This is a genomic window from Mycobacterium sp. DL440 (assembly GCF_011745145.1).
Taxonomy (GTDB): Bacteria; Actinomycetota; Actinomycetes; order Mycobacteriales; family Mycobacteriaceae; genus Mycobacterium.
Map to the genome: position 1 here is coordinate 3266084 of NZ_CP050191.1, position 56509 is coordinate 3322592.

At 64.8% G+C, this 56509-nt stretch carries 57 protein-coding genes (1 of these 57 only partly in view); 26 read left to right on the top strand and 31 right to left on the bottom strand.

The features are described from left to right. Positions 1 to 69: 69 nt before the first annotated feature. On the top strand, positions 70 to 1224 hold the full coding sequence (locus HBE63_RS15690) for a thiolase family protein (protein WP_166905557.1): 1155 nt from the start codon (positions 70 to 72) through the stop codon (positions 1222 to 1224). Between the two features lie 101 nt (positions 1225 to 1325). Here the strand turns inward: HBE63_RS15690 and HBE63_RS15695 are convergent, their stop codons facing one another. Then, positions 1326 to 1931, bottom strand: coding sequence for a TetR/AcrR family transcriptional regulator (locus tag HBE63_RS15695; protein WP_166905558.1), 606 nt, complete (start codon positions 1929 to 1931; stop codon positions 1326 to 1328). Positions 1932 to 2122: 191 nt separating this feature from the next. Here HBE63_RS15695 and HBE63_RS15700 point away from each other — a divergent pair, with 191 nt between their 5' ends. From HBE63_RS15700 to HBE63_RS15710, 3 genes are all read left to right on the top strand, one after another. Then, positions 2123 to 3406: a cytochrome P450 gene (locus HBE63_RS15700; RefSeq protein ID WP_166905559.1), complete on the top strand. Its 1284-nt coding sequence runs from the start codon at positions 2123 to 2125 to the stop codon at positions 3404 to 3406. A 166-nt stretch (positions 3407 to 3572) separates the two neighbouring features. After that, positions 3573 to 4046 (top strand): hypothetical protein, encoded by a 474-nt coding sequence (locus tag HBE63_RS15705; RefSeq protein ID WP_371814758.1) that lies wholly within the window; start codon positions 3573 to 3575, stop codon positions 4044 to 4046. A 3-nt stretch (positions 4047 to 4049) separates the two neighbouring features. Next, the gene (locus HBE63_RS15710; RefSeq protein WP_166905561.1) at positions 4050 to 4496 is read left to right on the top strand and encodes a hypothetical protein; all 447 of its coding nucleotides are present in this window, start codon (positions 4050 to 4052) and stop codon (positions 4494 to 4496) included. 66 nt (positions 4497 to 4562) lie between these two features. On the opposite strand, the gene HBE63_RS15715 is transcribed toward HBE63_RS15710, so the two are convergent. Then, on the bottom strand, positions 4563 to 4934 hold the full coding sequence (locus HBE63_RS15715) for a hypothetical protein (protein ID WP_243858737.1): 372 nt from the start codon (positions 4932 to 4934) through the stop codon (positions 4563 to 4565). 214 nt (positions 4935 to 5148) lie between these two features. Between HBE63_RS15715 and HBE63_RS15720 the strand changes: the two genes are divergently transcribed. Beyond that, positions 5149 to 5658: a hypothetical protein gene (locus HBE63_RS15720; RefSeq protein WP_166905563.1), complete on the top strand. Its 510-nt coding sequence runs from the start codon at positions 5149 to 5151 to the stop codon at positions 5656 to 5658. A 94-nt stretch (positions 5659 to 5752) separates the two neighbouring features. On the opposite strand, the gene HBE63_RS15725 is transcribed toward HBE63_RS15720, so the two are convergent. From HBE63_RS15725 to HBE63_RS15775, 11 genes are all read right to left on the bottom strand, one after another. Then, positions 5753 to 7495: an MCE family protein gene (locus HBE63_RS15725; RefSeq protein ID WP_166905564.1), complete on the bottom strand. Its 1743-nt coding sequence runs from the start codon at positions 7493 to 7495 to the stop codon at positions 5753 to 5755. Beyond that, positions 7496 to 8866: an MCE family protein gene (locus HBE63_RS15730; RefSeq protein ID WP_166905565.1), complete on the bottom strand. Its 1371-nt coding sequence runs from the start codon at positions 8864 to 8866 to the stop codon at positions 7496 to 7498. After that, positions 8863 to 10326 carry an MCE family protein gene (locus tag HBE63_RS15735; protein WP_166905566.1) on the bottom strand — a complete coding sequence of 488 codons (1464 nt, stop codon included), beginning with the start codon at positions 10324 to 10326 and terminating at the stop codon, positions 8863 to 8865. Before HBE63_RS15735 ends, HBE63_RS15730 begins: the two co-directional genes overlap by 4 nt. Continuing rightward, positions 10326 to 11408, bottom strand: coding sequence for an MCE family protein (locus HBE63_RS15740; protein WP_166905567.1), 1083 nt, complete (start codon positions 11406 to 11408; stop codon positions 10326 to 10328). Before HBE63_RS15740 ends, HBE63_RS15735 begins: the two co-directional genes overlap by 1 nt. Then, complete coding sequence (locus tag HBE63_RS15745) at positions 11408 to 12433, bottom strand: MCE family protein (protein WP_166905568.1); 1026 nt, start codon at positions 12431 to 12433, stop codon at positions 11408 to 11410. Before HBE63_RS15745 ends, HBE63_RS15740 begins: the two co-directional genes overlap by 1 nt. Continuing rightward, positions 12430 to 13707 carry an MCE family protein gene (locus tag HBE63_RS15750; RefSeq protein WP_166905569.1) on the bottom strand — a complete coding sequence of 426 codons (1278 nt, stop codon included), beginning with the start codon at positions 13705 to 13707 and terminating at the stop codon, positions 12430 to 12432. The genes HBE63_RS15745 and HBE63_RS15750 overlap by 4 nt, the downstream gene beginning before the upstream one ends. Before the next feature lie 9 nt (positions 13708 to 13716). Then, positions 13717 to 14574: an ABC transporter permease gene (locus HBE63_RS15755; RefSeq protein WP_166905570.1), complete on the bottom strand. Its 858-nt coding sequence runs from the start codon at positions 14572 to 14574 to the stop codon at positions 13717 to 13719. Between the two features lie 9 nt (positions 14575 to 14583). Next, a complete protein-coding gene (locus tag HBE63_RS15760) occupies positions 14584 to 15381 on the bottom strand; it encodes an ABC transporter permease (protein WP_166905571.1) in 798 nt (265 codons plus the stop codon). 123 nt (positions 15382 to 15504) lie between these two features. Beyond that, a complete protein-coding gene (locus tag HBE63_RS15765) occupies positions 15505 to 15747 on the bottom strand; it encodes a hypothetical protein (protein ID WP_166905572.1) in 243 nt (80 codons plus the stop codon). Between the two features lie 204 nt (positions 15748 to 15951). Beyond that, on the bottom strand, positions 15952 to 17163 hold the full coding sequence (locus HBE63_RS15770) for a CaiB/BaiF CoA-transferase family protein (protein ID WP_166905573.1): 1212 nt from the start codon (positions 17161 to 17163) through the stop codon (positions 15952 to 15954). Then, positions 17160 to 18638: an aldehyde dehydrogenase family protein gene (locus tag HBE63_RS15775; protein ID WP_166905574.1), complete on the bottom strand. Its 1479-nt coding sequence runs from the start codon at positions 18636 to 18638 to the stop codon at positions 17160 to 17162. Before HBE63_RS15775 ends, HBE63_RS15770 begins: the two co-directional genes overlap by 4 nt. Positions 18639 to 18901: 263 nt before the next feature. Here HBE63_RS15775 and HBE63_RS15780 point away from each other — a divergent pair, with 263 nt between their 5' ends. The 5 genes from HBE63_RS15780 (at position 18902) to HBE63_RS15800 (ending at position 22622) form a co-directional block, all read left to right on the top strand. Further along, positions 18902 to 19603, top strand: coding sequence for an SDR family NAD(P)-dependent oxidoreductase (locus HBE63_RS15780; RefSeq protein WP_166905575.1), 702 nt, complete (start codon positions 18902 to 18904; stop codon positions 19601 to 19603). A gap of 44 nt (positions 19604 to 19647) precedes the next feature. After that, positions 19648 to 20523 (top strand): mycofactocin-coupled SDR family oxidoreductase, encoded by an 876-nt coding sequence (locus HBE63_RS15785; protein ID WP_371814759.1) that lies wholly within the window; start codon positions 19648 to 19650, stop codon positions 20521 to 20523. Between the two features lie 34 nt (positions 20524 to 20557). Further along, entirely contained in the window at positions 20558 to 20752 is a 195-nt protein-coding gene (locus tag HBE63_RS15790) for a ferredoxin (protein WP_166905577.1), read from the top strand. A gap of 43 nt (positions 20753 to 20795) precedes the next feature. Further along, on the top strand, positions 20796 to 22160 hold the full coding sequence (locus tag HBE63_RS15795; RefSeq protein WP_166905578.1) for a cytochrome P450: 1365 nt from the start codon (positions 20796 to 20798) through the stop codon (positions 22158 to 22160). A 126-nt stretch (positions 22161 to 22286) separates the two neighbouring features. Then, the gene (locus HBE63_RS15800) at positions 22287 to 22622 is read left to right on the top strand and encodes a hemophore-related protein (protein ID WP_166905579.1); all 336 of its coding nucleotides are present in this window, start codon (positions 22287 to 22289) and stop codon (positions 22620 to 22622) included. A gap of 32 nt (positions 22623 to 22654) precedes the next feature. On the opposite strand, the gene HBE63_RS15805 is transcribed toward HBE63_RS15800, so the two are convergent. The 3 genes from HBE63_RS15805 to HBE63_RS15815 are packed head-to-tail and all read right to left on the bottom strand — an operon-like array spanning position 22655 to position 24819. Further along, a complete protein-coding gene (locus HBE63_RS15805) occupies positions 22655 to 23851 on the bottom strand; it encodes a cytochrome P450 (RefSeq protein ID WP_166905580.1) in 1197 nt (398 codons plus the stop codon). A 51-nt stretch (positions 23852 to 23902) separates the two neighbouring features. Then, positions 23903 to 24685, bottom strand: a complete 783-nt coding sequence (locus HBE63_RS15810; protein ID WP_166905581.1) for a spirocyclase AveC family protein — start codon at positions 24683 to 24685, stop codon at positions 23903 to 23905. Beyond that, the gene (locus HBE63_RS15815; protein ID WP_166905582.1) at positions 24682 to 24819 is read right to left on the bottom strand and encodes a hypothetical protein; all 138 of its coding nucleotides are present in this window, start codon (positions 24817 to 24819) and stop codon (positions 24682 to 24684) included. The genes HBE63_RS15810 and HBE63_RS15815 overlap by 4 nt, the downstream gene beginning before the upstream one ends. Positions 24820 to 24942: 123 nt before the next feature. Between HBE63_RS15815 and HBE63_RS15820 the strand changes: the two genes are divergently transcribed. Then, on the top strand, positions 24943 to 25623 hold the full coding sequence (locus HBE63_RS15820) for a TetR/AcrR family transcriptional regulator (protein ID WP_166905583.1): 681 nt from the start codon (positions 24943 to 24945) through the stop codon (positions 25621 to 25623). 3 nt (positions 25624 to 25626) lie between these two features. On the opposite strand, the gene HBE63_RS15825 is transcribed toward HBE63_RS15820, so the two are convergent. The 9 genes from HBE63_RS15825 to HBE63_RS15865 form a co-directional block, all read right to left on the bottom strand. Continuing rightward, complete coding sequence (locus tag HBE63_RS15825; protein WP_166905584.1) at positions 25627 to 26502, bottom strand: mycofactocin-coupled SDR family oxidoreductase; 876 nt, start codon at positions 26500 to 26502, stop codon at positions 25627 to 25629. Positions 26503 to 26527: 25 nt separating this feature from the next. After that, entirely contained in the window at positions 26528 to 27796 is a 1269-nt protein-coding gene (locus HBE63_RS15830; RefSeq protein ID WP_166905585.1) for a cytochrome P450, read from the bottom strand. Positions 27797 to 27845: 49 nt separating this feature from the next. Then, the gene (locus tag HBE63_RS15835) at positions 27846 to 29054 is read right to left on the bottom strand and encodes a cytochrome P450 (protein WP_166905586.1); all 1209 of its coding nucleotides are present in this window, start codon (positions 29052 to 29054) and stop codon (positions 27846 to 27848) included. Between the two features lie 7 nt (positions 29055 to 29061). After that, entirely contained in the window at positions 29062 to 30531 is a 1470-nt protein-coding gene (locus HBE63_RS15840) for an aldehyde dehydrogenase family protein (protein ID WP_166905587.1), read from the bottom strand. Beyond that, the gene (locus HBE63_RS15845) at positions 30524 to 31414 is read right to left on the bottom strand and encodes an SDR family oxidoreductase (protein WP_166905588.1); all 891 of its coding nucleotides are present in this window, start codon (positions 31412 to 31414) and stop codon (positions 30524 to 30526) included. Before HBE63_RS15845 ends, HBE63_RS15840 begins: the two co-directional genes overlap by 8 nt. Then, complete coding sequence (locus HBE63_RS15850; protein ID WP_166905589.1) at positions 31407 to 32537, bottom strand: spirocyclase AveC family protein; 1131 nt, start codon at positions 32535 to 32537, stop codon at positions 31407 to 31409. The genes HBE63_RS15845 and HBE63_RS15850 overlap by 8 nt, the downstream gene beginning before the upstream one ends. A 1-nt stretch (position 32538) precedes the next feature. After that, on the bottom strand, positions 32539 to 33654 hold the full coding sequence (locus HBE63_RS15855) for an ABC transporter substrate-binding protein (protein ID WP_166905590.1): 1116 nt from the start codon (positions 33652 to 33654) through the stop codon (positions 32539 to 32541). Positions 33655 to 33739: 85 nt separating this feature from the next. Continuing rightward, entirely contained in the window at positions 33740 to 34588 is an 849-nt protein-coding gene (locus tag HBE63_RS15860) for a CbbQ/NirQ/NorQ/GpvN family protein (RefSeq protein ID WP_166905591.1), read from the bottom strand. Between the two features lie 153 nt (positions 34589 to 34741). Beyond that, complete coding sequence (locus HBE63_RS15865) at positions 34742 to 36388, bottom strand: nitric oxide reductase activation protein NorD (protein ID WP_371815032.1); 1647 nt, start codon at positions 36386 to 36388, stop codon at positions 34742 to 34744. A 163-nt stretch (positions 36389 to 36551) separates the two neighbouring features. Here HBE63_RS15865 and HBE63_RS15870 point away from each other — a divergent pair, with 163 nt between their 5' ends. Continuing rightward, on the top strand, positions 36552 to 37532 hold the full coding sequence (locus HBE63_RS15870) for an SDR family NAD(P)-dependent oxidoreductase (RefSeq protein WP_166905593.1): 981 nt from the start codon (positions 36552 to 36554) through the stop codon (positions 37530 to 37532). A 43-nt stretch (positions 37533 to 37575) separates the two neighbouring features. Then, a complete protein-coding gene (locus HBE63_RS15875; RefSeq protein ID WP_166905594.1) occupies positions 37576 to 38913 on the top strand; it encodes a TetR/AcrR family transcriptional regulator in 1338 nt (445 codons plus the stop codon). Between the two features lie 25 nt (positions 38914 to 38938). Here HBE63_RS15875 and HBE63_RS15880 read toward each other — a convergent pair whose 3' ends face one another. From HBE63_RS15880 to HBE63_RS15895, 4 genes are all read right to left on the bottom strand, one after another. Further along, positions 38939 to 40015: a dihydrodipicolinate reductase gene (locus tag HBE63_RS15880; protein WP_166909848.1), complete on the bottom strand. Its 1077-nt coding sequence runs from the start codon at positions 40013 to 40015 to the stop codon at positions 38939 to 38941. Between the two features lie 32 nt (positions 40016 to 40047). Further along, positions 40048 to 41016: an LLM class flavin-dependent oxidoreductase gene (locus HBE63_RS15885; RefSeq protein ID WP_166905595.1), complete on the bottom strand. Its 969-nt coding sequence runs from the start codon at positions 41014 to 41016 to the stop codon at positions 40048 to 40050. A 126-nt stretch (positions 41017 to 41142) separates the two neighbouring features. After that, positions 41143 to 42318: an acyl-CoA dehydrogenase family protein gene (locus HBE63_RS15890; RefSeq protein ID WP_166905596.1), complete on the bottom strand. Its 1176-nt coding sequence runs from the start codon at positions 42316 to 42318 to the stop codon at positions 41143 to 41145. Next, entirely contained in the window at positions 42319 to 43323 is a 1005-nt protein-coding gene (locus HBE63_RS15895) for an acyl-CoA dehydrogenase family protein (protein ID WP_166905597.1), read from the bottom strand. Positions 43324 to 43600: 277 nt separating this feature from the next. Here HBE63_RS15895 and HBE63_RS15900 point away from each other — a divergent pair, with 277 nt between their 5' ends. From HBE63_RS15900 to HBE63_RS15915, 4 genes are read left to right on the top strand one after another with little or no spacing between them, the layout of a single operon-like run. Then, positions 43601 to 44716: an amidohydrolase family protein gene (locus tag HBE63_RS15900; protein ID WP_166905598.1), complete on the top strand. Its 1116-nt coding sequence runs from the start codon at positions 43601 to 43603 to the stop codon at positions 44714 to 44716. A gap of 24 nt (positions 44717 to 44740) precedes the next feature. Then, positions 44741 to 45883, top strand: a complete 1143-nt coding sequence (locus tag HBE63_RS15905; protein ID WP_166905599.1) for an amidohydrolase family protein — start codon at positions 44741 to 44743, stop codon at positions 45881 to 45883. Then, positions 45883 to 46275: a Rieske (2Fe-2S) protein gene (locus HBE63_RS15910; protein WP_166905600.1), complete on the top strand. Its 393-nt coding sequence runs from the start codon at positions 45883 to 45885 to the stop codon at positions 46273 to 46275. Before HBE63_RS15905 ends, HBE63_RS15910 begins: the two co-directional genes overlap by 1 nt. Before the next feature lie 26 nt (positions 46276 to 46301). Beyond that, positions 46302 to 47213, top strand: a complete 912-nt coding sequence (locus HBE63_RS15915) for an alpha/beta fold hydrolase (protein ID WP_166909850.1) — start codon at positions 46302 to 46304, stop codon at positions 47211 to 47213. Between the two features lie 23 nt (positions 47214 to 47236). Here the strand turns inward: HBE63_RS15915 and HBE63_RS15920 are convergent, their stop codons facing one another. Continuing rightward, positions 47237 to 47710: a hypothetical protein gene (locus HBE63_RS15920; RefSeq protein ID WP_166905601.1), complete on the bottom strand. Its 474-nt coding sequence runs from the start codon at positions 47708 to 47710 to the stop codon at positions 47237 to 47239. A gap of 27 nt (positions 47711 to 47737) precedes the next feature. On the opposite strand from HBE63_RS15920, the gene HBE63_RS15925 reads away from it, so the two are divergent. From HBE63_RS15925 to HBE63_RS15965, 9 genes are all read left to right on the top strand, one after another. Further along, on the top strand, positions 47738 to 49042 hold the full coding sequence (locus tag HBE63_RS15925; RefSeq protein WP_371814760.1) for an NADH-ubiquinone oxidoreductase-F iron-sulfur binding region domain-containing protein: 1305 nt from the start codon (positions 47738 to 47740) through the stop codon (positions 49040 to 49042). Beyond that, on the top strand, positions 49039 to 49260 hold the full coding sequence (locus HBE63_RS15930) for a ferredoxin (protein ID WP_166905603.1): 222 nt from the start codon (positions 49039 to 49041) through the stop codon (positions 49258 to 49260). Before HBE63_RS15925 ends, HBE63_RS15930 begins: the two co-directional genes overlap by 4 nt. A gap of 93 nt (positions 49261 to 49353) precedes the next feature. After that, entirely contained in the window at positions 49354 to 51012 is a 1659-nt protein-coding gene (locus HBE63_RS15935; protein WP_166905604.1) for an OB-fold domain-containing protein, read from the top strand. Between the two features lie 16 nt (positions 51013 to 51028). Further along, on the top strand, positions 51029 to 51922 hold the full coding sequence (locus HBE63_RS15940; RefSeq protein WP_166905605.1) for an alpha/beta fold hydrolase: 894 nt from the start codon (positions 51029 to 51031) through the stop codon (positions 51920 to 51922). Further along, entirely contained in the window at positions 51922 to 52740 is an 819-nt protein-coding gene (locus HBE63_RS15945) for an NAD(P)-dependent oxidoreductase (RefSeq protein WP_166905606.1), read from the top strand. The genes HBE63_RS15940 and HBE63_RS15945 overlap by 1 nt, the downstream gene beginning before the upstream one ends. Beyond that, positions 52740 to 53540, top strand: a complete 801-nt coding sequence (locus HBE63_RS15950; RefSeq protein ID WP_166905607.1) for an NAD(P)-dependent oxidoreductase — start codon at positions 52740 to 52742, stop codon at positions 53538 to 53540. The genes HBE63_RS15945 and HBE63_RS15950 overlap by 1 nt, the downstream gene beginning before the upstream one ends. Before the next feature lie 148 nt (positions 53541 to 53688). Beyond that, the gene (locus tag HBE63_RS15955; protein WP_166905608.1) at positions 53689 to 54891 is read left to right on the top strand and encodes a cytochrome P450; all 1203 of its coding nucleotides are present in this window, start codon (positions 53689 to 53691) and stop codon (positions 54889 to 54891) included. Next, positions 54891 to 55091 (top strand): ferredoxin, encoded by a 201-nt coding sequence (locus tag HBE63_RS15960; protein WP_166905609.1) that lies wholly within the window; start codon positions 54891 to 54893, stop codon positions 55089 to 55091. Before HBE63_RS15955 ends, HBE63_RS15960 begins: the two co-directional genes overlap by 1 nt. Positions 55092 to 55094: 3 nt before the next feature. Next, positions 55095 to 55862, top strand: coding sequence for an alpha/beta fold hydrolase (locus HBE63_RS15965; protein ID WP_166905610.1), 768 nt, complete (start codon positions 55095 to 55097; stop codon positions 55860 to 55862). Positions 55863 to 56049: 187 nt separating this feature from the next. On the opposite strand, the gene HBE63_RS15970 is transcribed toward HBE63_RS15965, so the two are convergent. Beyond that, positions 56050 to 56509, bottom strand: the 3' end of a protein-coding gene (locus tag HBE63_RS15970) for an LLM class F420-dependent oxidoreductase (RefSeq protein WP_166905611.1). The gene runs 461 nt beyond the window's last position; only the last 460 of its 921 coding nucleotides appear in the window; its start codon lies beyond the right edge, outside the window; it ends in the stop codon at positions 56050 to 56052.

Here is a 56509-nt window from a genome sequence, read left to right on the forward strand (position 1 = left end):
CACCACCGACGAAGACGGCAACGAAATTGTCACCTTCGCCTTCCAGCCCGTCTAGAAAGGCCGCGCAACATGAGCAACTCCGCGAATGATGTAGCCATCATCGGCGTCGGCCTGCACCCGTTCGGCCGCTTCGACAAGACCGCGATGCAGATGGGCGCCGAGGCAATCCAATTCGCGCTCGAAGATGCGGGCCTGGAATGGAAGGACATCCAGTTCGGATTCGGCGGCAGCTATGAGGTCTCCAACCCGGATGCCGTCACCCGCCTGGTCGGGCTGACCGGCATCACGTTCACCAACGTGTTCAACGCCTGTGCCACCGCGGCCAGCGCCATTCAGCAGACCGCCGACACCATCCGGTTGGGCAAGTACGACATCGGCATCGCGATCGGCCTGGACAAACACCCGCGCGGCGCCTTCACCGACGACCCGGCCAAACTCGCATTGCCGCAGTGGTACGCCGAGAACGGCCAGTTCGTCACCACCAAGTTCTTCGGCATGAAGGCCAACCACTACATCCACAAGCACAACATCTCCGAGGAGACGCTGGCGCGGGTGGCCAACAAGAACTTCCGCAACGGTGAGCTGAACCCGAATGCGTTCCGGCGCAAGGAGATCTCGGTCGAGGAGATCATGGCCTCGCCGGTGCTGAACTACCCGCTGCGCCAGTACATGTTCTGCGCCCCCGACGAGGGTGCCGCGGCGGTGATCATGTGCCGTGCCGACATCGCGCACAAGTACACCGACAAGCCGGTGTATGTGCGGGCCAGCGAGATCCGCACACGCACCTACGGCGCCTACGAGGTGCACGGCACCTCGGCACCGCTGGATGAGGATCCCTCGCCGACGGTGTACGCGGCCAAGGCCGCTTATGAGGCCGCAGGTATCGGCCCCGAAGACGTCGACATCGCCCAGCTGCAGGACACCGACGCCGGCGCCGAGGTGATCCACATGGCCGAAACGGGACTGTGCGCCGACGGCGACCAGGAGAAGCTGCTGCTCGAAGGCGCGACGGAGATCAACGGCACGATGCCGGTCAACACCGACGGCGGCCTGATCGCCAACGGCGAGCCCATCGGCGCCTCGGGCCTGCGCCAGATGTACGAGCTCGTGCGTCAGTTACGCGGCGAGGCCGGCGAGCGGCAGGTACCGGGTAGTCCACGGGTCGGCCTGGCCCAGGTCTACGGCGCGCCAGGCACGGCCTCCGCGACCATCCTGTCGCTGTAGCTCGTCGAGCAGTCCCCCGCGAGCGGGAGGAGCCCCCAGTGAATGTCCCCCGCAACCACCGGTTCGGGGGACGTTCGCGTGCGCTCGGGCAGAGCCGGGCCTCAGGCCGGCAGTTCCAGCGGCTGCGGCTCACCTTCCAGGCGTCGCAGCCAGTCCTCGCAGAACTTCAGCACCTCGGCGTGACCTGCCGTCATTCCGAGCGCCTGCTCCATGACCATCACCCGCGACACACTGGCCGCGATGAACGTCCAGACGATCGGCGGCACCTCGGACGCGTCGACGCCGTAACGGCGCAACGCCCCCTCTATCGCCTTCGTCTCGGCGTCGCGGAACATCTCGGCGTAGCGGCCGATCTCCGCCCGCAACACCTTGCGGTGGTTGGCCAGGCCTGTCATCTCCATCGTCAAGCGCGTAGCGCTCGGATCTATGGAGAACCGCCACAACGCCCACAGCGGCTGCGGCGATTTCAGCGCCGCGGCCTGCGCGACCAATCCCTCTTCGGCACGCCGCACGAACACCGCCAGAAACAGGTCGTCCATCGTCCGGAAGTAGTAGTGCACCAACTGGGGCTTGAGACCGGCTCGTTCGGCCACCCGCCGGGACGTGACCGCGACGTACCCTTCCTCGATCATCAGCGCCTCGGCGGCGTCCAACAGCACGATCCGGTTCTTCGCGTCGGGCGCCCCGATCCTTCGCGCCGATGCCATACCCGATCCTCCTCACGACTTGCCCCCGACAGCGTCTTGCTGATCGTAACTTTCGCTCGGCCACGTGACCTTGACCACGACTCTATCGCCATGCTAAGCAGGTGCTCAGCAATTGTCGAAAATTCTTCGCGCGGTGCAGCCCGTCGCGAAACCACCGCAGCGCATATCGATTTCGGGAGGCAGCGCACACCATGACCGAGACCAATTTCGACACTGTCGACTATTTCACCGACCAGTCGCTGGTGCCCGACCCGCACCCGTACTTCGACCACCTGCGCAGCAAGTGTCCGGTCGTGAAGGAACCGAATTACGGCGTCATGGCCATCACCGGGTTCGAGGAAGCCACCACGGTCCTCAAGGACACCAATCTCTTCTCATCGTGCATCGCGGTGGCCGGCCCGTTCCCGCCGCTGCCGTTCACACCCGAGGGCGACGACATCACCGAGCAGATTGCCGCGCACCGCTCGCAGATGCCGATGTTCGAGCACATGGTCACCATGGACCCACCTGACCACACCAACGCACGTTCCCTGCTCAATCGGCTGCTCACCCCGCGCCGGTTGAAGGAGAACGAGGACTTCATGTGGCGGCTGGCCGACCAGTGCCTCGACGACTTCATCGCCGACGGCAAGTGTGAATTCCTGAGCGCCTATGCAAAGCCCTTCTCCCTGTTGGTGATCGCCGACATGCTCGGCGTACCGGAAGAAGACCACGAGGAGTTCCGTACGGTGCTGGGCGCCCCCCGGCCCGGGGCTCAGGTCGGCTCCCTCGACGGTGACCTCGTCGCCAGCAATCCGTTGGAATGGCTCGACGAGAAGTTCAGCCGTTACCTCGAAGACCGTCGGAAAGAACCGCGCGACGACGTGCTGACGGCTCTCGCCACGGCGAACTACCCGGACGGTTCTGTACCGCCCATCATCGAGGTCGTTCGGTCCGCGACATTCCTGTTCGCGGCCGGCCAGGAGACCACCACCAAACTGCTGTCGGCGTCGTTGCGCGTGCTCGGCGACCGCCCGGACATCCAGCAGGCCCTGCGCGACGACCGCAGCCGCATCCCGACTTTCGTGGAGGAAGCGCTGCGGATGGACGCCCCGGTCAAGAGCCAGTTCCGGCTGGCGAAGAAGAACACCAAGCTCGGCGACATCGAGGTGCCGGCCGGTACCACCCTCATGGTGTGCCCGGGCGCGGTGAACCGCGACCCCGTCCGATTCGAGGACCCGCACACCTTCAGCCTGGATCGCAAGAACGTACGTGAGCACATCGCATTCGGCCGCGGCGTGCACAGCTGCCCGGGTGGCCCGCTGGCCCGCGTCGAGGGCCGGGTGTCGCTGGAACGCATCCTGGACCGGATGTCCGACATCGGTATCGACGAGGAATTCCACGGTCCCGCTGACGATCGTCGCTACAGCTACGAGCCGACGTTCATCCTGCGCGGCCTGACCGAGCTGAACATCACGTTCAAGCCCGTGCGCTGACGACCGCTCGACAGACGATTCCGCGTATCTCGCCTTCGCCGTATTTGCTATTCTCCGAATGCGAGAATAGCAATCTCGCTGGCGAAGACGAGATTCCGGTTTCGGCACGGCGATGCCTGGTCTCGTTCTATAGTCAGCCGACCAGTGCCGATCCGTGGAGGTGCCTGTGAAGTCCAGTTTGATCCGTATGGCGATGAGCGCCGCGCTCGGATTGGGGACTGCAATCGCTTTGGCACCGCCTTCACAGGCCATGTACTTCGGCAACTACGACGTGCACATGCCGGACCGCAGGGACTTCCACACCTGGATCTGGTCGGCGATCACGCCCTGCCACGATCCCGGGACCGACAATTTTCAGCATGACTGCATCACCATCATGACCGTTCCGCAGCCAGTCGCCAAGGCGGTCTCCAATCGTGGCGACGCCCGACTTGTCGACGGTCGCTACACCTTGACCATCGACGAGTTTTACGGACTCCGGTGCGGAGACATCTACTACGGACCCACGATCCCGACCCACGACGTCTACACGTGGGATGCGAACACCCTCTCAGGCGAGATGGTCTCTACGTTCGATGTCGGCTGCGACGGCGCCCCTGGCGGCTCCTTCACCTATCCGTTCACCCTGACGAGGATGTGATCGATGCGCTACCCGACTATCCGAGCCCTGACCGTTGCGACGGCCGCCGCGCTGGCGGCCGGCGCAATCGTCACCGCTGCACCGGCATTCGCCGATGAGCCCGGGCCGGCTGGTCCACCACTGCATCACGTGCAGTACACCGTGACCGCCGACGCACCGTACTGGGCTCACATCTACTACCGCGACACCGACCCCGTGCAGTTCTCGGATTACAGCCACAATCCGTACGAGTTCAGCCCCAGAGCCGACGTGGACGTCGCACCGGACAAGCCATGGGTCTTCGACGCGATGCTCGCCGATCCGGACCTGTGGGCCATGGTCCTGGTGCAGAGCGGTGAGTCACCCAATCTTCCGACGCCCGGGTTCAACTGCAAGCTGACAGTCGACGGCGTGGTGGTCAAGACCAACAGCGGCCCCAAGGGCGCGTTGTGTTCGATCCGAAACTGGTAGACGCACTCACGAAAACGAAAGAGGGCCACACGATTCGCGTGGCCCTCTTTCGTTCTAGATGATCACCTATGCGTCGCCGCGCAGCCAGCGGGTCTCACCGTTCATCGGTACGCAGCTCAGGAACAGCCCGTCTGGGGCCTGTGCCACCGAGTTCTGTTCGTTGATGCACAGACTGTTCTCATCTCTGATCCCCACCATCGGTGGGGAACGGAACCATCTCGGCTCGTAGCGCCGCGGCGAACCGCAGAACACCAGCCGGCCCCACCCATTGCGCGCGTCCACCCCGAACACGTAGTAGGCGGTGTTGTCACAGGGAGCGCCCAGCACCGCGTTCGGGTTGATACCCGGCGTGCAAAACGCGTCATTACATGTCTGCGGACCCGCATTTGCCTGCGGAGCAGCCAGCATCCCGGCGACAATCATTGAAGCGGTCGCCATCACCGTCACACGCACGTTGCTACTTTCGCATAGCTGGAAATCAAACTCTCGGTTTTAGAGAATATTACTACGAATGGCCCGCCGCTGATCCTCAGGCCGGCAGCACGCTGGGGTGGCCTGGCTGAATTGATCGTGGACCAGGCACTGATAGTGATATTCTCCGAAACTGAGAACAGGGCTACCACCTCGTCAGGTTGGCCAGAAGGAGCGGTTCATGTCAGTCTCCCGGGTAAGCGCTGCTGCGGTGGCCGTCGCCGCCGCAGCGACCGTCAGCCTGAGCGGCGCCGCCCCCGCGGTCGCCGGCGAACAGTGGGGTATCAACGGCAGCTTCGCCACATCGTCCAATGGCGCGTGGGCCAAGATCAACGACCGCTACGAGGAGCAACCGTCGCTCCGGAGCAACTGGACCATCTCGACCCAGTGCATCTCCCCCACCGAATGCAGCGGCACGGTGACAAGCGACGCAGGCTGGTCCGCGCCGGTCTACACGACCAACGGCCTCTGGTACGTGAAACGGGTCGTACCCAACTGGCGCTTCTGCGCCGATGGCACGCCCATCGAGGGCCTGCAGATCTACAAGTTCTACCCGGTGGGCTTCGACGGGCACGTGGACCAGTCCTCATCCGAATATGCCGGCGAGGACATGACCAAGGGCCCCAGCGGATCATGTGGGCGCAATCAGTGGCCCGCTGTCCGGATGCCGTTCTACATGCGGCCCGCCTAGCTGCCGACAGCGTCAAATCAACGTCAAAGCTCAAGACAGACAAAAGGACTGGCCCCGGGCTATTGCCCGGGGCCAGTTCTTTTCGCACGATCCGCTAGGTCGGCATCAGGTCCTGCCACGTCTTGGGCGTGGACACGAGATCCGTCTGCTTGTACAGATTGCCGTCGCTGCCCATGTACTCGCCCGTGCGCGGGTTGTACTTGGCGATCGCCACTGACGGCCCGCTTCCGGCACCGCCCTTGAACGCGCTCGGCGCCACTCCCGGTTCCGCCGGCATGGGGACCTCCGGAGCATCCGGAAAAACCCCTTGGCCATGCGGGACGGGCGGAAGCTCAGTTGCCTGCGGCTTGTCCGCCTCAGGCACCGGAACCGCGTTGGGATCGCCTGCCGGAGGCGGTGGCACGCCGGGCACCGGTGGCTCCAGGTACATCGGCTGACCCGGCAGCATCGACCCCGGATTGGTCCCGGCGAAATTCGGCGCCGGCTGTGGTTCGGGCGCTGCGCCGGGCGGTGGAGCGGTCACCCCCGGAGGCAGAGGGGTGCCGCCGAGCGGCCCGAAGATCTTCTCGTCCGGCAGCACCCGGGTATCCGGGGGCACGCCCTGCGCGATCAGACTAGGGTCGAGCGGGTACGGACCAAGTGCATGCTGACGCTGGGCGATGGGCTGAAATCCCTTGGGATCATTGCACAATTTGACCGTCGGAGCCCGCTTGCCCGGGTGGCCCATACACGGGTAGTTGCGCGCGCCACGGACGCCGATAGGCGAATCCTGTGGCAACTTGCAGTAGATGTCGTCCGGGGTGTCGATCACGGTCGTGTCGGCCGGGGAGCGCCAGGACGACGGCGGCAGGAATCCGACTGTGCAGGTCGGCGGATCACCCAGGCCCAGCGAGAAGTCGGCCATCGGCAGACCGCTCGTGTTGTTGGTGTGCGCATAGGTCTGCAGCTGAGCGACGTACGGCGGCAACAGCACCAGCAGTTGCTCGATCGACGGGTTGTAGGTGACCGCGATCTGACCGAACGTGCTCAGATTCGCCAACAACACCGGCAAAGTCGGCTTGATCTGGTCGAGCAGCTTGGTGGTCTCCTGGGCGAAACCGGGACCGTTGCGCAGCAGCGACCGCACCTCGGGATCATTCTCGGCCACCTGCCCGGTGATGCCGGCCAAGCTGGCCGCCCAGGTCCGGATCGAATCGGTGGTCTGAGCTTGCGCGTCAAGGAAGGGCTTGGAGTCATCGATCAACGCCCGCGTCTGATCTGAGACCGCGTTGGAGTCCCTGGTGATCGTCGAAGCCGAATCCAGCAACGAGCCGAAGTCGTAGCCGGTTCCGTTGAACGCATTGTAGGACTCGTCCAGCAGCTGGCTCAGCTTGTCCTTCGGGATGGTGTCCACGAGGGCGCTGAGCTGATCGAGCATCGGACCGACCTGCTGCGGAATCTTGGTGTTCGACATCGCGATCACTGAACCGTTGTCCAGGTAGGGCCCAGAGTTGGTGCGCGGCAACAGCTCAACGTACTGCTCGCCGACCGCCGACATGCTGCGGACCTCGGCGGCCAGGTCCGCCGGCACCTTCGGCGAGCGGTCCAGGGACAGCGTCGCCTCAGCCCCTTTGTCGGTCAGCTCGACCGACGTGACCTTGCCGATCTGGGACCCGCGATAGGTGACATTGCTGAACTGGTAGAGACCGCCGGTCGCCGGCAGTTCCATCTTCACGGTGATGCGACCAATGCCGAGCAGCGTCGGCACCTGCATGTAGGCGAACAGCATGACGGCCACACCGACCACGGAGGCGACGGTGAAGAGAATCAGCTGAGTCCGGATGAAGCGGGTGAGCATTTATCCGCCACCCCCTGTCGGTGGAGTAGGTGCAGTAGGTGGTGCCGGCTGTTCCGCTGGTGCCGGACCGCCTTGCTGCGCATAGGGTCCGGCGAACACGGATGTCGATGGACTCGGCGGTGCAGCAGGCTGCGCCATGCCACCGGGCATGGTCATCGGCGCCGGAGGAACCACCGGGAGCACCGGGCCGGAGTAGGTCGGCGCCGGGAGATCCGGTGGTGGCGGTCCGTCCGGCGCCGGCGGCAACCCATCCGGCGGCGGCGGCGCGACCCCCGTCTTGAGTGGGTCATACGTGTAGTTCAGGTAGCTCGGATCCCCGGGCACCGGAACGTTTTGCGCGTCTCCCTGCTCCCAACGGGTGCCCATCATCAGACTGCGCTTGAGATGCGGGATGGTCATGTCGAAGTACGCAAAGAGGTTGTAGTAATCGCCACGGATGACCCGGTCCATGAAGCTCTGGGTGAACGGGAAATGCGGCGCATACTCGAGCACCGAATCCAGGTCCGGCCCGACGTTGGCCAAAGCCTTCAGTGCCGGCTCCAGGTTCTTCAGGTTCCTGACCAGATCAGCCTGCGACTCGTTGACGAATTGGTTGGCGGTGGCGCTGAAGGTACCGAGTTTCTGCAGCGCGGTGGTGAATCTTGGCCGCTCTTTGATCAACACGTCGAGTGCCGGGGGAATCTTCTCCAGCGCACGGGTGATGACATCGCGCTGCCCGGCAAAGGTCGAGGCCAGGCGGTTCAGCCCCTCGATGGAGGCAACGATGTTGTCGCGCTGGGCATCCAGAGCGCCGACGAACGTGTCCAGCCGGGTGAGCAGGTCACGGAAATCAGTTTCCCGACCGTTGATCGCGGCGCTGAAGTTGTGGATGACATCGCCCATCTGGCCCAGTCCGCCACCGTTCACCACAGCGGCCAGCGAGGACAACGTCTGCTCCGTCGTCGGATATGTCGATGAGTTGTTGAGCGCAATCGTCGCTCCCGGAGCGAGTTTTCCGTCGGGACCCTGCCCCGCGGGGGGGTTGATCGCCAGGTGCATCGAACCCAGGAGGCTGGTCTGCCCGACGCTGGCCACCACGTTGGCCGGCACCACAACGCCCGGCTTCACCGAGAACTCGACGTCGGCGTGCCAGTCCTTCACCGACAGGCTGCGCACGCTACCGACGACGACATCGTTCATCATCACCGGTGAATTCGGTTCCAGCGTAGCCACATTCGCGATCTCGACGTGGTAGACGCTGGAGTCCGCACCCCGGCCCACCGCCCCTGGGAGCGGCAGCGAGTTGACGCCTTGAAAGGCGCACCCGCTGGTCGTCAGCGCAACGCAGGATCCGACGGCGATCGCCAGTCGTACCGGCTTACCCCTGATCATGCTGGTGGCGTCCCTTCTGCTGGTGACGGTGCCGCAGGCGCCGGGGCTTCGGCGGGCAGCGGACCTGGCGCAGGTCCCGGCGGCGGACCCGGTTGTCCGCCAGTCGGATTGAGCATGTCCGAAACCGTGTTCGGCATGTTGGGCGGGTAGAACTCACCCCCCGGCAGCAGCTGCTGGGCCCCTGGCGGCGGCACCCCCGGCTCCCGGCCGGTGAACGGCGGAGGCGGCTCGGGGCCAGGATTGTAGGCCGAGATCGCCGGCGGGGTCTCGGGCGGAGTGGGTGACCCACCACTGCCGCCGGGCATCAGACTCGGTTCGGAGTACACGATCTGCTCAGGACTGGCCGATGGCATCAGGTAGGGCGAGATCGGGAACGGCAGGTAGTTGAAGTTGAGCAGCCGCAACGCCGGCCCGAGATACTGCGAGCAGAGTTTCGCGGTCTCCGGTGCGGTGGTGTTCTCGACGGCACCAATGGCGCCGCAGATGAACTCGACCGGGTTGGAGAAGTTGTTCATCACGAACTGACCGACGGCGCTGCCGGAGTCCGGGTTGTAGATGTTGTAGCCGTTCATGAACGCGTTGGGCGCGACGTGAAGCAGTTGCTCGATTTGCATCTTGTTGTCGACGAGGTTCTGGGTGACATTGGCCAGCCGCTGCACCTGCTCGGAAGTCTGATCACGACTTCCTGCGACGAACCGCTGCACGTCAACGACCGCCACCGACAAGTTCGTCAGCGCCGCATCGAGGTCTGACCGGCTGCCGTCGACCACGCTGGTCAGGGTCGCCAGCCGGTTCTGGAACTGCACCACCTGCTGGTTGCTGTCCCGCAGCGCGGTCATGAATGTCTGCAGGTTCTTGATGATGTCGACGATGTTGCCGCTGCCCTCGGCCAGCACTCGGGCCACGCCGGACAACTGCGAAATGGTCTGGCGCAGTTTGTCTCCGTTGCCGGCCATCGCGTCGGCTGTGCTGTTGATGAACCGCGACACCGACGTCCCGTCGACGCCACTCTGCGGGCCGAGGTCGGTGGACAGCCGCATCAGCTGTTCCTTGACCTGATCCCACTCCACCGGAACGGCGGTGTGGTCCAGGCCGATCACCGCGTCGTCAGGCAGCGTGGGGCCACTCGACCGGTAGGCGGGCGCGAGCTGCACATAACGTGCGGCGACCAGGTTCTGGGCCACGATCACTGCTTTGGCGTCCGCGGGGATCGGCAAGTCATGGTCGACCTTGAGGGTCACCCGGGTTTGGGTGCCCTCGGGCTTGATGGACTCGATGGTGCCGACCTTGACGCCGGAGACTCGGACATCGTCACCCGGGTAGACGCCGGTGGCCGAGGTGAACAGAGCGGAGATGGTCTTCTGCCCGAAGAAGGCCTGGCGCAGCAGCACTGCCGCGCCGACGACCAGCAGCGCCACCAACGCCACCGCCAGCCATTTTCCGAGACGTCTGCGGTTCATCAGCGTGAACCTCCGGGAATTCCGTTGTAGGGCAGGGGAAATTCGGCGCGCGGGCCGGCATTGTCCGGCGGCTGACCGGCATTCTCCCCGCGCCGGAACCCGAACGCGTAGTCGAAGAACGGCTGCAGCAGCTGAGCCGGCTGCAGGTTGGGAACGTAGGCGTTGTAGTACGCCCCGTTCGCCAGGGTCTCAGCCTGGGACAACTGGAACTTGTTCAAGTTCGGCAACGCCTTGCTGATGTTGTCACGGTTGCGTTCCAGCATCGCGGTGACCGAGTTGAGCCGCTTGAGCGTCGGCGCCAGTTGCGCCTCGTTGTCGGCGACCAGTCCGCTGAGTTGCTGCGAGACAGCCGCCGTGTTGGCGAGCAGATCGACGAGGGCCTGGCGCCGGTCGTTGAGCACGCCGAGCAGATCATTGGCGTTGAGGATCAACGTGTTCAGCTGATCGCTGCGCTGTGACAAAACCACGGTCACGTCGGCGGCGCTCTTGAGCAGACTGGCCAGACTTTCGTTGCGGCCGTTGATCGATTTCGACAGCCGGCTCAGGCCGTCAAATGTCGGCCCGAGCTTCGGTGCCACCTGGTCGATGGTGGCCGACAGCGTGTCCAGGGACTGGTTCAGCGATGCCGTGTCGGTACCCGCCGAGTTGGTGGTCAGGTCGCTGACCACTTCGGTCAGTGAGTACGGCGACGACGTGCGCGACGTGGGGATCACATCGGTGGTGCGCAGCGAACCACTGCCGTCTGACTCCAACGTGAGCACCCGCTCACCCAGCAGTGAACCTGTGCGGATGTGCGCGGTGGTCAGCGAACCCAGGGGGTACTTGCCCTCGGTGGTGAAGGTGACCAACGCGTCGCCGTTCTCCAACGACACGTCGGTGACTGCACCGACCTTGATCCCCGACAGCGTGACGTCATTGCCGACGGCGATGCCGCCGGCTTCGCTGAACAGTGCCTGATGACGCACCGAGGAGGCCCATTGCTGCAGCCGCTCGGGCTGTAGCCCTACGGCGATGATGAGCATCATCAGCACGACGCCGATGAAACCCGCCTTGATCAGATTTGATTCGCGGTACTTAAGCATCAGGGCTCCGCGCACCTCCCGCCTTCTTGTTTGATCATCGGGAAGTGCGCAGTGCGCCCCTGCAGATCGGTGACACGGATGGAAAGTCCGCAGATGTAGTACATGATCCAGCTGCCGTAGGAACCCAGCCGGGCCAGCTTGCGGAAGTTGTCGGGGGCCTTCTGCAGGCCTCGGTCCAGGACGATCTGGTGGTCGTCGAGCAACGGCGCCAGTCGGTTCATCTGATCTACGGTGCCCTTGAGCGGCGGCCGCGCCTCGGTAAGCAGGCTGGCGAGCGAGGCCGTTCCGTTGTCCAGCTGGGTCACCGCGGTGCCCAGTGGATCTCGATCCTGCGACAAACCGCTGATCAACTGTTCGAGGCGGTCGACGGTGCCGTCGAACTTCTTGCCGTCCTTGGCCAGCGTTCCGACGACCACGTTCAGGTTGTCGATCAGCTGCTGGATGACCTGGTCGTTGTTGGCCAACGTATTCGAGAACGACGAGGTCTTGCTCAGCAGCGAATCCAGGGTGTCGCCCTGTCCTTGGAAGATCTGGATGAGCGACGACGTCAACGCGTTGACGTCCTGAGGGTTGAGCCCCTGAATCACCGGGCGCAGGCCGCCGAGCAGCAGATCGAGGTCCAGCGCGCTTGCGGTGCGGTCCTTGGGAATCTGAGATCCGGCGGGCAGCAGTTTCGTCGAGCCGGGGCTGTCGACCAGTTCCAGGTAGCGGTCCCCGACCAGGTTCAGGTAGCGAATCGCGGCCTTGGTGCTGGTGGTCAGCGCGACGTTGCGGTCGGTGTCGAAGTCGACCTTCACCGACTTGTCCGGTTGCAGTGAAACGCTTTTCACGGTTCCCACCCGCACCCCGGCAACCCGCACCGAGTCTCCGGACTCCAGCCGTGACGCGTCACCGAAGACGGCCGAATAACCCGAGTAGGAACCGCCGCGGTACTCCGAGAACGTCATGAACAGGAAGGTCGTGAGCACAGCCATCACCACGGCGAAGGACGCGAACTTGATGAAAGTGCTTCTGCCGCGCTTCATCCCGGTTGTCCGATCTGCATGGTGTTACGTGGCGGTCCGTCGAGCGGGCCGAACAGCGTCTGCTTGAGCCCGTCGGAGTTCAGCAAGATGCCCTGGTTGCCGTACTGCCACGGGTTGGCGTTGGTGTCGGTGACGAGGTACTTCGCCTTGTTGCCGAATCCGATGTACGGCAAGCCCATGCAGTGCGGACCGCCCTTGGCCGCGACCTTCGGCAAGTTCGCCGGGTAGCGGTACCGCTCGATACCGAGCGTGAAGGCCACGTTGACCACGACGCCGGGTTCCGGCTGGGGCGGTGTTTTGGCCATGTAATTCATGCCCTTGAGGCCGCACTCGATTCCGGGTGCGTACTCGTTCAGCAGATCGGTGGTGGGCGCCAACAGGTTCAGCGTGGTGCTGAGCGCCTGACGGTTACCGCCGATGACATCGTTACCCGCGTCGGCCAGGCCGATCGAGCTGACCAGGAAGTTGTCCAGGTTCTGCTGCTCGTCGACGATGCTGTCGCTGAGCCGGTTGGTGTTGTCAAAGGTCTTGAGCAGGTCCGGTGCCGCGTCGCCGTAGGCCTTCGACACCGCAGCCATGGCCTCGATGTCGGCGGTCAGATTGGGCAAGCTGGGCTCGATCTTCTTCAGCACCGCGTCGAAGTCAGACAGGGACTGCCCCATCGCCTCGCCGCGCCCCGAGAACGCCGACGACAGCGCCCCGAGGGTCTGGTTCAGCTTTGCCGGGTCGATCTTGTTCAGGACATTGGTCAATTGCTGGAAGACCGTGTTCATCTCAACGGTGACGTGGTCGCCCTGCAGCGTCTGGCCTGGGCGGAGCTTGTCAGGGGACGGGTTGTCCGGCGCGACGAGCTGGACGTACTTGGCGCCGAATACGGTGGTCGAGGCGATGTCGGCCTGGACGTTGCCGGGGATCAGGCGTAGCTGCGCGGGGTTCATCGCCAAGTGCAGCACGGCCTTGCCGTCGGCACGCTGCTCGATCGAGCTGACGCTGCCGACCTGGACACCGCGCATCTTCACCTTGGCGTCGGGGTTCATCACCAGGCCTGCGCGATCCGAGATCAGGGTGATCGGCTCGGTCTTGGTGAAGCTGCCGCGGAACAGTGCGACCGCCAAGGCGAAGATCAGGCCTATCCCGACCACGGTCGCCAGACCGGCCAGTGGCCGCGCTGAACCGCCCGCACCGAAGCTGCGTCCGGGGCGTGCTGCCACCGGCGCCGCGTTACTTGTGGTTTCGGACCGGTGGGCTGGGCCCGGTCCAACGTTTCGTGTCAACTCTTCGTCCTAACCCGACAGGTTGAAGTTGCCGTTGGAGCCGTAGACCGACAGTGACACCAGGAGGGTCACCGAGACCACGACGATCAGTGAGGTACGGACGGCGTTGCCGACCGCCACCCCGACTCCGGAGGGTCCACCGGAGGCGAAATAGCCGAAGTAGGTGTGGATCAGCAGGATGGTGATGGCCATCAGGATGGCCTGCAGGAACGACCACAGCAGGTCGATCGGATTGAGGAACGTCGTGAAGTAGTGGTCGTAGAGGCCGCCCGACTGCCCGAGCAGCACCACGGTGGTGAACTGGGAGGCGAGGAAGGACAGGATCACCGCGATGGCGTACAGCGGGGTGATGGCGATCATCCCGGCCACGATGCGGGTGGACACCAGATACTCGACCGGCCGGATCGCCATGGCCTCCAGCGCGTCGATCTCCTCGTTGATCCGCATCGCCCCGAGCTGGGCGGTCACGCCGGCGCCGAAGGTGGCGGCCAGGCCGATGCCCGCCACGACGGGCGCAGCGATCCGGACGTTGATGAAGGCGGCCAGGAATCCGGTCAGCGCCTCGATGCCGATGTTGCCCAGCGAGGAATAGCCCTGGATGGCGAGCACGCCGCCGGTGGCCAGGGTCAAGAACCCCACGATCACCACCGTGCCGCCGATCATGGCCAACGTGCCTGCACCCATGGAGATCTCGGCGATCAGCCGGATCAGTTCCTTGCGGTAGTGCATAGCCGCGTGCGGGGTGCCTGCCAGCGCCTTGAGGTAGAACAGCGTGTGATCGCCGATCCGGCTCAGCGTCGACACCGGCTTGTTGAACTGCCGGGTCACCCGCGGATACGTCGACCGCAGGATCGTCATGGTTCCCATATTCGCTACCTATCCCGACGTCATCCGGATACCGATGGCCGTGACGACCACGTTGATGACGAACAGCGCCATGAAGGCGTACACCACGGTCTCGTTGACCGCGTTGCCCACCGCCTTGGCGCCGCCACCGCTGATGGTCAAGCCGCGGTAACAGGCCACCAGCCCGGCGATCAGCCCGAACAGTGCCGCCTTGACGCACGAGATGATCACCTCGGGCACACCGGTCAACAGCGTGATGCCGGCCGCGAACGCACCCGGGTTCACATCCTGGATGAATACCGAGAACACATAGCCACCCAGAATGCCGATGATCACCACCAGGCTGTTGAGCAGCAAGGCCACCAGACCAGAGGCCAGCATTCGGGGGGTCACCAGGCGCTGAATCGGGTTGATGCCCAGCACCTCCATGGCGTCGATCTCCTCGCGGATCGTGCGTGATCCCAGATCCGCGCACATGGCGGTGGCTCCGGCACCGGCCACGATCAGCACCGTCACCATCGGTCCCAGCTGGGTCACCGCGCCGAAGGCCGCGCCCGCGCCCGACAGATCGGCCGCTCCCAGTTCGCGAAGCAGGATGTTGAGCGTGAAGCTCACCAGCACCGTGAACGGAATTGCCACCAACAGCGTCGGCGCCATCGACACCCGCGCCACAAACCAGCACTGCTCGAGGAACTCCCGCCACTGAAACGGCCTCACGAACACGAACCGCACCGCATCCAATGCCATCGAGAACAGCGCCCCGACGGCCTGCATGGGGCCCGACAGGCTGCGTACCAGAGGTACTCCGGTCGACCATTTATCTGCCATCAGAACTCCTGTCCCGGCAAGTGGCTGCCGGCACCGCGGTTGGTGCGCCGATGTTAAGTGCTTCAGCGCGCCGGTGCTCGAACAGATCTACTGCGTATGGTGCGGCCTGCGGCCCCAGCGGGGTCATGCCGCAACCCCGGATTCAGCACATGCCAACCGGCCGGTTGGGTATTTACTGATCCGGCTGTCATCCGAATTCAACTGAGCCCCAATATCGTTCACATACATCACGGCGTGAGAGTCCGGCGGCTCGACAACGGCCGGCAAGTACGAGGCGCGTTCGAGCATCTGACGCACCTCCTGCTTCCCGCTGATGTTCTGCGCTCCACCGGTCCCGCCGGCGAAGCCGGACAGACTTGCCCCCATGACTGCCCCCCGACTGGCTGATGCTAGCTGACCCGGTATCTGTCGCGGAGGCAAATAACGTAGAACTTGCTCGGGTAGTTGACAATTGGGACGGCCCCGCTCGCACAGTTGCACCGCATGTCCGCTCGTGTCGCGGGCTACGGTGGCAGCAGCCCGCGACAGACGGGTTGCGATGGAAGCGATGAAGGGCATGACGGAGATGGCCTAGGTGACGGCGCCGGCGGTCTTGAGTTCGATGATGCGATCCCAGTCCAGACCCAGTTCGCCCAGGATGTCGTCGGTTTGTTCGGCGAAGCCAGGCGCCGGCCCGGTGCTCGGCGCCGTGACGTCGAATTGCACTGGGTTGGCCACCAACTCGAGCTCGCCGGCCTGCACCAGATACTCGTTGGCCCGGATCTGGGCATCCTGTCCCGCCTGGAGGGTGTCCTGTACCGGAGCCCACGGCCCGGCCAGCGTGGCGAATCGCTCGCTCCACTCTGGCAAAGTCCGCTTCTTCATCGCCTCGGTGAGGATCTCGACCGCGCCGGGCGTGTTTTCCGCGAACGATTCGGCGGTCGCGAACCTCGGATCGTCGATGTGGCTCTCCAGGTCCATGTGCCGGCAGACGTCGGCCCAGAACTTGGTCGGCTGCATCATCACGAACGAGATGTAACGATCGTCCGCGGTCGCGTACAGCCCGACGAGCGGATTGATCGGCGACCCGTGCACACCGGGTGGTGGAGTCACCATCAATTGGTTCAGGTGCTGGGTCAACGCCACGGTGTGGCCCATCGACCACAGACCGCTGCCCAGTAGGGACACGTCGACCACCGACGGCTCACCGGTGCGCTCCCGCTTGAACAGTGCCGCGGCGATGCCGCCCGCCAGATTGGTGCCCGAGATCGTGTCCCCATAGGCCGGCCCGGGTGGCGCGATCATGCCCGCCATCCCGGCCGGGGTGATCGTCGCGGCGGTGCCGGCCCGGCACCAGAAGGCGGTCATGTCGTAGCCGCCCTTGACCGACTCGTCACCGCGGGGACCCAACGCGCTGCCGCGGGCGTAGATGATGTTCGGGTTCACCGCGCGGATGTCGTCGACGTCGATGCCGAACTTCTCCCGGTGCCCGGGCAGGAAGCTGGTCAGGAAAACATCCGCCTTTTTCGCCAGTTCCAGCAGGATCTCTCGCCCCTCGGGCACAGACATATCCAGGCCGATGCTGCGTTTGCCGCGGTTGGCATGCTCGATGTTCGGATTCGGGTCGCCCTCGACCTTGAGCGGTCCGGTCTGGCGCAGACCGCGCTGCGGGTCGCCGGTAACGGCGTGCTCGACCTTGATGACGTCGGCACCCCACTCCCCCAGCACGGCTCCGGCCGACGGGACGAAGCCGTACATCGCGACCTCGAGGATGCGGATGCCCGCGAGGGGCCCGCCGGTCATGAAAGCACCCGCGCGAAAGTCTTGGCTTCCATGAACTCCTCGAGTCCTGCGGTGCCCATCTCTCGGCCGATGCCCGACTGCTTGTACCCGCCGAACGGACTGTCCGGACTGAAGTAGTTGCCGCCGTTGATGGAGAAGGTACCGGTCCTGATCCGGCGGGCCACGCCCAGCGCACGATCCTCGCTGCCGAACACCGCACCGGACAGCCCGTAGATGGAGTTGTTGGCGATGCGCACCGCGTCGTCGTCGTCTTCGTAGGCGATCACGGCCAGTACCGGTCCGAAGACCTCCTCCTGGGCGATCTCACTGTCGGGGTCGACATCTGCCAGCAGCGTCGGGGTGTAGAAGTAGCCGGGGTCGACCTTCTCGCCGCCGGTAACCAGGGTGGCGCCGGCCTCGACGGCCCGCTTGACCATGCCGTCCACCTTGTCGCGCTGCTTCTCACTGATCAACGGGCCCATGTAGGTCTTGGGGTCGGTCGGGTCCCCGTACCGCACCAGGCCGAAGTTGTTCTTGATCAGCTCGACGATCTCGTCCCTGTGCTTGGCCGGTACGAGCAGCCGCGAGGTCAGCGCGCAGCCCTGACCAGCGTGGGTGACCATGCTGAAGGCCGAGAACAGTGCGGCGGTGTTGAAGTCGGCGTCGTCGAGGACGATCGCGGCGGACTTGCCGCCGAGCTCCAGGAACACCTTCTTCAAGGTCTCGCTCGCCGCAGCCATGATGCGCCGGCCGGTGGGCGTGGAACCTGTGAACGTGACCATGTCGACGTCGGGGCTCGTGGTGAGCACCGCACCCACCTCGGGGTCGGCACCCGAGAGCACGTTGACGACGCCGGCCGGGATGTCAGTGTGGTTGGCGATCAGCTCGCCGAGCGCCAGCGTGACCAACGGGGTGTCCGGAGCGGACTTGAGCACGACGGTGCAGCCGGCGGCCAGCGCCGGAGCGAGCTTGGCCAGGGCCAGCTGGTTCGGATAGTTGTAGGCGATGATCGCCGCGACCACGCCGCCGGCTTCCTTCTCCACCCACCGGTGATGCTGCATGCCGCGGCTCTCGATGTTTCCGAGGTCCTCGGTCAGCGGGTAGGTCTTCAGCAGCTCTGCGTAGTAGCGGACGATGTCGATCGGCCCGTCCAGCTGCGCGCCGGCGCACAGCGCGGCGGTGGCCCCGACCTCGGTGGTGGTCAGGGCGGCGAGTTCGTCGCGATGCTCGATCAGTGTCTGGTGCAGCTGCTCCAGACAATGGACTCGCAGCTCGGTGTTGGTGGCCCAGTCGGTGTTGTCGAAGGCCTGCCTGGCCGCGGCGACCGCAGCCTCGGCATCGGCGACCGTCGCGTCCGGCGCGTAGCCGAACACCTCACCGGTAGCTGGATTGACGGAAGGAAACGTCCGCGGCGTCTCACGCAGCTCTCCGCCGATCAACAACTTCCGGTCAGCCCGCTGTTCTGCCGCGATGGTCGGCGCTTCCTGCTGCATCATCCTCCTCAGGCGATTCCCTACTGTGATGGAAACTGCATTCTCATCACCGGCGAATCATACATTCGCTCGATGAGAACTCAAGTGAAAGATAGATTGGCTAGTCATGCCCTATTCGCTGCAGATCCACCATCCGGGCAGGCGGCACGCAGGATGGGCTCGGATCTTGCGGTGCACGGCGATCCGAGAGTACGGTTCTCATAATCGGAAGGATGATTCTTGACCCCTGAGAAAGTCCGGCATCGCCCGGCGACCGGAGAACTGTGATGAAGAATGCCGTTGTCACCGGAGGAGGTTCGGGCATCGGGGCGGCCATCGCCGCCCGCTTGCGCGCCGACGGGCTCAATGTCGCGATACTCGACCTGCAGCCGTCGGATGACGAGTTCGCCCATGTCGCCGATGTGACCGACCGGGACGCAGTCGATACCGCGCTCAATGCGGTTCGCGCCCAACTCGGCCCGATCTCGGTGCTGGTCAACGCGGCCGGCCTGGACTGCTTCAAGCGCTTCAGCGATGTCTCGTTCGAGAAGTGGCAGCAGATCATCGACGTCAACCTCAACGGCGTATTCCACTGCATCCAGGCGGCATTGCCGGACATGCTCGAGGCCGGCTGGGGTCGCATCGTCAACATCTCGTCGTCGAGCACGCATTCGGGCCAGCCCTTCATGTCGCCCTACGTTGCGGCGAAGTCCGCAGTCAACGGCCTGACCAAGAGCCTCGCCCTGGAACTCGGCCCCAACGGCATCACGGTCAACGCCGTGCCGCCAGGCTTCATCGACACCCCGATGCTCCGCAAGGCCGAAGGCAAAGGCTTCCTCGGGAACACCGACAAACAGATCGAGCAGACCCCGGTTCGGCGGATGGGCAAGCCTGAAGACATCGCCGCCGCCTGCGCCTTCTTCGCCTCCGAGGAGGCCGGATACATCACCGGCCAGATCCTCGGCGTCAACGGCGGCCGTAATACCTGACGCGCATGCGGCGCACCCGAAACACCATCAGCGAAAGGACAATTGTGGGAAAGAGCGTAGAAGGCCGGGTAGCCGGGAAGGTCGCATTCATCACCGGCGCGGGACGTGGCCAGGGCCGCAGCCACGCGGTTCGGCTGGCCGAAGAGGGTGCCGACATCATCGCGGTCGACATCTGTAAGAACTACGACACCGTCGGCTATGCGATGGCGACGGCTGAAGACCTCGAAGAGACGAAGAACTACGTCGAGAAGACCGGCCGACGCATCGTCACCGCCCAGGCCGATGTCCGCAACGAGGCCGAATTGCGGGGCGCGCTGGAATCAGGGCTCGCGGAGTTCGGCAAGCTCGACATCGTCGTGGCTCAAGCCGGCGTCGCCGCGATGAAGGGCCAGCCCGCGATGCAGGCGTGGACCGACGGCATCAACACCAACTTTGTGGGCACCATCAACGCCATCCAGGTCGCGCTGCCACACCTCAAGGAGGGCGCTTCGATCATCGCGACCGCATCTGCCGCCGCGCTGATGGACGCCCACAACAAGCCCAACCCGGGCGCCGACCCAGGCGGCATGGGTTACATGGTCTCCAAGCGGCTCATCTCCGAATACGTGCATGCGCTGGCCACCGAATTGGCGGTGCGCGGCATTCGCGCCAACGTCATCCACCCCACCAACTGCAACACCAACATGCTGCAGAGCGAGCCGATGTACCGCTCCTTCCGGCCGGATCTGGAGAACCCCACCCGCGCCGACGCCGAGCCCGTGTTCGGTGTGCAGCAGGCTATGAAGGTCAACTTCATCGAGCCGGAGGACATCAGCAACGCGGTGCTGTGGCTGGCCTCGGAAGAGGCACGTTACGTCACCGGCATGCAACTGCGTGTCGATGCCGGCGGGTACCTCAAATGGTACGACTACCACGTCTGATTCCGCGTTCAGCGAATCGAAAGGAGTTGGCGTAGTGAAGGTTTCGGTTGATGCCAGTCGATGCCAGGGGCACACCCTGTGCTCGATGATCGCGCCGGACTCGTTCGTCCTCGATGACGTCGACGGTCACGCGTCACCGGTTTCCGATGTGGTGCCCTCCGATCAGGAGGACGCGGTCCGGGAAGCAGCGCAGTCCTGCCCCGAGCAAGCCATCCTCATCGAGGAATGACGACGGCCAAGTTGGCCGGCCAATGACAAAGGGAGACAACGCCGTGAGTATCGACCGCGATGTCGTTACCGACGACGAACGCAAGAAACACAAGATCCACTTCGACCGACACACCCCGGAGTACCGGGAGCAGTTCCAGGACATCACCGAGGAGATGCAGGCCAAGTGCCCGATGGCCTGGACCGATGTCTACAACGGGCACTGGATCGCCGCGGACAGCAAGCACGTGTTCGAGCTGGCTCGCTGTCCAGTGGTGTCCAACCACCACGACATCAGCGGTGAGACGCCGTATCAGGGCATCACGATCCCGAAGGCCAGCCGTGCCACCGTCGTTCGCGGCGGCATCCTCGAAATGGACGAGCCCGAACACAGCGCCTACCGCGGTGCTCTGAACCCGTATCTGTCTCCCGCGGCCATCAAGCGCTGGGAACCGTTCGTCGACGAGATCACCCGGGCCGCACTCGACGAGCACATCGAGTCCGGCGAGATCGACTTCGTCGAGCACCTGGCCAACGTGGTGCCCGCGGTTTTCACGCTGGCCATGATGGGTATCGAGCTGAAGAAGTGGAACGTCTACAGCGAACCGACCCACGCCTCGGTGTACACGCCCGAACACTCTCCCGACCGGGAGAAGATCAACGAGCAGCACCGCGAAATGGGCATCGACATCATCAACAACATGATGGAGATCCGGGAGACCCCTCGGCCGGGTCTGGTGAATGCTCTGCTGCAGTTGCGGATCGACGGCGAACCCGCTCCCGACATGGAGATCCTGGGCAACCTCGGCCTGGTCATCGGTGGAGGTTTCGACACCACGACGGCGCTCACCGCGCACGCGCTGGAATGGCTCGGCGAGCACAGCGACGAACGTGAGCGGCTCAGCCGGGAGCGAGACAGCCTGCTGCACCCCGCGACCGAGGAGTTCCTTCGGTTCTTCACCCCGGCACCCGGTGACGGGCGCACCTTCGCCGAGGACGTCGAGGTTGCGGGGCATCAGTTCAAGCAGTACGAGCGGCTGTGGTTGTCCTGGGCGATGGCCAACCGGGACCCGTCGGTGTTCGACAGGCCCAACGAGGTCGTGCTGGATCGCAAGGGCAACCGGCACTTCAGCTTCGGTATCGGTGTGCACCGCTGTGTGGGTTCGAACGTGGCGCGCACGGTGTTCAAGTCGATGCTCACCGCGGTGCTGGATCGGATGCCCGACTATGTGTGCGATCCGGAGGGCACCGTGCACTACGACACCATCGGCGTCATTCAGGGCATGCGGAATCTGCCGGCGCGATTCACCCCGGGCAAGAAGCTGGGCCCCGGCCTGGACGAGACCCTGGAGAAGCTGCAGCGCCTCTGCAATGAGCAGGAGTTGGCCCGGCCGATCACCGAGCGCAAGGAAGCCGCCGTCATCGACTGACGCCACCGACAGCGGTTTCGCGAGGACGCCTTGTACGTCTGCCGCCTGTTAACCTCGAATGAGGTCGGGTTCGGCAAACGTGCAAGGCGTCGCCTTCTTGGGCGAACAACATGGGGGTTCCAACAGGTGATCAAGTCTTTCAAGTACATCGCGGCCGCTCTCGGCGGGCTGGCCCTGTCCGTTGGGCTGTCGACGGGGTTGGCAGCCGCCCAACCCGATTTCAGCGGCGTGGTCAACACCACATGTAGCTACGAGCAGGTGATGGCGGCGCTCAACGCGCAGCGTCCCGACCTGGCCCAGCAGTTCAACGCCTCCCCGTTCGCCCAGGGTGCATTGCGTAACTTCCTGGCCTCGGGGCCCGCCCAGCGTCAGCAGACCGTGGCCCAGCTGCAGTCCAACCCGGCCGCTCAGGAGTACTTCGGGCCGATCAACTCGATCGCGGGCAGCTGCAACAACTACTGAGCTTTTGGCTGCGCGAACAGACCCTGGCGTGGTCACCCGGTCTTGACCGGCATCCGCGCCCATCCCCGCACGCTTGAGGTGTGGGCCATGCTCGCGTGTTCGTAGTCGACCTCCCAGTCGGTCCACCGCTTCAAGACCTCTTCGAAGGCCACCCGAGCCTCAAGCCTGGCCAGCGCCGAGCCGAGGCAGAAATGCAGACCCTGGCCGAAGCTCAGATGGCTGCCTTTACGGTGGATGTCATAGCGGTCCGGATCGCTGTACCGGGCGTCGTCCCGGTTGGCCGAGCCGTTGAGCAGCAGCATGTAGGACCCCTCGGTCACGGTCTGCCCGTACAGTTCGACGTCGCGCGCGACGTAACGCGCCTGCACCGGTGACGGCGGCTCGAAGCGCAGTGTCTCCTCCACGGCCGACGGGATCAATGACGGATCGGCGGCGAGTTCATGGCGTTGGGCGGCGTGCTCTCCGAGCAGCTGCCCCATGAAACCGATGAGCCGAGCGGTGGTTTCTCCCCCGGCTCCGGCGATCATGGCCGTGTAGGCGAGAACTTCGGTGCGGTCCAACTGGCGCCGCGATCCATCCGGCTCCTCCACTTCCGCGTTGAGCAGTTCGGTCATGAGGTCATCGGACGGATGGGTTGCCCGCCACTCGATGTACTCGGCGAACTCTGCGAGGGACTCGGCGAAAACTGTCGCACTGACGTCCCCGGCCTCACTCGCGACTGAAATGCTCTTGTCGGTGCGGTCACGGATCTTCTCCTGTCCCTGCTCGGGAATCCCGAGCAGGTAGCCGATGGTGCGCATCGGCATGATCGCGCCGAGGTCGGCGACGAAGTCCAATCCGTCGCTGTCCATCAGTGGATCGAGTGCCCTAGAACAGAATCCACGGACCAGGTCTTCGACGGCCAGCATGCGCCGGGGCGTGAAGACGCGCGAGAGCAGACGCCGGTGCAGATCATGCAGCGGTGGGTCCTCAAACAGCAGGATGCCCGGCGGCACCTCGATGCCGCTGAACAGAATGTCCGCGGTCGTGCCCCGCCCCGACCGATACGTCTCCCAATCGGGCAGGGCCTTGGCGACATCGTCGTAGCGGCTCAGCGCGTAGAACTTGTACTTGTCGTTGTGGTACAGCGGAGCTTCTTGACGCATACGTCGCCAGATCGGATACGGATCGTCATCAATCGCGAAGTCGAAGGGGTCGTAATACAACTCCGCCGCTGGGTCGACCGTCACTGTCGTATTGCCTTCCAATCATGCTGTGTGCCTGGCGATTCACCGCGGGTGCTACTTGGGCTGATTCGGCACCCCGGGGAAGAACTGCTCGGTGGGCCCTGCGGTCACCCAACCCCCGAGCTTGGTGACCAGGTGCGGCGCGAAAACCGAGGCGTAGACCGCGTGTCCGACCACGATCACGGCGATCGCCGACAGCACACCCGATTGCAGGCGAGTCGCCGACATCTTGTCGGCCCATATCTCGATCACGTTGCGGCCCTCGGAATCGGTGCGGCCCAACAGATACGTGAAGACCATCATCTGCAGACCCATCGCGATGGCGTCGTAGATCGGGTACTGGTGCTTTGTTCCTTCCCACAGCCCCAAACCTTCGATCACATAGCCGTAGTAGAACAGGCCGAGCCGCGCACCGATGATCGCGTTGAAGAACAAGGCCCAGAGGAATCCGACAGCGAAGCCCACGGCCAGCAGGGTCTGTGGTCGACGCCAGTTCCACTTCCCGCACACCCAACGGCCGAGTGCCGCACCGATGATGGCCGGCAGTACGAAGTACCCCATGTAGCCCACCGGAACCGCAGACGGCAAGCCGCCGCCCCAGGTCATGTTGAGCGGCCACCAGGACGGCATCCGCGGGAGTTCGGGCGGGAACTGCGCATACACCGCCCAGTCGTACGGTGCCTCGATCCAGGAGAACGAGAGCGCCGAGATGCACAACAGCAGCAACGGGTGCAGGCGCCCACGTCGCACACTCAGGTAGATACCGACGGCCAGGAAACCCAGACCGCTGATGTACGCGAACGCCACCCCGGCGTTGATCAAGAACTGTACGGTCACTGGTCCACCACCGGCCCCGATGTGGGCTGGGGCTCAGGCGGTGAGCGACGCGCCTCCGGGTCGAAATAAAGCACCAGGCCGACGATCAGGACGATCAGGCCAAACAGAGTGCCCAACATGATGATTGCGCCCACTGCCACCTCCTCGGACACGACGTTTCAGTTTTAATAGTGGACACTATTAAACGGCGTTGGTCAAGGTCGCCTATGGTGAAGACCGGAACAGCACCGGCAGGGAGAAAATAGGAGAGATCGGCCATGGCCCAGGGACGTTCGGCACCGAAGCAGCCGGCCGGGTCTCGGTCCTCCAAGCCGAATTCGGATTCGTCCGTCCGCCGGCCCCGCGGCGAGGCCCGCAGGCTGTTGCTCGACGGGGGTCGCGAGCTGTTCTCCCGGCAGGGCTACCGCAGCACGACGACCCGGGAAATCGCCGAGGCGGCAGGCGTCAGTGAATACCTGTTGTTCCGTCACTTCGGTTCAAAGGCCGGCCTGTTCCGGGAGGCACTTGTGCTGCCCTTCACCGACTTTGTCGACGGCTTCGGCACCACCTGGCAGGCCGTCGTCCCGGAGGAGACCGACGAAGATCAGCTGACCCGGCAGTTCGTCGGCCAGCTCTACGACGTGCTCGTGGCGCATCAGGGCCTTCTCCTGACCCTCGTCGCGTCAGACGGTCTCAGTGCGGAAGACATCGAGAATGCGGGTATCGCCGACATCAGACGAGCGCTGAGCCTGCTCGGTCAGATCAGCGCGGAGGGTATGCGTTTGCGCGGACTGCGATCGGCACATCCAGATCTGCCGGCCCACTCGGCGGTGGCCCTGATTGTCGGCATGGTCGCGCTGCGTTCGACCTTCTTCGGCGATTGCCCCCCATCGCGGGAGGCAATCGTCGACGAGCTCGCACAAGCCCTCCTACACGGCTTCCTGCACCGACCCGAATGAGAACTACTGGGGCCCGTTGGGCCACTTGAGCAATGAACCCGCGTCGACGCGGATGTGCTGCCCGGTGATGTAGCGACTGTCCTTGCTGGCCAGGAACACCCCGAGATTGGCCATGTCCTCCGGTTCGATGTACGGGATCGGCATGGCCTGGAACAGGCTGAACAGCGGTTCGGCGTCTTCGCGGGTGGCTACCTTCCCTGCGGCTTTGAGGTCGGGGCGGAACACCCCGTACATGCCCTCGTTCTGCAGCAGATGGGTATTGCAGTTGGTCGGGTGGATGGCGTTGACCCGGATCATCCTCGGCGCCAGGTGAAGACACATCTCGTCGACGTACTCCATCACGATGCGCTTACTCCAGCCGTACCCGGCGCCGCCCGGGCCCATGTCGGGGCTGGTCGTGGTGCCGCGGATCATGCCCGCCGTGGAACCGGTAACGATGATCGACGCGCCGTCGGGCAGATGCGGGATCGCCACCGCGACGGTGTTCATCACGCCCACCAGGTCGACGTCGGAAGCGTCGACGAAGCCCATCGGATCAGGATTGCCCATCGCCATCGGCAGAATGCCCGCGTTGGCGACCACGATGTCGATCTTGCCGAAGTCGGCGATCCCCGCCTCGACCGCGTCGCGCAACTCATGACGCTCGCGGACGTCGGCCACCCGTGCAACGACCCGACGGCCGAGTTCCTTTATCTTGCGTTCGGTCTCGGCGAGATCCTCCGGTGTGGCCAGCGGATAGGGATTGGACGGGATGTCACGGCAGATGTCCACCGCGATGATGTCGGCGCCCTCCTTGGCCATGGCAACCGCATGTGCGCGGCCCTGACCGCGCGCGGCACCGGTGATGAAAGCGACCTTGCCGTCGAGTTTTCCGGTCATCGTGTGCTCCTCTTGTTGTGCGTGCTCAGCCGAGCGGTGTGAACGTGATGTGTAGGGCGGCGAGCCCGCGCATGATGAACGTCGGCTCGTAGGCATAGTCGCGCTCGTCCGCGGGGCCGTGATGTTCCTCGGAGATGGTGATGCCGCTCATCCGGTCGAGGATCCGGTTGAGTGAGATCCGGCCCTCGGCCCGGGCCAGCGGAGCACCCGGGCACGAGTGGACACCGCGGATGAAGGCGATCTGTTCGCGTACATTCGCTCGATCGGGGTGAAATACATTGGGATCGGGGAACTTCCGCTCATCACGGTTGCACGCTCCCGGTAGCAGCATCACGGTCGTCCCGGCCGGTACTTCGACATCACCGATGCTGGTCGTCTTACTCGCCATCCGGAAATGTGATTTGACCGGGCTCTCCAGCCGCAGGGTCTCTTCCAGGAAGGCCGGGATCTTGCTGCGATCCTCGCGCAGTAGCTTCTCGAATCCCGGGTTGTCCCCGATGAACCGCACGGCCGAACTCACCAGCTTGGTGGTGGTCTCGGTTCCCGCTGCGAACAGGAACGTCGACAGGTTCATCACGTCCTCGATCTCGGGTGTCGAGCCGTCCTCGTACTTGGCCTGGGCCAGCCCGGTCAGCACGTCCTCACGCGGCGCACGCCTGCGGTCCTCGATGTAGGCATAGAACTTCTCATTGAGCCACTGCAGGGGGTTGTGCGTGGTCGGTGCCTCCTTGCCGAGTTCACCGACGGTCTCCAGGGCAAACACCGCCTTGAATTCCTCGTGGTCTTCGGCCGGCACGCCCAGCAAGTCGGCAATGACCAGCAGCGAGAACGGCTTTGCATAGTCGGCGAGAAATTCGCAGCCGCCCTTGTCGACGAACGTGTCGAGCTGCTGGTCGGCCAGCCGCCACATGAAGTCTTCGTTCTCCTTGAGGCGCTTGGGCGTGATCAGCTTGTTCATCAGGCCGCGGGTGCGGGTGTGCAATGGCGGATCCTGCGCGGTGATGTGCTCACCCATCGGGACCGCGAGCCGATGCTCCTCGATCAGCTCCGAGACGTCATCGGTGTCACCGGGCCCGAACGGCAGGCCGGAGAACGGTCCAGCGACGGCTACGCAGGACGAGAACGCCGGGTCCTTGTAGACGGCCAGCGCCTCCTCGTACCCGGTTACGGCCAGCACGTGGAATGGCGTCGCCTGGGTGACAGGGCATTTCGACCGCAGATGGTCGAAGTAGGGATACGGGTCCGGAACGAGGGATTCGTCGGTGAAGAAATCCACTTCTGCGAAGTCGGTCATCTCAGGCTCTCCTGGTCACTTTTCCTTGCGCGAGCAATCCCCAGAGTTGTCATCCGAACAGGACCGGAAGGGAGGTCGGCGAACGGAAGACCTGGCCGCGGATGTGCGGGTCGTCTCCGTCCGGGTCCAACCGCAGATTGGGCAACCGATCCAATAGAAGGTTTACGGCGGTGCGCATTTCGAGCCGCGCCAGGTGCATGCCCAGACACACGTGCACCCCGTGGCCCCAGCCGAGATTCCCCTTGGGTGTCCGGAAGATGTCGAACTCGTCCGGGTTCTCCCACCGATCCTCCTGCCGGTTCGCCGAACCGAGCATCGGCATGACCGACGATCCCTCGGGGATCTGAACGCCGCCGAGTTCGGTGTCGCAGGTGGCAGTGCGGGTGATGGTCAGCAGGGGTGGATTCCAGCGCACCGCTTCCTCGATGGCCGGTGGGAGCAGCGACCGGTCCGCGCGGAGGGCATCCAGTTGCGCTGTGTCCGTGAGCAACCCGAACAGCAGATTTCCCAATGATCGATAGGTGGTCTCCACGCCGGCCGGCAACAGCAGTCGCAGGAACGAGAAGATCTCCTCATCGGTCAGCTTCTCGCCGTCGATCTCGGCCTCGGCGAGCAGGCTGATCATGTCTTCCTTCGGCTCGGCCCGGCGGGCCTGCAAGATCGGTGCGAAGTAGTCGCACAGCGCGGCCGATGCCGCCAGCCCGCGTTCCGGGTTCATGATCCAACTCAGCAGTGAGATGGACCAGCGTTGGAACTGCGGATAGTCCTGCTCCGGCAACCCCAGCAGGCCCGCGATGATCCGGCTCGGATAGTCGAAGGTGAATTGCTTGACCAGGTCGGCCTTGCCGTCCGAGGCGAATTTGTCGATGAGCTCATTGCCGACGCGGCCCACCAACTCGTCTTGCCAACGCGCCAGGGCCTTTTGCGAAAACGCCTTGGACACCAACGAACGCAGGCGGCCGTGCACCGGTTCGTCCATGCCCAGCATCACGCGATCACCCAACACTGGACCGAACGCTGCGATGACCCCTGACGACGAGAACGTCAGATTGTCTCGCAGCATCTGCTGGGCGTCCTCGTAGCGGTACACAATAAAGACCGGCTTGCCCTCCTCCCCTGGCATCGCGGACATGTCGATCCGCTGGATCGGCTCTTCGCGCCGAAGCCTGGCCAACTCCGGGAAGGGATCCCGGACATCTCCTGATACGGCGTCGTCGAAGGAGCCGAAGTCCTCGAGGTCGTCAAAAAGCTGTTCCATGCTGCTCCTAGCTGGCCGGGTATGCGACGGACTTAATTTCGGTGTATTGCTCGAATCCGGCGATGCCGTTCTGGCGTCCGACGCCGCTGTCCTTGTAGCCGCCGAAGGGGGTGTCTGCGCCGTAACCCGCGGTGCCGTTGAGCCCGATGAACCCGGCACGCAGCCGGCGCGCCACCGCGAGCGAGCGTTCCAGCGAGCCCGACATGACATTGCCGGCGAGTCCGTAAGGGCTGTCGTTGGCGATGCGAATGGCGTCCTCTTCGTCCTCATAGGGGATGACCACCAGAACGGGGCCGAAGATCTCCTCCTGGGCGATCGTCATCGAGTTGTCCACGTCGGTGAAAAGTGTTGGTTTGACCCAGAATCCCTTGTCGAACTGCTTCGGGGCCTCGGTGCTGCCGACCAGCATCGTGGCGCCCTCGTCGACACCTTTCCTGATGTATCCGAGGATGCGTGCCTGCTGTTTGGCCGAGATGACCGGACCACAGAGAGTGCCGGGGTCCTGCGGGTCACCGGCGGCGATGTTCTCGTAGATGGTCTTGAGGATCGCGACGCCCTCGTCGTACCGGGAGCGAGGCAGCAGCATCCGGGTGGGAGCCGCGCACCCTTGGCCGGCGTGCATCAGCGGGCCGATACCGATCAGGCACGCAGTGTTGAAGTCGGCGTCCTCCAACACAATCGTCGCCGACTTGCCGCCCAGCTCGAGGAACAACCGCTTCATCGTCGCGGCGCCCTTCTCCATGATCCGCTTGCCAACGGCGGTCGAACCGGTGAACGAGATCATGTCGACCTTGCGTGACAGCGTGAGTTCTTCGCCGACGAGATGGTCCGATGCCGTCACCACGTTCACCACCCCGGCGGGTATGTCGGTGTTCTCGGCGATGAGCCGGCCCAGTCGCGTGGCGTTGAACGGGGTGTCCGGCGCGGGCTTGAGTACGACGGTGTTCCCGGTCGCCAAGGCCTGTCCCAGCTTGTTGATGGTGACCTCGAACGGAAAGTTCCACGGCGTGATGGCGCCGACGACACCGACCGGTTCATGCCACACCTTGCGCGTGGTGTTGACGCCGGTGACGGACACCACGGTGTCGCCGAGATCGGTTTCCCACGGGAAGGTTTCGATGAGCCGGGCCGGGTATTTGAGGCCGTCCGCCAGCGGCGCGTCGAGTTGCGGGCCGTGCGTCACCGCACGCGGTGCCCCGACTTCGGCGATGAGTTCTTCACGCAACTCCTCCAACTCGCCTTCGACGGCGTCGTGTAGCTGTTCGAGGCACCGCTTACGGAGTTGGTGGTTGGTCGACCAATCGGTCTCGTCGAAGGACCGACGGGCCGCGTCGATGGCCCGGTTGATATCTGCCTTCGACGCATCCGAGACCTCGCCGAGGACCTCTTCATTCGCCGGGTTGATGTTGGTGAACGTGCCTGCCTCGCCGTCGACGAGCTTGCCGTCGATCAGCATCCTCGATTCGAAGTCAGCCATGGTCTGCACCTTCCCCTCGCAGCGCGCCGAACCGCGGGATTCCCATCATCAGCCTCGTCATCTGGTGCAGCCCCGCAGAGGGAAGTATGCGATTGGCGATCAACAACATTCGCGCATCGGGCCCGACCGCCGTCCTGACGAACGGCTTCGAGCCCTCGAGCGCCTTGGCCAGGCCCGCAGCGAATACTTCGGGTGGTCTGGCCGCGCGCTTCATCATGGCCCGCCCACGCTTGTCCATAGTGCGGTGGTGCGGCGCGTACGGCCCGTCCAGATCGCGGTCGTCGGTGGTTCCGGCATCGGTGATGATCTCCGTGTCGTATGTCCCGGTAACCAGGATCGTGACGCCGATCCCAAATGGCGCGACCTCCCCGGCCATCGATTCGCCCCACCGTTCCAGCGCACCCTTGACGGCTGAATACGGTGCGGTCGCGGGCATTCCACGCACACCTGCCGCACTCGAGATCAAGACGATGCGGCCGCGCCCAGCCGCGCGCATGGACGGCAGAAGCGACTTGGTGAGTGCCACCGGACCGAAGATGTTGGTCGCGAACATGCGTTCCCAGAGTTCCGGCGACGTCTCCTCGACCATTCCTGCCGCCGAGATGCCGGCGTTGTGCACCAACGCATGTGGCGCACCGACGGCTTCCTCGATCGCCTTGGCCGCCGCGGCGATCGAGGCACCGTCGGTGAGGTCGAGCTGAATCCCGATCAGCCTGTCGTCGTCCTGACCGGCTCCGGTAGCCTCGCGCAGCAGCGGCATTCCGCGATCCGGGGTGCGCATCGCCGCGACCACGCGCCACCCCTCGCGATAAAGGTGCGTGGTCGATGCGAAGCCGAGCCCACGGGACGCGCCCGTGATGACGACTGTTCGATGCTCACCCATTCTGGTTCTCCGATGCGCACCGGTCGCTCTTCGAACCCAGCTCTACGTCAGGGTTGCTGGCCGGCCCCTGCTGCCAGGTGGACCACTTGCCTACCGAGTACGGTCCCTCCGCTCCGTTCGCCCGGTAATAGCCCTGCGGGTCATAAATCTTCGCTTCGGGATACGGCCACGGGCAGGCGACTGAGGTGGCCAACCCGCTGGCCTTGATGGCCCAAAACCAGCTTCCGTAGGCGAAGTACGCAACGTTGACGATCATGAACATCACCAAGAACGTGCCGAGTACCGGCTTTTTCGGGAACAGCCTGGCCTTCGCGGCGAGCTTCTCCGCCACCGCTTTGCCCGTGTCGTCGCGGTAGACCAGGATCGCTGCCGGAATCATCACGAAGGTCACCGCCAGCGACTCCCAGATCAGCGGGAATTGGAACGTGCTGCCGGGGAACAGCGTGCCGAACGGGATTGCCTGGGAGTAGATGTACAGCCCGGTGCGCACCAGGCTGACCTCGAGGAAGGCGTCGAAGATGAAGCCGATCACCAACACCAAGCCGCCCAGGCTGATCAGTGGATGCCTGCTGACGAACGCCTCCGGACCGCGTTTGGCCTGCCACTTGCGCAGGAGCCAGATGGCCGGGAAATAGGGGCCGAAGTAGAACGTCACGTAGCCGAACACGATGAACGGTTCGACCGTCGGCGACATCATGATCAGCGGCCAGTTTTCCGGCCAGTGCACCAACGCCGGGTTGTACACCGCGTAGGGCGCCCAATTCATGATCGGGTCCTGCCACACGATCACCGTCGTGACCAACACCATCAAGAGCACCGGGCTGCCGGGATTGCGCCGCCAGGCACGGATGAACACGATCGTCAGCACCACGACCATGAGCAGGGCGCCGACTTGCGGGATGATCTGCCAGTGATCAAATGCCGTCAGAAACTCAACCGGACGCGGACGCCCTTCGACGTTCGGGTTGGCCACGCGCGGGTGGACGTCCGTCCGCGCAACGGAGAGGAACATCCCCCAGAAGCCCAGCCATCCGATCAGCGCAATCCACCGGCCCCAGTTCGGCCCCTTGCGCGGCGGCCGGTCGACCTTCGTATCGGGCGGTAACGATTCTCTCGTTGTCACGCTATTCCTCCCCGAACCGATCGACCAGGTGCGAATTGATGCCATCTGCATCGAGCGTGCGGGCGACCAGATACCCAGAGCCCATCCAGGCCCGTCGGGTCCACTTCCCCAGAGAAACCCGGGTTCCCGGTGCACCGGAGGCGGCGGGCATCATCTTGACCCGCTCGAGCGCTTCCTTGACTCCGCGCGGGCTCAGCGGGTGGGAGTCGGTGAAGGCCCGAACCAGGGTGGCGGCCACGTCGTGGTTGACCACCGAGACGCAGTACTCGGGCCGACTTCCGTCGTACTTCGCGGCATAGCGGTCCAACCAGGCCTGGCCGATCGGGTTGCCCTCGTCGTATTGGTCGACGCCGATCCAGCCCATGAAGGCGTTCCACATGATCGGGTTCACCCAGGCGTTCTGGAACGCCGTCGTCGTGAAGCGCGGCGGGTCCCAGTCGAGTGCCTCCAGAGCGGGGTTGATGAACACGATGCCGAAACCGAAGCCCAGGTGCACGATCGCCTCGGCCTTGGCTTCGTGCAGTGTCCGCACCGCCTGGTCGATGTCCTGCGCGGTCTGCGCGATCGCGACCTCGGCAACGATCCGAATTCCCTTGCGTCGGCATGCAGTTCGGAGGTTTTTCAGGTAGCTCTCGCCTATCAGGCTCTGCTCGACCAGCACGCCGATCTCCGACAGGCCCCGTTTGGCCGCCAGATCGGCGAGGAAGATCGGCTCGTCGGTCATCGAGCCCTGGGGGAAGGAGAACGTCCATTCACCCAGCCAGTCGTCGGTTCCCGTGACGCTGATCGCCGGCACCTTGAAGCGCTCCTCGATGGCTTCCCGCAGCGGCACGCAGTTGTCGGTGATGTTCGGCCCGAACACCACCAGGCAGCCCTCGTCGACGAGCTCGGCGTACGCATCGATGACCGCCTTGACCGAGCCCTTCGGCAGCCCCTCCACCTCGCGGTAGATCATCTGCACCGGCCGGTCCATCAGTCCCTGTTCCACCGCCTCTTCGAAGACGAGGTCGAAGCACCGGGTGAAGGACGCGAACAGCTCCTCGGGAAATCCCGGGGGCAGGGTGAAGTCCATCAGGTATCCGACCTTGATGGGCTCCGCGGTGCTTTCGTACGACATCTGACCTCCGTGGACGGCGTTCATCGAAGTAACGGCTGTGTCGACCTAATATTTGTTCTGAACCTAACGGGGGCGGGACACTGCGTCAATCACCTGATGCCGATTCGCCCAGGTAGACGTCGATCAACTCGTGAAGACCACGGCTCACCGCGACGTCGTCGGTCAACGGCCCCGCGATGGCCACCCTGGCGGCCAGCGCAACCGGCAATCCCTCGGCGATGAGGCGCCCCGCCGCGATCAGCACGCGGGTCGATGCGACCTCACGCAATCCTCCGGTCTCCAGCCGCCGGATGGCCTGCCCGAAGCGGACCAGCTCGACAGCGGTGGCATGATCCACGCCCGCCTCATGGGCGACGATGCCCTCTTCGACGACGGGTTCCGGAAAGCCGAACTCGATGGCCACCATCCGCTGGCGCGTCGAGTCCTTGAGATCTTTGAGGACGCTCTGATAACCGGGGTTGTACGACACGACCAGGCCGAATCCCGGTGCCGCGTCCAGCGTGATGCCGAGGCGCTCGATGGGCAACTGACGACGGTAGTCGGCGAGGGGGTGTAGCACCACGGTGGTGTCCTGCCGGGCCTCGACGACCTCGTCGAGGTAGCAGATCGCGCCCTCTCGCACGGCGCGGGTCAACGGACCGTCCACCCACACCGTCTCGTCGCCGCGCAGCAGGTAGCGACCGACGAGGTCGGCGGTGGTGAGGTCATCGTGGCAGGCGACGGTGATCAGCGGCCGCCCGAGATCGTGGGCCATCGCCTCGACGAAACGCGTCTTGCCGCAACCGGTGGGCCCCTTCAGCACCAGCGACAGGCCTTGGCGGTAGGCCGCCTTGAACACCGTCTCCTCGTTGCCGACAGGCTTGTAATAGGGACGCGCGCCGTCGGTCTGCGAACTGGCACCGTTCTGGTAAGCGAGCCCGGACTCGTTGGCCATCAACACACCTCTCGTTGTATCCGCCCCGATGCGGTACTAAAGAAAGCCTAACCGGAACAGATGTTTGTTTCAACCATTTGTTACGTCGGCTGCCGACGGGTCGATGTCACCAACTGCACTCTGCGACTTGGCATCACCGCGACCGAAGCACCTTCATGACACCCGACGACGAACCTCGCCTGAGCGGATCGCCGAGCGGAACATCGGTCCGACCACGCCGGCGAGCTGGTCCGGGGTGGAGATCGTGGCGTGCGCTGCGCTACCGAAAACCCGGCGCAACGAGTCGACATCCGTGCTGGCACCGATGGTCAGGCACACACATCCGGTCCCCCGGCGCCGAGCCTCGATCAGGGCACGCCTGGCATCGGCGGCTCCGTAGGGCCGCTCGTAGCCGTGGTCATAGGCCAGCCCGTCGGACAGCACGACCAACAGCCGCCGCGACGTGCCACCACGCTCCTCCAACACCGCCGAACCATGCCGGATGGCCGCCCCGAGTCGCGAGTACGCACCGGGTTCCAGGCTGTTCAGCCGCCGGATCACCTGCGCATCGAGGTGATCGTCGAACCGCTTCACCGGAACCATCGTCACCGATGAGCGCCCCTGGGAGTAGTAGGCGTACAGCGATACCCGGTCACCCAGGTCGTGCAGCGCAACCATCAGGTGGGCTACCGCCGTGCGCTGCTGCTGGTGCACCGTGCGCCCGACGGTGCCCGGCTCCGCGGTCGAGCCCGACACATCCAACAGCAGCAGCACCGACAGGTCCCGCCGGCGTCGCAGACTGTCGAGGTAGACGGCCTCGTCGGGCACCGACCCGGCGCGGACTTCGACCCGCGCTTCGATGGCGGCATCGATGTCGATGTCGTCACCCTGGGGCTGACGATGACGACGATGTAGGCCCATGCCCAGGCGCGCCAGCGGGCGCCGCACACTGATCGCATCTTCGATCTGCTGGGTGGCGTGCGCCTTGATCTGCGGGTCGGCCTCACGGACAGTGCACCAGTCGAGCCGATAGGTCTTACGTTCGGCGTCCCATTCCGGATACTTCACACCTTCTGTCTTGATGTCGACGATCTCCTCCGACGACGCCGTCGCCAGCGATGACACCGCGTGCAGCCCACGCTTCGTCGAGTTGGTGCGATGCGTCGGGGAGTCGGCGCCGGGCGGTCCCCCGCCGCTGCCGCCGGTCTTGCGTGCCGAGGACAACAGTTTCTTCAGCCATTTGCCGAGGGCACCGCCGCCACCGACGGGGCTGGAGAACAGATCGGGATCATCGGAGTCGTCGACGTTGTCTTCGCCTAATTCCTCGAGCTCCTGGGCGCCGCGCCGTCGCGGCACATGGCCCGCCGATTCCTGATCGTCCCGCTTGGCCGCCACCGCGCACGCGGTCACGATCTTCTTGGCGTGGATCGCACCGAAACACGGTGGCGGATCTGCCACTGCATTCCGTCCACGCGCGATCTCGAGGGATGCCACGGCCGAATCGCTACGCTCGCCCATTCCTCGATCAGCCAGCGCGCCAAGGGAACCCGGCAACAGGGCGTTGTTGGCCAACAGCGCCCGGTGCCCCTCGACGGCCAGGTAGCGGTTGGCCAGCCGCCGATGGCGGACCAGGGCACCGACAACTTCCGGGTCCAGGCTGCCCGCGGCGATCAGCGACGCCTGCACGGCTACCGATTCGATCTGCGCGCGCGCCGACATCGAGGGGTCGACGAACACGGTCTGGCCGTCGGTCCACGGCGGCGTGCCCGCGCCGGCTGCAGCCACGGCAACCGGTCGGGCCGCGAGCGCGGACGCCAGCATGCTCAGTCCGGAGCGCCGCTCACCCTGACTGCCGTCGGACACCCGACCACCTCCGCACTCACCAGGTTCGACTGTTTGACCAAATATCTGTTCCACCGTAGAGTTCGGCCCGACTAGAGTCAATCAACCGCCTTGATGGGCGCGAATCAGCGAGGAGTGCAACATGATCGACTTCGCCGGCCAGGTTGCCGTGGTGACCGGCGCCGGACGCGGACTGGGCCGGCTTTACGCCATCGATCTGGCTCGCCGGGGGGCGTCCGTGGTCGTCAACGACATCGGCGGCTCCATGGGAGGAGTCGGTACGGACACCAGCGTCGCCGACCAAGTGGTCGAGGAAATCAAGAAAGCGGGCGGACGGGCAGTCGCGTCCTACGATTCGGTGGACTGTGCCGAAGGTGGCCAGGCGATCGTCGACTCGGCGATCGAGAGCTTCGGCCGACTCGACGCCGTGGTCAGCAACGCGGGCATCTTCAACAGCATTCCGTTCGAACAACTCAGCGCCGATGACTGGCGACACATGCTGCGGGTGCATCTCGACGGCGGCTTCTACCTCAGCCGGCCCGCATACCAGGTGATGATGCAGCAGTCCTACGGGCGTTTCGTTTTCATCTCGTCGTCGGCAGGCAATTTCGGTCAGCCGATGGAGGCTCATTACGCGGCGGCCAAAACCGGACTCGTCGGGCTGTCCAACGTCATCGCCATCGAAGGCGCGGCGCACGGCATCAGCTCGAATACCGTACTGCCCACCGGCTTTTCACGAATGGTCACCGAGACAGTCGGCGATGAGAAGTTCCTGGCCGAGTCAGGCTTCATGCAAGCCATTCGACCCGAACTCGTCGTGCCGCTGGTGACCTTCCTCGCAAGCAGAGGCTGTACCTTCACTCACCGCAATTACTCGGCGTGCGCCGGACGGTACGCACGGGTCTTCGTCGGGCTGAGCGATGGCTGGCTGGCGGGCGCGGGCAGTGAGCCTGCCGCGGAGGACATCGAGAAGCACCTGGACGAAATATCCTCCACCGACAAGTTCATCGTGCCGGACTCGATCGTCGACGAGGTACTGCAGGTGTGTGACCGACGAGGTGTCAGCGCCATGCCAGACAACGCCGATGTCGCGTTTCCGGAGACCCGAGTTGCGGGTCGGTAGGATCGGTTGCCGGTCCCGTATCGGCGATGACTAAGGAGCAGCGATGGCCGACGCCGTAGGGCGAAACTCCAAACGCGGCCGCCCCGCGGGCAAGAAACGCCCGGTCGCTGCGAAGCTCACCGTCGTCGCCGGCTCAGCGCCCGTCGATCTCACGCGCCGCACCGAGATCCTCAAGACCGCGAACTCCGTCATCGCCACCACCGGCCTTCGTAGCTCGCTGCAACAGATCGCCGACGCGGCAGGCATTCTCGCGGGCAGCCTCTATCACCACTTCGAATCGAAGGAAGCCATCCTCGTCGAGCTGATCCGGCTCTATCACGCTGACCTGGATCGCGTCGGCGAGCTCGCTTTGCAACGCCTCGACGAGGCTGACCCGCGCCCCGCCTCCGAACAGATCACCGCACTTGGATGCGAAATCGCCCGTTGCGCGGTGGACCATCGAGCCGCCCTGCAGATGTCCTTCTACGAGGGGCCCAGCAACGACTCCGAGCTCATCGAGTTGACTGCCCGCCAACCCACGAAGATCCAGGCAGCGATGCTGCAGGCGCTGCATGCCGGCCGCCGCGGCGGCGACATCCGCTCCGATGTCGACCTTCCCACCCTGGCCGACCGTCTCTGCCAGAGCATGTTGCACGTCGGCCTCGACGTGATCCGGCACAACGCCTCGACCGACACAGTGGCCACCTTGAAGTGCCGGATAGCTCTGGAAGGTCTCGCCGCCGATCCCCCCTCCGACAGGGATCTGGATCGGTCCAACGCCTTCGCGGCCGCCCAAGCAGTCGTCAAGAGCTGGGACGATGTCGAAGACGACGCCGACCTCAAGGCCGCCCACGTGCGGGCGGTGGCCCGAACGGAGTTCGGACGCCGCGGCTATGAGATGACGACCATTCGCGACATCGCGTCCGCCGCGGGATTGGGTACCGGAACCGTCTACCGGATCATCGGCTCGAAAGACGAGCTGCTGATGTCGATCATGCTGGAGTTCGGTCGAAAGGTCGGTGGTGCATGGACCGACATCGTCCACGCGGACTCCACGACCGTGGAGAAGCTCGATGCGCTGAGCTGGCTGAACATCAATGCACTCGACCAGTTCCCCGACGAGTTCCGCATCCAGCTGGCGTGGCTACGCCAATCACCTCCGGACTCGGCCAACCCCGCATGGTCCTTCACCACCCGTATCCGTCAGATGAAAGCTCTTCTTTCCGAAGGAATCCGAGACGGCGAGATACACATCAAGAGGGCGGGCGCGGACATGCTGACCCGCTGCATCATCGGTGAGCAGTGGATCCCTGAGAACATCCTCCAGGAGATCGGTACGCGGAACGCGTTGATCCTCGCTCGCGACACCGTGTTGCGGGGCGTCGCCGTCCGCGGATCCTGACCACATCTCGCTGCTTGGGCCGTTTTCAGTCGAATGCATACCGCGGCAACGTATTCGGGATATCAAGCGAGCTCAACAGGCCTGTGGGTGCGTCGACCACGTAGGGAATCGCGTTGACTACGCGCATGGCGGTTGCCGCCATCGCCGCCCGCCCTGCACCGTCCCCTTCGGACGCCCCCAGGTTCATCGCGCAGTGGATATCGGGATCACCGTCGATATCCACCCGGTAGGTGGCGTCGAACTCCGACGCCGGCCAATCGGGTGCGACGTCACGTGACATCCGGATGATGTGCTCGATCACGATGGCCTCCCGGCCGTTCACCACGCCGGCCGCACGGGTGGAAACCGCACCGCAGGTGCCCGCCGGGATGGTTCCGAATGCCACCTCGATATCCCGGTCGGTGGTACGCCGGCCGAGCGATCCGCGAACCTCGGACACCGCCGCGCCGAGTGCATTGGCAATCAGGTAAATCGGCGCCTTCCAGGCCATCTCGATGAATCCGGGCGTCTTGAGCATCGGTTCGAAGTCCAGCGGACGCCCGAATCCCATGCCATCCATCATCACGTCGGCAACCGGATAGTGATCGTTGAGGGAAACCTCGGTGACCGTGAGGCGGTCGATATTCTTTGATTGGGTCGCCAGCATCAGCGCAAGCTGGTCCGAACCGAATCCAGGAAAGACACCCGACGCATAGAACGAGGAGCCACCGGACTTGGCCGCGGCTTCCAACTGGCTGCGCCACTCGGCTGAATAGTAGGCCGGCGGGTATACCAGGCCGGTCGATGTTGTTGACACCACGTTGATTCCGGCGTGCAACAGCCGCACGTAGTCCGGCACCGCCGCGGCGTCGCGATCGGGCCCACTTGCCGCGTACACCACACAGTCAGGTGCCAACGCGATGAGGGCGTCGACGTCATCGGTAGCGGGCACGCCGAGCGGCCTGCCCCCGGACAGGACACCTGCGTCCTGCCCGACCTTGGCGGCCGAGTGCACCCACACCCCTACCAGTTCGAGGTCCGGCCGCCGGGCGATCGCGTCGATCGCTATCGACCCGACGCCGCCGGTGGACCAGACGACGGCCCGCAAAGGTCGCAAAGGCATTGTCACTCTTGGCTCCTCATCATCTACATACGTCATGCATGTTCAGATACCGTGACGGCCCGGTCGAGGTATGGCCATGCCATTTCCGGTGGCAACCCGGCGCAGAGCGGCAGCAGCGGCAGCGGTCTGCCGCCGCGGATGTAGCCGGCGGCCTCGTCGACGGTCAGGATCCGATAGGGGCCGCCGGCCTGCCGCAGCGCCGCCACGGTGTCGGCACGTGAGATGCTGGCGACCGAGTCGTCAGTTTTCCGATAAGCGGCGGCGGTGACGGCATCGTGAAGAAGAAAGGGTCCCAATTCATCCCATGCCCGGTCTACGTCGTCGGCCACGAATATCGCAGTGGGTGCGTCGGCAACAGGAAACTGGACCACGCCGGGTTCGTGGCCGTTGGCCCGGCACTCAGCGTCATAGAACTCCTTGAGCCCCGGTGTTGCCGTCTGCGAGATGAATCCGAGGCCGTGCCGCGCCGCCCGTCGCGCGGCGGCCCGGGTACCTCCCGCGATGAGCAGGTGGGGTCCGGATGCACTCGCGGGGCCGGGCGTCACCGTGATCCGCCGGCCGTCATGCTCGACGGTCTCCCCCGCCAGCAATCGCAGCAGCAGCGCCAACCGCTCATCGGCCACCTTGCCACGCGTGCTCATGTCCACGCCGAAGTGCTCGTACTCCTCGGCACGGTGCCCGACACCGAGCGCGTACAAGACCCGGCCGCGGCTGATGAGGTCCAGCGCACAGATCTCCTCAGCGAGCCGTACCGGATCCCAGAATGGAATCGGCACTGCGGCAAGCAGAATCGAGAGCTGACGCGTACGGGCGGCGATCGCTGCGGCCAGGATGTGCGGAGCGGCGAGATGCCCGTCGGCGGTCCCGTGATGCTCGGACAACACTGCCATCACCGCACCGCGTGTCTCGGCCCACGCACACATGTCGATGGCAGCGGCGTAGAGGTCACACGTCGATGCCACACCGGCCGGGGCCCGCATGTCGAAACGCAGGGTGAACATCAGAGCCGACAGTAACCTAAATTTTGTTCCGCGTCACGGCTGAATGTAAAGCCTGGCGAGCAGACGTGAATGTCCCCGAAATCTGTGGACTTCGGGGACATTCACGTCTGCTCGCGCAAGAAGAGATCAGCGGCGGGGCAGCCCCAATACCTGGGTGGCGATGATGTTGCGCTGGATCTCGGAGGTGCCACCGGCGATGGTGCCGCCGAAGCTTCGGGCGTAGCGCTCGAACCAGCTGGAGAAATAGTGGTCAAGGTTCATGTGCTCGTACGGACCCGATGTGGCCGGATGGATCAGCCCGTCGGGGCCGGCCGCGGTCAGCGCGTTCTCGAACGCGTTGCGCTCCGCTTCGGATCCGAACAACTTGAGCACCGACACCGATGCGGTATCCGCCTCGCCGCGTGAGGCCTTGGCCAGCGCCGCGGATCCCATGGCACGCAAGGCCTGGTAGTCCATGATCGTGGTGGCGTACTGGTCGCGCTCCAACTCGGTCTTGGGATGGAAGTCGGCCAGCATGTTGTCGATTCGGTCGGCAAAGCCGAGCCACATCATGGTGCGCTCGTGACCGAGCGAGCCGTTGGCCACGCCCCAGCCGCCGTTGAGAGGGCCGACCAGGTTTTCGGCCGGCACCCGGGCGTCGGTGAAGAAGACCTCGTTGAAATCGAGGTTCTCCTCGCCCGTCATATCGGCGAACGGCCGGCACACCACCCCGGGGGTGTCGGTCGGGATGATCAGCACGCTGATTCCCTTGTGCTTCGGCGCATCCGGATCGGTGCGCACGAACGTCAGCAGGAAGTCGGCGTCGTGAGCACCGGAGGTCCACACCTTCTGGCCGTTGACGACGAAGTGATCGCCATCTTGCACGGCACGGGTACGCAGTGACGCAAGGTCCGAGCCCGCGCTCGGCTCACTCATACCCAGCGACGCGGTCTTCTCTCCCCGCAGCACCGGCACCGCCCAGCGGTGCTTCTGCTCCTCGGAACCGAACGTAAGCAGTGACGCCGCAATGATGTTGACGCCCTGCGGGTTGAAGCTGTGATAGATCCGACGGCGGCACAGCTCATCGAGGTGGACGAAAGTCTGCACCACGGTGGCGTTGCGCCCACCGAACTCCGGCGGTTGCGCGGGCAGCAACCACCCGTTGTCGAACAGCAGACGCTGCCAGTCGCGGGCCCACTGCGGCATGTGCGACACCGAACGGGGCCGCTCCAGTGTGTCGGCCGCAGAAGGCAGATTGGCATCGAGGAATGCCGAGAACTCGGCCCGGAACTCCTCGACGTCGGAATCGTATGTCAGCTGCATTTACAGTCCCCTGTAGGTCGTGCGGTACTCGGCGGCGATCAACGCGCGGTGCTCGGCAGCGCCGCCCAACAGCAGCTCCCCGGCCTTGGCCCGCTTGAGCGCGAACTGCACGTCGTTCTCCCAGGTGAAGCCCATCCCACCGAACAACTGCACGCCGTGGCGGAACACCACGGTCTGGCACTCCCCCGCCGCCGCCTTGGCCATCCTCGCCGCCAGGCGGCGCCGCGGATCGTCTGCAGCGATCGTCAACGCGGCGAAGTACGCCAGCGCACGGGCGCGCTCGATCGCCACGTGCATGTCGACAGCCTTGTGCTGCACCGCCTGAAACGACCCGATCGCCACGCCGAACTGCTGACGCTGCTTCACATGCTCGAGGACGAGGTCCAGCGCCCGCTGACAGGCGCCAACCATGGTGATGGCCATACCGGTCAGGGCTAGATGGTGCGCCTTCTCGGTGTCGACGCGCACGCGGTCCGTGTCCTCGACCTGCACATTCGCGAAGGACATCTCAGCCACATGCAGCACCGGATCGAAGATCTGGCTGCGGCGAACCACCGCCTTGGTGGCGTCCACCAGGAACACGCCGGCATCGGTCACCACGGCCAGGTTCTGCGCGCGGTCGCCGTCCAGGACGTGATGGGCGGTCCCGGTAAGCACCCAGCCGGTGGCGTCCCGGTTGGCCGCCACACCGCTGTACACCGCGGCGCCGGCCTTGGCCGCGTCGAAGCGGTCCCCCGCCAGCGGCGCGTACTGCGACATGGTCGCCAGGTAGGGCGTCAGATCCGTGCCCCGACCGAGTTCCTCGAGCACGATCGCCAGCTCGACCGCGTTCTCCGAGTCGGTGAGCTCGGTCCAGCCCTGGTCGATATAGCTCTGCCACAGCGGTGTCGGATCGACACCCTGTTCGGCCACTTCACGGACCAGCGTGGCCGGGCACTGCTTGGTCACCGCATCGCGCACGGTTTCCTGCCATAGCCGCTGATCGGCATCGAATTCGAGTAGCACCCGCCGCCTCCTGCTGCACTGTTACGTCGAAAGGAGAATAACATTCTCTTTCTGCGGCGGTATCTTCTCCATCAGCAAGTGACGGTTCTCCGAATCAGTGGGTTGTGCGAGTGACCAGCACCTACGCTTACCTGCGATAAAGCGTCACAGCGGCTTGAGAACTATGTTCTTGCCATAGAAGAATATGGATCTAGACTGGCTGTAAGGTCCGGCGTAACAAGCACGTCGTCAACAGCGCGTGCGCAGCTCGTTTCCGGACGGACATCGGAGGACAGTCTTGGCCATAGAGCAAACCGACGGCACACGTGTACCGGTCATCGATGCGAGCGTGCACATCTTTGTCGGGTCGAACAAGGACCTGCGGCAGAACTTCATGAAGGAACCGTTTGCCAGCCGTGGCTTTCCCGATTACGAGATGAACTGGTACGGCGCACCGGGCGGCGAGTACGCCAAGGACACCAAGGGACCCGACCGCCAGTACCCCGGCTCCGATCCTGATATCGCCGCCCGGCATCTGTTCACCGACCGAGGCGTCGACATCGCCATCCTGCACCCCATGACCCGTGGCATCATGCCCGACCGTCACCTCGGTTCCGCACTGGCCGCCGCACACAACGAGATGATGGTGACCCGGTGGCTCGAACACGGCGAGCATGGTGAGCGCTTCCGCGGCACCATCCGGGTCAATCCGGACGACATCGCCGGCGCCCTGCGCGAACTCGACAAGTACAAGGACCACCCGCGCGTGGTGCAGATCGCTGTGCCATTGCAATCGCGCGAGCTATACGGCAAGCCGCAGTACTGGCCGCTGTGGGATGCCGCCGCCGAAGCCGGTCTACCGGTCGCCGTGCACATCGAGGGCGGCGCCGGTATCCAGTTCGCGCCGACCCCGTCAGGCAAGACCAGGACCTATGAGCAGTACCTGGGCTTCATGGCCCTCAACTACATCTATCACCTGATGAACATGATCGCCGAGGGCGTGTTCGAAAGGACACCGACGCTGCAGTTCGTCTGGTCCGACGGCGCCGCGGACATGTTGACCCCCTTCATGTGGCGGATGGATTGCTTCGGCCGGCCACACCTCGAGCAGACCCCGTGGGCCCCCAAGATGCCCAGCGATTACCTGCCCGGGCACGTTTTCTTCGTCCAAGGCGCACTCGACGGGCCCGGCGACACCGAGTTTGCCGGTGAGTGGTTCGGCTTCACCGGCAAGGAAGACATGGTCATGTTCGGCTCCAGCTATCCGCACTGGCAGCTGAACGAGTCGGAGGTTCCCACCGCGTTCAGCACCGAACAGCGGGACAAATTGTTGTGGCGCAATGCCGCACAGCTTTACGGACTGGAGCAGGACCTCGCAGGCCTGGTCCCATCGTCCGCGGTCGCGGCGCAGTAGGCATTCGAGGGAGGCACAGTACAGATGTCCGTCACAACCAACCCCCGGGTGCCCGCAGCCGAGCGGATCGCAGTCCGTTGCGTCGACTCCGACGTCCACCCCATGCCGCGACGCGGCGAGCTGATGGAGTACATCCCGGAACCTTGGCGCAGCAAGTACTTTCTGAACCACAAGGTCGGAGAACAGATCTACTACGATGCCCCGGATTACGCACATGCGTATGCGATGCGGGTGGACGCGTTCCCGCCGGACGGCGAATTCGCCTGCAGTGACCCGGATATGGCGCTGCGCCAGCTCATCATGGAGGCCGGCTCCGACATCGCCATCCTGGAGCCCACGCATTCCGAGCACCGGCTCGGCGAGGCCACCGCCGCCTACTGCACAGCGGTCAACCTGTGGCTGGCCAATCACTGGCTCGACAGTCACAACAACTGGCACGAGCGCTGGCGGGGTTCGATCTGTATCGCGATCGAGGAGCCGCAGACCGCGGTGGCAGAGATCGAACAGTGGGCCGAACACCCATACATGGCACAGGTGCTGATGAAGGCCGAACCACGGCCATCCTGGGGCGACCCGAAGTACGACCCGATCTGGGCCGCGGCCACCAAACACGACATCACCGTGAGCTGCCACCTGTCCCGCGGCGAGTACGAGACTCTGCCGACCCCGCCCGTGGGGCTGCCCAGCTACAACCACGATTTCATGGTCAGCTACTCGCTGTTGGCGGCCAATCAGGTGATGAGCCTGATCTTCGACGGCGTTTTCGACCGGTTCCCGACGCTGCGGGTGGTGTTCGTCGAACATGCGTTCACCTGGATCCTGCCGTTGATGTGGCGAATGGACGCCATCTATGAAAAGCGCAAGGGTTGGATGGACATCAAGCGCAAGCCGAGCGAGTACGTCAAGGACCACATCAAGTTCACCACCCAGCCGCTGGACTACCCCGAGGACAAGACCGAGCTGTCGCGGGCCTTCGAGTGGATGGAGTGCGACAAGATCCTGCTGTATTCCAGCGACTATCCGCACTGGACCTTCGATGATCCCCGCTGGCTGGTCAAACACCTGCCCGAGCATGCGCGGGAGGCCATCATGTTCCGCAACGGCATCGAAACCTACAAGCTCCCCGAGACCGTGCCGGCCCTCGAGGGACAGATCCGGGTGTTCTGATGACCGAACCCGAGAAGCGCCCCCGACTCGCGCAGGGACGCGAGCACGTCGTCGCCAACGTCGATGAAATCCCGCCCGGCACACACAAACTCGTACCGATTGGCCGTCACGGCGTCGGCGTGTACAACGTCAACGGCACCTTCTACGCCATCGCCAACTACTGCCCGCACGAGGGCGGTCCGCTGTGCTCGGGCCGGGCCCGGGGCCGGACGGTGGTCGATGAGAAAGTGCCAGGCGACGCAGTGATGGTGCGCGACAAGGAGTTCATCTACTGCCCCTGGCACCAATGGGGTTTCGAGCTGGCGACCGGCACCACCGCGGTGAAGCCGGAATGGAGTATCCGTACCTACCCGGTCCGTGTGGTTGGAGAAGAAGTACTGGTGATGGCATGAGCGAGCTTGCGAGCGAATCAACGACCATGACTGACCTGGTTTTGGGCGGGCCCGAACTCAAGCCGAGTGAGAAGACCATGGAGATCAACGGCGGCAACGTCGTCTACGAACTCCTCGGCAAGAAAGGCGATTTCATCGCCCTTACCCCCGGTGGCCGGTTCAGTAAGGACATTCCCGGGCTTCGCCCTTTGGCGGAAGCGCTGGTCGAGGGTGGCTACCGGGTGCTGCTGTGGGACCGGCCCAACTGCGGTCGCTCCGATGTGCAGTTCTACGGGCAGAGTGAATCGCACATGCGAGCCGAGACGCTCTACAAACTGATCACCGCCCTCGAGATCGGGCCGTGCTTTATCCTCGGCGGCTCCGGCGGCGCCCGGGACTCGATGCTGACCACCATGCTCTACCCCGAGATCGTGCGAAAGCTGGTGGTGTGGAACATCGTCGGTGGCGTGTACGGGTCTTTTGTGCTCGGCGGCCACTACGTCACGCCGAGCATTCTGGCGGTACGCGGACTCGGCATCGAGGGGTTGCTCAACGTGCCGGAATGGCGCGAACGTATCGCGGAGAACCCAGCCAACCGACAGCGCCTGCTCGACCTCGAGGCCGACGAGTTCCTCAAAGTCATGCTGCGGTGGCTCAACGCGTTCGTGTCGAAACCCGGCCAGACCATCCCCGGCGTGCCCGACGAGATGTTCGACAACATCACCGTTCCCACCCTGATCATCCGTGGTGGCGAGAACGACTGGGACCACCCCAAGCGCACCTCGCTTGAAGTGAGTTGTCTCATCAAGGGTTCCAAGCTGATCGATCCGCCCTGGCCCGAGGATGCCTGGGAACGCGCTGGCGAGAAGTTCGCACAGAGCGGCGGTAAGACGTTCTGCCTGTTCGACACCTGGGCGCAGGCCGCCCCGGCCATCATCGACTTCCTGAGGTCGGCGTGAACGCATTGCCGGCTGTGGACGTCTCAAACCGTCCGGATGTGCACCTCGCAGTTCAGCGAAGCCTCCAGGGCGGTGTGGATGCGGCTTTCCGGGATGCGGGCCAGATCGGCCTTGTCCAGGGCCACCGTCACCACATCCCAGCCTTCGGCGTCAACCGTCCGACTGATGTCGCCGGACAGGCCGAACCCGGCCAGCACACCGCGAACGTCCTCATCGGTGCCGCGGCTGACGAAGGTCACCACCCCCGCTGCGGGGATGGTGCCAAATGCCTTGGCACACAGTTCTATCGCGATGGACTGCAGCTCTGGTGCATTGTCGCCGGCGATCAGCACCTCGACCTCGCGGCGATGCGCGGGCAGTTCGGCGAGCTGATTGTCCAGCACCTCGGCCCCACGTTCACCCAGCAACTCACGGAGCGTTGCCATGCCGTCGGATAGCTGCTCCGCACCGAGCTCACCAGCCGGGTCGACTCCGACGCGCACCACCGCAGTTCTCATGCCGGTAAGCCTAGCCGGGGACGGGATGTGACCATGACAGCCGAACTCACAATCGCGGCATGGCCGGGAATCACCCCGCGCCTACTCCGCGACGGGCCGGAGAGCCTGGCTGAGTATCAGCATGCCGGGGGCTATGGCGCACTTGCTGATTCGGAGTACCTACTGGACGAGGTGCAAGCCAGTGGATTGCTCGGCCGGGGCGGCGCGGCCTTTCCGTTGGCGCTGAAGCTGCGGACCGTGCGCGACAACGGCCGCCGGGCCGCCGACAATGCCGGCACCGTCGTGATCGCCAACGGCGAGGAGGGCGAGCCGGCTTCGATCAAAGACCGCTGGTTGCTGCGCAATCGCCCGCACGCAGTGCTCGACGGGCTGCGACTGGCCGCCGGGATCGTGGGGGCCGCCCGCGCCGTGGTGTACGTATCGGATTCGGCTGCCGCCGAATGTGTCGAGCGCGCGCTCGACGAAATCACCGGTGCGCTGCCTGGTCTGGCGATCGAATTGCTCACCGTCACACCGGGTTATGTCGCGGGTGAGGAGACCGCCGCCGTGCATGTGGTCAACGGCGGACCGGCCAAACCGACCGACAAACCTCCGCGCCCGTTCGAGCAGGGCGTGGACGGTAGGCCGACACTGATCAGCAATGTCGAGACGCTGGCACACCTTGCCTACCTCCACCAGCACGGGGCGCAGACGTTCCGGGAACTGGGCACCGAAGCCTCCCCCGGCACCTTCCTGGCCACGATCACCGGGGCCGGACGCGTACCTGCGCTGTACGAACTGCCGCACGGCATCGCGTTCGCCGATCTGTTGACTCTGCACGGGGTTTCCGCCGACAACGTCCGCGGAGCGCTGATGGGCGGATACTTCGCCGGGCTGATCAACCATGACATCGTCGACGCCACCCTGGATCACGAATCCGTGCGGGCACTGGGCACCGGGTTGGGCTGCGGCGCGATCGGCATCCTCACCGACGACTGCCCGGTGGCGGTCGCGGCGTCGGTGCTGGCCTACTTCGACCGGGAGAACGCCGGCCAGTGCGGTTCGTGCTTCAACGGCACCGCCGCGATGGCGGCGGTGGCCGTCGGCCTGCGCGACGGTCTGGCCACCCAGGAAGATCTGGACCGGCTCAAGCGGTGGTCGGTGGTGTTACGGGGCCGCGGAGCCTGCGCCACGCTCGACGGCGCGGCCAACGTGGCCGCCAGCCTGCTGGCACAGTTCCCCGATCACGTACAGCGTCACCTCGAAAATGGCTGTCAGACCTGCCGTTCCGGTGCATTCACCGCCGCGCGGCCGTACGAAGTGGAGTCCCTGGAGGCGGTGGTCTCGGCATGAAGGTCAAGCTCGATCGCACGTTGTGCGATGGCTTCGGGTTGTGCGCCAAGCACGCGCCGGAGTACTTCCCGCTCGACGACTGGGGGTACGCCTCGCTTCAGGGTGACGGCGACATCCCCGAGGCCGACGAGGACGCCGTCCGACGCGCGCTGCTGGACTGCCCGGTGCACGCGATCATCGAGCTGAAGGAGACACGAACGGAACGCGAGGTGGGCTGAGGCCACCTCGGAATATGAGGTCTGGATCACCGATCCCGGAAACTGGTAACGTGATTCTCCGCACAGAATAACCCGCTTACCACCGGAGTCGAGTTGTCACAGATACCGGGACGTCCGCTCCCGACGGTTACCACGCTCAACGAGTACTTCTGGACCGCGGGCGCCGACGGGGTGCTGCGAATCCAGGAGTGCCAGGACTGCAGCGCCCTCATCCATCCGCCGCAGCCGATCTGCCGGTACTGCCGCAGCCACAACATGGGCGTCCGCGACGTGTCCGGGCGCGCATCGCTCGCCGGGTTCACGGTCAACCACCGGTTCGGTTTCCCCGACATGCCGCCGCCCTATGTGGTGGCGGAGGTGGCCATCGCCGAGGATCCCCGGGTCCGGTTGACGACCAACATCGTCGACTGCGAGCCGGACGCTCTCAAACTAGGGATGCCGGTGGAGGTCGACTTCCAGCAGATCGAAGATGTCTGGCTGCCGGTGTTCAAGCGGGCACCGGACTCCACACCGGCCCCTCCGATCGTCGCCGAACCTGTCGCACCCCAGGACATCGCCAAGCACGTCCGGCCGATGCTGACCAAAGCGAAGTTCGAGGATCACTCGGCCATCACCGGCATCGGTATGTCCAAGATCGGTCGTCGCCAGATGGTGCCGCCGCTGGCGCTGACCATCGATGCGGCCGAGAAAGCCGTCGCCGACGCGGGATTGACGTTCGACGACATCGACGGACTCTCCACATATCCCGGCCTCGACATCGCCGGCATGGGCGAAGGCGGCGTATCCGCACTGGAGGGTGCACTCGGGCTCCGGCCCACCTGGATCAACGGCGGAATGGATACCTTCGGCCCCGGTGGGTCGGTGATCGCAGCCATGATGGCGGTGGCCACCGGCATGGCCCGCCATGTGCTGTGTTTCCGCACCCTGTGGGAGGCGACGTTCGGCCAGCTGGTCAAGGAGGGCAAGGCGTCCCCTCCGATGGGTGGCCGCACCAACAGTTGGCAGCAGCCGTACGGCGCCACCTCTGCCGCACACACGTTGGCACAGAACGCCGGTCGGCACTTCGACCGGTACGGCACCACGCGGGAGACCCTGGGCTGGATCGCACTCAATCAGCGCGCCAACGCCGCGCTGAACCCGACAGCCATCTACCGCGACCCGATGACCATGGATGATTACCTCTCGGCCCGCATGATCACAACGCCGTTCGGCCTCTACGACTGCGACGTTCCGTGCGACGGGGCGGTGGCCGTCATCGTCTCGGCGGTGGACGCCGCGCGCGATCTGGCCAAGCCGCCGATCCTATTCGAGGCAGTGGGTACCCAGATCATCGAACGGCTCGACTGGGACCAGACCACACTCACCCACGAGCCGCAGGTGCTGGGCCAGAGCGCGCACATGTGGTCGCGAACCTCGTTGCGCCCCAGCGATGTCGATGTCGCCGAGCTCTATGACGGGTTCAGCTTCAACTGTCTGTCCTGGCTCGAGGGCCTGGGCTTCTGCGGCATCGGCGAGTCCAAGGACTTCCTCGACGGCGGCCACAACATCGCCCGCGACGGCATCATCCCGCTCAACACCCACGGTGGCCAGCTCTCGCACGGCCGCACCCACGGGATGGGCCTGATCCACGAGGCCGTCACCCAGCTGCGCGGTGAGGCCGGTGAGCGTCAGGTCGCGAACGCCCGTGTCGCCGTGGCCAGCAGCGGCGGACTGACCCCCAGTGGAGTGCTGCTGATGCGCAGGGATGACTGAAGGACATGCGTACCCCATGAGTAAGACAGCTCCGCACCCCAGGGTGGTGATGGTCGACGGCATCCCGATGTCGGCACTGGTCGCCGAGTCCCCCGTCCCGCGCGCGGTCGTCGTCGCACTACACGGTGGAGCCACCACGTCGGCCTACTTCGACTGCCCGGGCCACCCCGAGCTGTCGCTGCTGCGCAGCGCGGTCGCCCAGGGTTATACCGTGATCGCCCTGGACCGCCCCGGATATGGCGCCTCCGCTGCTTATCCCGATGCCATGGCCCGACCCGATCAGCGGGTCGCGTTGGCGTTCGGGGCAGTCCAGCGCATCGCCGGTGCGGCAGACCTGTTCGTTCTGGGTCATTCGATGGGCTGCGAGTTGGCCATGCACTTGGCCGTGCAGCGGCCCGAGGTTCTTGGTGTGTCACTGGCCGGCACCGGCCGCCGGTATCATCCGGCGGCACAGGAACTGCTCAAAGACGCTTCGCCGCAGCAACGGCCGCGCGGCCTGCGCGAGCTGCTGTGGGAACCGGCCCGGCTCTACCCGTCTGACGTGATCGGTGCCGGGTTGTCCGCGGGCGGCACAGCGTACGAGGGGGACGTCATCAAAACCTGGGCGCGGCAGGAATTTCCGGCACTGGCCGGGCAGACGACGGTTCCAGTGCAGTTCCTCGCCGGCGAATACGAGAACGTCTGGGAGTCCAATCCCGAGGCACTCGCCGCAATCCGTGCGATGTTCACCGCCTCACCGCGGGTGCAGACGGGCGAACTCGCCGACAGCGGCCACAACCTCAGCGTCGGGTTGAGCGCCGAGATCTATCACCGCAAGGTGCTGTCGTTCGCCGACGAATGCCTGACCAACCGCGGCCTCGAGCCGGTGAACGGCACTGTGAATACCGAAATGGAAGTGGAGGCAGGTTGATGCGAGTCGGATTTATCGGGCTGGGCAGCCAAGGGGCGCCGATGGCCAGGCGGATCGTCGAGGGCGGCTTCGAGACAACCCTGTGGGCACGGCGTCCGACGTCCTTGGAACCCTTCGCCGACACCGGGGCCAAGACCGCGGGCTCCCCCGCCGAGCTGGCCGCTGCCAGTGACCTGGTCTGCCTGTGCGTGGTCGGTGATGACGACGTCCGGCAAGTGCTCGACGGCGAGACGGGCGTGCTGGCCGGACTGGCCTCGGGCGGCATCATCGCCATCCACTCGACGGTGCACCCCGACACCTGCCGCGAGCTCGCGGAAAAGGCTGCCGGGCAAGGCGTTACGGTCATCGACGCCCCGGTGAGCGGCGGCGAACCCGCGGCCTCGGCCGGTACCCTGCTGGTGATGGTCGGTGGCGACGAGGAGATCGTCGAGCGGGTACGCCCGGTGTTCGCCACCTATGCCGACCCGATTGTGCACCTGGGCGGTGTCGGCGCCGGCCAGGTCGCCAAGATCCTCAACAACCTGCTGTTCAGCGCCAATCTGGGCGCCGCCATGAGCGCGCTGGAACTCGGTGAGTCGCTGGGTGTTCCGCGTCAGGCGCTGTGCGAGGTGATCTCGCGGGGTTCGGCCACCAGCAAGGCACTCAACAGCATCGCGATGTTCGGCGGCACCCTGGACAACCTGGCGCCCATCGCCGGAGCGCTGCTGCAGAAGGACTGCCGGCACGCGGCCAGCCTGGCTGACGATGCCTCTGCACCGCAGGGTGCGGTCTTTGATGCGGCCGACAATGCCCTGGCCATCATGAACCATCCTCGCTGATGCGCGTCGCTTTCATCGGGGCCGGCCGGATGGGCTCGCCGATGGTGCGCCGCCTCACCGAAGCCGGACACCAGGTGCGAGCCTTGGGCCGTGACGACGAAAAGCGCGCCGCGGTGGCCGAACTCGGCGCCGAGCCAGTGGAATCGGCGAGCGCGGCCGTCGCCGACGCCGAGGTGGCGATCGTCTGCGTGTTCACCGATGAGCAGGCGCGTGAACTGTGTTCGGACTTGATCGACACGATGCCGGCAGACTCGGTCCTCGTGCTTCACACCACAGGCAGCCCTCGCACCGCCGAGGCCCTCGCCGAGCGCGGGGCGGCGCGCGGCATCGCGGTCGTCGACGCTCCGGTCAGCGGCGGACCGCACGACATCGCCGCCGGGACCGTGACGGTGTTCACAGGTGGTGACGAGGACGCGGTGGCCCGTGCCCGCGAGGTGCTGACGGCCTATGCCGATCCGGTATTGCACGTCGGTCCGGTCGGCGCCGGGCAACGGGTGAAATTGGTGAACAACGCGTTGTTCGCCGCGCAGATCGGCGCAGTGGCCGAGGGTGTGCGCCTGGGCGATCGACTGGGTATCGACGAGGCGACCCTGTTGACTGCCCTCACACACGGCAGTGCGGCAAGCCGCGCGCTGGGCGGTATCGCCGCCACCGGCTCGGCGGACGCCTTCATCGCCCGGGTCGGTGAGTTCATCGGAAAGGACGTCGCCGTGGTCCGCAGAACAGCCGCTGAACTGGACAGCGACCTGGGCAGCGACCTGGGCAGACTCGAGGGTCTGCTCGACGCCGCGATCAAGTGACCCAGCCTGCCGTCACTACCTGATCAGCACCCATTTTGTGCTTTTCAAACACCATCAAAAGGATTACTGTTAGCGTTACAGTTCAACAGTTTCCCGTAACGTTTCACAGCGCTTCCGGCCCAGCCCGCCGCGAAGGAGGAGCCAGCCAATGACCAAGGCCCAGGTGATTTTCGATCCGTTCTCCGAGGAGTTCTTCAACAACCCGTTCGACATGTACCGCCGGATGCGTCAGGACGCACCGCTGTACTACAACGAGGACTCCGACTTCTATGCCCTGACCCGGCATGAGGACGTGTCGGCGGCGTTGAAGGATCATGAGGCATTCTCCTCGTCACGTGGCTGCGATCTGGCCATGGTGCAGAGCGACGAGCCACCGCAGAAGTCGATCATCTTCATGGACCCGCCCGATCACCGGCACATGCGCAGCCTCCTGAACAAGGCATTCACCCCGCGCATGATCCAGTCCCAGCGCGACACCGTCGTCGAGCAGATCGACCATCACCTCGGGATGATCGACTCCGACGAATTCGATGTCGTCCAGGACTTCTCGGGTCCGTTCCCGGTCGAGGTCATCACCCGGATGGCCGGCGTCGACCCGGAGTACCGCCAGCAGGTCCGGCACTGGATCGACATCAGCCTGTCGCGTGAACCGGGACAGATCAGCTACTCCGAAGCCGGCATGCAGGCCAACATCGACACCGGGATTTACTACTACGGGCTGGTGCAGAAGCGCCGCGAAGAGCCACAGGACGACATGATCAGCCGGCTGATCGCCGCGGAGATTCCCGGCGAGGATGGCCAGATGCGTCGCCTCGACGACATCGAGATCACCGGATTTGCCACCCTTCTCGGCGGAGCCGGTGCCGAGACCGTCACCAAACTCGTCGGCACCGCGATGGTGCTGTTCGCGCGCAATCCCGAGCAGTGGCAGAAACTGCTCGACGACCGCGAGAAGGTCGGAGCCGCCGTCGAGGAGCTGCTGCGCTACGAAGGCCCGGTGCAGTACAACGTCCGCTACACCCTCAAGGAAGCCCACGTGCCCAGCGGCACCATTCCGGCAGGCAAGGCGGTGTTCCTGATCAGTGCCGCGGCCAACCGCGATCCCGATGCGTTCACCGATGCCGACACCTTCGACATCGACCGCGACCGCACGGAGGCCCAGAACCTGGGGCTGGGCTACGGCATTCACAGTTGTCTCGGGGCAGCGCTGGCCCGGATGGAGAGCGCCGTCGCGCTGGAGAAGTTGCTCGATTTCATGCCGCGCTACGAGGTGAAATGGGATCAGCTGCAGCGGGTTCACATGCAGAATGTGGCGGGCTACTCGCACGTGCCAGTACGGGTGTTCAGGTGATGGCGAAGAAGGTTCACGTCGACTTCGAGATCTGCGAGAGCAACGCAGTGTGCATGGGCCTCGCCCCCGAAGTCTTCGACCTCGACGATCAGGATTATCTCCACATCCTGCAGGAGGATGTCACGCCGGAAAACGAGGCGCTGATCCGCGAAGCGGTGCGGCAGTGTCCCCGTCAGGCCATCTCGATCGTCGAGGAGTAGCCCGTGCGATTCGTCTTCGTACACGGTGGTTTTCATGCGGCGTGGTGCTGGGAGCGCACCATCGTCGAGTTGCAGGGCCTGGGCCACGACGGCGTCGCCGTGGACCTGCCCGGGCACGGCGCCCGGGCAGCCGAGGAATCAACCCTGGCCAGCCGGCGGGCCGCGATCCTCGAGGTCATGCACGCCGGGGATGTGCTGGTGGGGCATTCCGGCGGCGGGTTCGACGCCACCTTGGCTGCCGACGCGGCCCCGGATCTGGTTGGCCACATCGTGTATCTCGCCGCTGCGTTGCCCAGGGAAGGTCGGACCTATCCCGAGGCGATGGCCATGCGTTCCGCCGAAGATGAGTTGGGCAGCGAGTTCGACGGAGATGTCGGCGAGATGCTGAGCTACCTGCATTTCGACGAGGAGGGCGCGATGCACTTCGCGGACTTCGACGGCGCGTGGCGCTACTTCTACCATGACTGCGACGAGGCAACGGCCCGTTGGGCTTTCGATCGTCTGGGGCCGGAGCGGTTCGGCGACACCACGGTGACCCCGGTGTCGGTGCCGCAGTTCTGGGCGGCCGATCTGCCCCGCAGCTTCATCCGCTGCCTGCAGGACCGCTCGATGCCGCAGTGGCTGGCCGACACCGTGACACAACGTCTCGGCGTCGAGCAACTGACCATCGACGCATCGCACTCACCGTTCCTGAGCCGCCCGCGCGAACTGGCCGAGCTTTTGGTGCACGCCACGACGACCACACCGATTGCCGCACTGACGCCGGCTTAGCTCTATAGGCCGAGACAGGACAGCGACGAACCGTGTCCCCGTAGTCGATTTCGATGACACAGGGACTTTGCCGTTCGCGAGGGACTTTGCCGTTCGCGTGCGTAGCGTTATGGCGAGAATTTTGAACATTCTTCGCCATAGCGCTACGTACGAGGAAGTCCGGCCCGCTCGTCAAGGCACACGCGAGCTAGGCCGCGGCGATCACCGTCTTGCCGAACTTCTCGGTGGCCTCCAGCGCATGGGCGAGGCTGTCACCCGGCAGGGTGACGTGCAGCCAGGTGACCCCCAGGGCGGCGAGCTTGTCCACGCCGACCAAGAACGCGTCGGCATCGAAGTCGTCGTCGCCGGGGCTGCCACCCTCAAAGTTGTTGAACACGATGTCGATTCCGCCTGGGTCGCGGCCGGCCGCGACCAGCCGGGCCCGCAGGTCCTCGATGCCGGCGGCCAACGCGTCCAGCGAATCGATCGCCGCGGTGCCCGCGGTCTTGGCCAGGCCCGGTGGCGCGGCGAATGGGCACCAGCCGTCGCCGTGCTTGGCCACCCGGGCCCGCGCCGCTGAGGTGTTGCCGCCAATCCAGATCGGCGGATGCGGGCTCGCCGCCGGGCGCGGATGCGCCGTGATACCACGTGCGCTGAAGTTCTTGCCC

Bases quoted from the DNA above. Each gene is read 5' to 3' on its own strand.
- HBE63_RS15870 (WP_166905593.1), top strand. From the start codon at position 36,552: ATGATCGACTTCGCCGGCCAGGTTGCCGTGGTGACCGGCGCCGGACGC.
- HBE63_RS15735 (WP_166905566.1), bottom strand. From the start codon at position 10,326: ATGAACCGCAGACGTCTCGGAAAATGGCTGGCGGTGGCGTTGGTGGCG.
- HBE63_RS15820 (WP_166905583.1), top strand. From the start codon at position 24,943: ATGGCCCAGGGACGTTCGGCACCGAAGCAGCCGGCCGGGTCTCGGTCC.
- HBE63_RS15875 (WP_166905594.1), top strand. From the start codon at position 37,576: ATGGCCGACGCCGTAGGGCGAAACTCCAAACGCGGCCGCCCCGCGGGC.
- HBE63_RS15835 (WP_166905586.1), bottom strand. From the start codon at position 29,054: ATGGAACAGCTTTTTGACGACCTCGAGGACTTCGGCTCCTTCGACGAC.
- HBE63_RS15710 (WP_166905561.1), top strand. From the start codon at position 4,050: ATGCGCTACCCGACTATCCGAGCCCTGACCGTTGCGACGGCCGCCGCG.
- HBE63_RS15950 (WP_166905607.1), top strand. From the start codon at position 52,740: ATGCGCGTCGCTTTCATCGGGGCCGGCCGGATGGGCTCGCCGATGGTG.
- HBE63_RS15910 (WP_166905600.1), top strand. From the start codon at position 45,883: ATGACCGAACCCGAGAAGCGCCCCCGACTCGCGCAGGGACGCGAGCAC.
- HBE63_RS15745 (WP_166905568.1), bottom strand. From the start codon at position 12,433: ATGAAGCGCGGCAGAAGCACTTTCATCAAGTTCGCGTCCTTCGCCGTG.
- HBE63_RS15940 (WP_166905605.1), top strand. From the start codon at position 51,029: ATGAGTAAGACAGCTCCGCACCCCAGGGTGGTGATGGTCGACGGCATC.
- HBE63_RS15955 (WP_166905608.1), top strand. From the start codon at position 53,689: ATGACCAAGGCCCAGGTGATTTTCGATCCGTTCTCCGAGGAGTTCTTC.
- HBE63_RS15915 (WP_166909850.1), top strand. From the start codon at position 46,302: ATGACTGACCTGGTTTTGGGCGGGCCCGAACTCAAGCCGAGTGAGAAG.
- HBE63_RS15860 (WP_166905591.1), bottom strand. From the start codon at position 34,588: ATGGCCAACGAGTCCGGGCTCGCTTACCAGAACGGTGCCAGTTCGCAG.
- HBE63_RS15890 (WP_166905596.1), bottom strand. From the start codon at position 42,318: ATGCAGCTGACATACGATTCCGACGTCGAGGAGTTCCGGGCCGAGTTC.
- HBE63_RS15865 (WP_371815032.1), bottom strand. From the start codon at position 36,388: ATGCTGGCGTCCGCGCTCGCGGCCCGACCGGTTGCCGTGGCTGCAGCC.
- HBE63_RS15880 (WP_166909848.1), bottom strand. From the start codon at position 40,015: ATGCCTTTGCGACCTTTGCGGGCCGTCGTCTGGTCCACCGGCGGCGTC.
- HBE63_RS15780 (WP_166905575.1), top strand. From the start codon at position 18,902: ATGAAGAATGCCGTTGTCACCGGAGGAGGTTCGGGCATCGGGGCGGCC.
- HBE63_RS15775 (WP_166905574.1), bottom strand. From the start codon at position 18,638: ATGATGCAGCAGGAAGCGCCGACCATCGCGGCAGAACAGCGGGCTGAC.
- HBE63_RS15730 (WP_166905565.1), bottom strand. From the start codon at position 8,866: ATGATCAGGGGTAAGCCGGTACGACTGGCGATCGCCGTCGGATCCTGC.
- HBE63_RS15720 (WP_166905563.1), top strand. From the start codon at position 5,149: ATGTCAGTCTCCCGGGTAAGCGCTGCTGCGGTGGCCGTCGCCGCCGCA.
- HBE63_RS15945 (WP_166905606.1), top strand. From the start codon at position 51,922: ATGCGAGTCGGATTTATCGGGCTGGGCAGCCAAGGGGCGCCGATGGCC.
- HBE63_RS15770 (WP_166905573.1), bottom strand. From the start codon at position 17,163: ATGACCGGCGGGCCCCTCGCGGGCATCCGCATCCTCGAGGTCGCGATG.
- HBE63_RS15845 (WP_166905588.1), bottom strand. From the start codon at position 31,414: ATGGGTGAGCATCGAACAGTCGTCATCACGGGCGCGTCCCGTGGGCTC.
- HBE63_RS15695 (WP_166905558.1), bottom strand. From the start codon at position 1,931: ATGGCATCGGCGCGAAGGATCGGGGCGCCCGACGCGAAGAACCGGATC.
- HBE63_RS15760 (WP_166905571.1), bottom strand. From the start codon at position 15,381: ATGGCAGATAAATGGTCGACCGGAGTACCTCTGGTACGCAGCCTGTCG.
- HBE63_RS15825 (WP_166905584.1), bottom strand. From the start codon at position 26,502: ATGACCGGAAAACTCGACGGCAAGGTCGCTTTCATCACCGGTGCCGCG.
- HBE63_RS15930 (WP_166905603.1), top strand. From the start codon at position 49,039: ATGAAGGTCAAGCTCGATCGCACGTTGTGCGATGGCTTCGGGTTGTGC.
- HBE63_RS15765 (WP_166905572.1), bottom strand. From the start codon at position 15,747: ATGGGGGCAAGTCTGTCCGGCTTCGCCGGCGGGACCGGTGGAGCGCAG.
- HBE63_RS15920 (WP_166905601.1), bottom strand. From the start codon at position 47,710: ATGAGAACTGCGGTGGTGCGCGTCGGAGTCGACCCGGCTGGTGAGCTC.
- HBE63_RS15715 (WP_243858737.1), bottom strand. From the start codon at position 4,934: ATGGCGACCGCTTCAATGATTGTCGCCGGGATGCTGGCTGCTCCGCAG.
- HBE63_RS15700 (WP_166905559.1), top strand. From the start codon at position 2,123: ATGACCGAGACCAATTTCGACACTGTCGACTATTTCACCGACCAGTCG.
- HBE63_RS15690 (WP_166905557.1), top strand. From the start codon at position 70: ATGAGCAACTCCGCGAATGATGTAGCCATCATCGGCGTCGGCCTGCAC.
- HBE63_RS15960 (WP_166905609.1), top strand. From the start codon at position 54,891: ATGGCGAAGAAGGTTCACGTCGACTTCGAGATCTGCGAGAGCAACGCA.
- HBE63_RS15755 (WP_166905570.1), bottom strand. From the start codon at position 14,574: ATGGGAACCATGACGATCCTGCGGTCGACGTATCCGCGGGTGACCCGG.
- HBE63_RS15905 (WP_166905599.1), top strand. From the start codon at position 44,741: ATGTCCGTCACAACCAACCCCCGGGTGCCCGCAGCCGAGCGGATCGCA.
- HBE63_RS15725 (WP_166905564.1), bottom strand. From the start codon at position 7,495: ATGCTCACCCGCTTCATCCGGACTCAGCTGATTCTCTTCACCGTCGCC.
- HBE63_RS15855 (WP_166905590.1), bottom strand. From the start codon at position 33,654: ATGTCGTACGAAAGCACCGCGGAGCCCATCAAGGTCGGATACCTGATG.
- HBE63_RS15830 (WP_166905585.1), bottom strand. From the start codon at position 27,796: ATGACCGACTTCGCAGAAGTGGATTTCTTCACCGACGAATCCCTCGTT.
- HBE63_RS15740 (WP_166905567.1), bottom strand. From the start codon at position 11,408: ATGCTTAAGTACCGCGAATCAAATCTGATCAAGGCGGGTTTCATCGGC.
- HBE63_RS15840 (WP_166905587.1), bottom strand. From the start codon at position 30,531: ATGGCTGACTTCGAATCGAGGATGCTGATCGACGGCAAGCTCGTCGAC.
- HBE63_RS15885 (WP_166905595.1), bottom strand. From the start codon at position 41,016: ATGTTCACCCTGCGTTTCGACATGCGGGCCCCGGCCGGTGTGGCATCG.